The organism is Pseudobacter ginsenosidimutans (assembly GCF_007970185.1).
Taxonomy (GTDB): Bacteria; Bacteroidota; Bacteroidia; order Chitinophagales; family Chitinophagaceae; genus Pseudobacter; species Pseudobacter ginsenosidimutans.
In genome coordinates, this window is the sequence record NZ_CP042431.1 from 115343 (window position 1) to 173013 (window position 57671).

Below are 57671 nucleotides of genomic sequence, written 5' to 3' on the forward strand. Positions count from 1 at the left end.
GGCTCAGGCCTTTGAACTTATAGGAATAAAAAGTATTCAGGGGTTTTCCTGCAAGCTGAACTGATCCATCCAGGAAGTTCCTGTAGGTCACATTGTCCACCAGCACATTGTTGCGGTTATTGATGGTCCTGTTCAACACTTTGTTCAACACTTGTCCCAGTTGCGGATCGATCCGCCATACAAATCCGCGGCGTTCCCTGTTGAATCCTGCATTGTCTACGGCAGTGATCCGTAAGGCCACTTCCACTCCTTTGTTTTCCAGTGTTCCGCTATTGATCACATATTTTTCCACGCCGTTGATCTCAGCTACTGTTTTATCCAGGTAGGCATCCTTTGTTTTTTTGTAGAAGTAGCCTACCGAGCCGCCCAGCTTTCCTTTGAACAGGGAAAACTCTACAGCCACATTGGAAGATGCAGTACGCTCCCACTTGAGGTCAGGATTGGGATAATTGACGATATTGGAATAGGGCTCATTGTAATACACATTGGTGCTGAGGTTCTGGCGGATCACCATGTAGGCGGATTGGCCAGGCAGCATATTACCCTGCCAGCCCCAGGAAGCCTTTAAGGCGAGTTCATTGATCCAGTTCTGGTCTTTAGCAATATCATCTTTCATGTTCCAGCGGCCGGAAACTGCCCAGATAGGCAGGAAGCGGTTGTTGGACCTTGTTCCAAAAAGGTTGGACTGTTCTCCCCTGACATGCAGGTTCAGGAGATAGCGGTTATTCCAGGAATAGCCGGCAGTACCGAACCAGGCGAATTCATTCGTCAACTGGCGCTCGTAATACCCCAGTGCGGGTTTTGTAGACATCCACTGGTTATAATACCCGGTAAATGTGGTAGGCACGATATCGAAGTAGCCACCCATCTCGCGGAAATATCCTCTCCTGGTAATGTTGAAACCTTTGTACTCGGATGATTTGATCTCTATACCACCAGTTGCCGTCAGCGAGTGCCTGCCGCCTTCACCCAGTGATGTGATATAGTTAGTCTGCAGGCGTGCCGTATAATTGTTGTTGCGTGTTTCATGCTTCTGCAGTTCACCGCCTACAGGGGCAAGGTCCCATCTGGCAGTCTGGTCAGCACGGAGTTTGAAAATATAGTAGGAGTTCTTGGTATAATACACTTCCCTGTCGTTGCTGCTGATACCATACGCAAACGTGCCTTCCACATCCAGCCCCCTGGTTAGTTTCACTCTTAACAACGCTCTGATATTGGTAGCGAGCAGGTTGGTAAGATCGTTACTGTTATCGCGCTCATTCAGGATATTGTAATTATAAGAAAGTATGCCGTTGGTTTGCGGATAATAAAACAAACTTCCGTCGGGGTTATATGCAGGCATGGTACGGCTGGTATTGTACGCATAGTTCATGATGCCCAGATCGGAAGGGGTATAATTGCGGGTGGAATAATTTCCGGAAAATGAGATCTGCGCCAGGAATTTCTTATAGTCTGCCGTGAGGTTCAGCATGGAGGAATAGCGTTTATTGCTTTCGCCCCTGATCACACCGCCTTCATTCTGGTATCCCATGGACGCATAATATTTGATCTCGCTGGAGCCACCGGAAAGGCTTAACGTGTGGTTATGCGAAAATGCATCCTGGGTAATGAGGCCCAACCAATCGGTATTGACGTTTGCATAATAATCACTCAGGCGTTTGAACTCATCATAATTGATATTGCCCTTGTAATAATCCTGCAGGGCGCTTTCATAACCTGACCACTGGGTGATATTGTTGTATCGCATCCCCCGTTCCACCATTTCTTTGGAAACATCCATTCTTTCCCTGGAATTCATCATATACATGCTCCGGTCTGAATACCTGGGACGTTGTGTATAACCGGCAGTCATGGAATAGGTGATGGTGGGTTTGCCGGTCCTGCCTTTTTTGGTGGTGATCACAATCACACCGTTACCAGCTTTTGCACCATAGAGTGCGGTGGCGGAAGCGTCTTTCAAGACATCAATCTGATCAATGTCCTCAGGATTTAAGCCGGCAATGGCGTTGCCCAGCAGGTTTACAAAATCAAGATCATTGATCTGTTGGGGATCTACATTCACCGGATCAGTGAGCACAATTCCATCAAGTACCCATAGCGGCTCTCTGTTGCCGAGAATGGTGGAGGTTCCGCGGATCCTCAGTTTAGGGGCAGCCCCAACCTGACCGGAGTTTTGCATGAAGATCATTCCGGATACGCGGCCTTCGAGCAATTTGTCAACCGTATTGATGCCGGGCGTCAGGATGTCTTCCATTTTGATAGTAGTCACTGCGCTCGTCAGTTTCCTTCTGTCGATCTTCTGGTAACCGGTATTGGCCACGATGCTCACGTCTTCCAGTTTTGTTGCGGAAGGCTTTAAATTAATGACCAGACTTTTGGGGTTGTTGAGCATGGAAGCGGTTACAATGATGGTAACTGTTTCATAGCCGATATAAGAAACGGTAAGGCGGTCTCCTTCCTTTATATCTATGGTAAATAAGCCCGTGATATCTGAAGTGGTGGATACTTTGCCGGCGCGGTGCATGATGGTGGCGCCGGAAAGCGGATGGCCCAGAATATCCTGCACAATGCCACGGAGGGGAGCAAAGAGGTGAATGGTTTCTCCATATCTGATGGCATCTTTATCCGGTTGCCGGTCAGACGAGGCAGACCTGGGAGAAATAAAAATGTTTTTCCCTTTCAGGCTGTACTTCAAAGCCGGTTGCGACTTAAAGATTTCCTCCAGGAATTTTTCTACCGGAAGGTCCATGGCCTTTACTGTAACGGGCTTCGATATCCGCAGGACGGACTCAGAATAAAAAGATAAAAAGCCGGTTTGCTTTTTAATGGTGGATAAAACAGATTCCAAAGAAACGTTCTCCCCGGAAAAGCTGACATTCTGGGCCAGGCCTTTAGCGGAAACGTTCAAAATAAAAGCCGTCAATAAAATGAATGTTAGTTTCATTACTAACAGGGTTTTGGTTATGTACCGGCGCCCCACCCGGGCCGGCCAAGCACAATAAGCAGTTTTTTGCATAAATTGCAATGTTTGGGTGAAGAAAGCAGTCTTGGAAGAGACCTATCAGTTTTTGGTAATCCAAACTTATTCCGGAAGAGCTTCAGACCTCTTCCGGTTTTTTATTTGGAGAGCGGTGAACGTTTAATGCATCTTACTTTGTTGATTGTTGGTTCTATGATGAGCTTTATTGAGCTGTAAATCGTTTGTTCTATAAATGGCGTGCAGCGTTATCAGAGTAGCTTAAGAGTTTTTCCTTCCATCCGGAATTTCACTCCCATTTCCGTCAACACTTCCAGGATATCGGAGAGGTTGACATTCCTGTAAAACTCTCCTTTGAAAATGATATCCGGCACATTGTTACTGTACTCCACCCTGATATTGTACCACCTTTCCAATTGCTTCATTACCTGCCTGAGATTAGCGCCATTGAACTCGAATATTCCGTTTTTCCAGGCGAGAATCTGGTCAGGGTTAGGAGTATTGAGGATCTTTATTGGCTCAGCCGCCTGTATCGATTGAATGGCCTGCTGACCTGGCTTCAAAATAACTGCCGTTGCTTTTGAGTCAACCGGCACGGCCTTCTCATTGGTGACAGCAGGTAATATTTTTACACTTCCACTGATCAGCGTTGTTTGAATATTTCCTTCATCAGTATAAGCATTGATGTTGAAACTGGTGCCAAGCACCTGTACTGTTGACTGACCATCTATATCCACGGTAAATATTTTGGACCTGTCCTGCGCCACTTCCAGGTAAACCTCACCTGTTACTCTGATTTGCCTTTTCCCATTATTGAAAACAGAAGGGAAACTGATACTGGAAGCCGCGTTCAGCCAGGCTTTTGTACCATCGGGTAAAGTCAGTTGGTATTGGCCTCCATTGGGAGTGGCCAACTTTATCATTTTTCCTGCATCGGCCAACTGTTCGCCATCTGAATAGGCAATAGTTGCTCCAACGGCGATGCCCGTTTTATCAGAGGAAAGGTCAATTTGCTTATCGTCAACAGTCAGTACCGCTTTGTTGGTGCCGGGCAGGATGCCTGACGAAACAATGCCCGGACCAGCCCCCGGGGCTGACTTTGTCCGCATGTCGGCAGACAGCATTACAGCGGTTGAAATACCGGCGATCAAAATGGCTGCGGCTGCATAACGGACCCATGACCGGCGATAAAGAGGAACAGGTTTTACGGGGGGTGATTCCCGGGACATGCGCTCCGCCTTCAATTTCTGCTCCAGGTTTTCCAATACATCGGGAAAGCTGAGGTCATGTCCCCCCATTCTTCCCAACTGTTTTTCATTGCCTGCTGCAGCACTTCATCGTTTTGCGGGTCCTGCAAAAAACTGCGGAACAAGGTCAATTCTTCAGGAGTTATGCTACCCTGGAGATACCTGTCGATATAATATTCAAATGTCTGCGTTTGCATGTATTGGTATAAGAGTGTATGATTTTTGGAAAGAGGACAGGTTGGACTGAAAAAAAAAGAAAAAATATTTTTTACAGTACAAAACCAGCCAGGATAGAAATAATGATACCGGCATTTTTTTTCAGATAGTGCCTTAAAAACACAAGCGCTTCCACAATATGTTGTCGTACCGCGCTACGGCTGATGCCCAGGCGTTGGGCGATCTCTTCGTAGGTAAGGTCTTCTTTCCTGCTGAGAAAGAACACCTCCTTTCGGCGTGCCGGCAATTGGTCAATACCCCGTTGAAGGATCTCCATCAGTTCTTTGGATTCGAGCTCCTGCTGCCCGGTTTGACCGTAGGTAAGTTTATAGAGATGGTCGGGATTTATTGGCTGGCTACCCAGCATTTTCTGTTTTAAAGCGGCTTTGGCCCTGTTCCTTGTGATCACGAATATGTAGCCGGGGAAATTATCAATCCCTGTGATGGTATCCTTGTATTTCCAAAGGCTGGTAAATATGTCCTGGAGGATTTCCTCAGCCAGCTCAGGCTGTTTCAACCAGTAAATAAGGTATGAGTAAATACGGTTGGCATAGCGGTTCATGATAATGGAAAATGCCCGCTCATCGCCACGAGCAACTTGCTCCAGCAAGTCTCTCTCATCGTCCTCGATCTGTAAGTTGCCGTTACCCAATATGTAGCATTAATGATTGCTGGCGTAAATTAGAATATTTTTGGGAAACGAAATTACAAAGGCAGATTGGACCTGCAATGTAAGAACCTTCGGATCTGCAGAGTTCCAAACATCAAATCCGTAGAATTATTGCAAAACAGAAAAGGTATTGAGTAACATACCAGTCTTTACCGGATGATCACTAACTCTACTCAATTGCAATGGACAATAGCCTCAAATCATTGAGAAAATGGTTCGAAAATTCTCCAATTCCGGCAACAAAAAGAGAGATCGAGAAATCGGTCTCTCTTTTTTGTTTTCAGCCTGCCCTCCTGAATAATAAAAAGAATCGCCAACTACTGCAATACTAATTACAGTAATTGGCGATACACCAAACAAAAAGTTCAGTTCTTCAATAAGTGATTACATGAATTTCCTTACAAAGTTCCTGAAGCCAACTTTATCAGTCCGTGGATCAGGCGGGATACCGGCTATGTTTCCATTTTTGTCCACCACAACCAGCTGCGGATAAGCATACAGATTAAGGTGTTTGATAAACGGATGTTTTTGTTCCTGGTCTTCCGTATATAATTGCAATGTTTTCTTTCCTGAATATTTTCCAATACCCTGCAGCCAGTATTTCCTCTCATCAACCCCTACAGAAACGAAGCGGATATTTTCGTTTTTCATTTCCTCCTCCAGCTCGTCCATTGCAGGGGCCATTGCTTTGCAGCCTCCGCAGCCATTAAACCAGAAGTCCATTACCACCACATTGCCTTTGAAGTCCGCCAACTGGTGGATTTTTCCTGTTGAGTCAGGCAAAGCAAATTTGTAAAAGGGCGTGCCGGTCCTGAAATTGGATTGCGCATGATCATAGATGGCTTTTACCTGTTTAAAAAAAGGATTGCGAGCATCCACCTGGTCCAGGTAGAACTGGTACATTTTTCTTACATCAGGATTATCCATTTTAGCTTCTACATATGTCAGTGTTTGCCGCGATAACTGGTAATCCCTGACAATTGGTTTATCCTTCAGGTACTTCATTGCCATCTTGGCGAATTCCAGTTTTCTATCCTGTCTGAAAACATCACCTCCAACATAATAAGGATTTTTGAACTCCGATAATTGAATATAGTCGGATACCGCAGCTCCACCATGATAATAGATCACATTTGATTTGAAGAAAACATCGATCCTTTTTTTCTGTACGATATACTTGTTGAACAAATATCTGAGAGAATCATTTTCACTTTGTAGTGAACTGATGAACAGCATATAAAAAACGCCATCGTACAGTTGCCCCTTAATAATATCCCTGGCCTGTGGAGAAATATTTCCTTTAAATGATTTCAACGCTGCATCTATGGCGTTGAATTTCCTGTCACTGGATTCATATTTATAAGTCAGGGATTGTAATGCATACTTTGGGTCCTTATTGAAAAGATCCAGCATAGCCCCTGTTGCTGCTTTGGTCATATTCAACTTATCGCTGCCCCTTCCTGAAAATCCTATATTTACGATCCCAAATCCAAAATGTCCGGCAGTTTTCATCTCCGGTACGCTCACATGAATACTATCGGAAGGCTCCATCAGCATTTCATATACACCGGGAAAAACAAGAAATTTATCATTTATGAAAACAGATACATTGGTTGGTTTGCTGATATTGAATGCAAATTCAAATTTGCCGTTCCCCACCTCCATTTCATAAGTTGTTAACGACTCCCTCGTAATCAGAAACGGATCGGACATTCGCAAAGTTACTTTCAAAATGCTGTCTTCAGCGCCAGCCACAGTTCCGGTAATCTTAGTAATACCCTGAGCTGTTACTATGCAGTAAATGAATGAGAACAAAGAGATCAATGCCAGTTTTTTCATTATCTTATTTTTAAGACTTCAGTTAATTAATATTGATTTTGTGTAATACCGTTGTAATTGATCACAAACTGTGGAATGGGCAATACATAGCGCGGATCATTCGGAGGCAAATTGTAGGTTTCCGAACCGATAGTGCGTGTAAGCGTTTTCGCATACTGAGGATCACGGTTCAGTCTTTTCAGATCCTGCCACCTAATTCCTCTCGTTACAAGTTCTTTACGTCTTTCTGCCAGTATTCTGTCTAGTGCCTCCTTCTGGTTCTGCGCTGTCAGCGGAACAAAAGATTGGGAAATATATCTTTTGGATAAAAGGATATTGAGGGCATCCATAGCGCCATCGGGATCTCCCAGCCGGGCTTTGGTTTCTGCCAGTATCAACAATACTTCTGCTGTGGTAGTACCTGTAAACAGCTGACCGGAATAACTTCCCCGGAAAGAATATTTGTTGTCAGTTTCCTTTCTGAAAAACAATGATTTTCTCAGATCTGTATTTTCATACAAATCGTAGAGGTCGTCCGCTATCCTGCCATAAGTGGGGTTTGATGAACTCCTGGTCATGGCAGAAAACCTGAGATGCATTTCTTTTGATTCAATCACAAGCGGACGTGTGCCTGTATTGTTCACCAGGTTGAAATCCTCCACATAAGAATGGTATTTCAAACTGGAATCAGCACTTTTTTGAGCAGCCTGATACCTGTCCATGAACAGGTAAGCTCTTGCCAGTAACGCATAAGCGCCGCCCCTGGCCACCTGCGAGCGGATTATCTGTTCTACAGGCAGCAATTTCGAAGCGGTTTCCAGGTCTGTCACAATCTGCTGATAAGTAGCTTCCAGGCTCGCCCGGACTATCTTTTCATCCTTATCCGCCGTAAGTTTCAGGGGAATACCCAAATCTGCCGGCGCCGTATCGGCATCATAATACTTGCAGAAGTCCATTGCAATATTCAGGAATTGCCTGGACCTGTAAAACAAAGCACATCCTTTGAGGCGATCATATATCGCTTTGTTTTTTTCAGTTCTGTTGATAGTTTCGAGCCCTTCCAATACAACATTGCATATCTGCACCTGTATATAGGCTGCCACCCATTCATTTAACTGGGATGATCCATATTCGAGGTCCCGTTCCTTCTTCCAGGTAATGAAGTCCCTGTCTGAATTGTAATAGAACAGGCTCAATTGTTCGGGAGTAAAGTTGTAGTCATCGCAGGAAGTTTCTGCTGCACCTCTCCCGTCGTACTCGAACTCACTTGAATTCATCAGCAGGTCCAGATCATTCAGCGTAGTGGGTACTATCAGTTTGATATTCTGCTTTTCTTCCAGCCAACCTTTCGAGCAGGAGCTTACCAGCAGACTGATCAGCGCTATTGTTACAAATTGAATTTTCTTTTTCATCCTTACACTTTTAATAAATAATCGTCTGGTTCATCCCTTTTAGAATCCGGCATTCAAGCCGAATGCAAGAGAGCGCACAGGTTTTTGTGTGGGAAAATCCGGGTCAAGTCCTTTTTTATTTGCACTCCAGATAATGCCGAGATTACTGGCGTAGACGAACACACGAAAATTTTTGATACGCAGATCCCGTAACGTTTTCGGACCGAAGGTGTAGGCCAGGCTCAGGTCCTGCAGTCTGATATGATCGCCTTTGCTCACCACCACTTCTGAATTCCTGTAATAATCATCAGCCTGGTAATCGCCCGGATAAATCATCGCAGGAACATTTGTCTTCAACTCGTCTCCCGTTTTTTGCCAGCGATCATAATAATCTCCATGGCCATAATAACCGGAATACAATGATGCGTACATGATGGTATTACGCCGGAAATAATAACCAAATCGATAGGTAATATTGAAAGAAAGCTCCACCCCTTTATATCCAAACGTATTACGCAATGCGCCAAAATAAGGAGCGATGGCATTGCCGTTGTACACAAGATTATTAGCCGGGTCTTGTCCCAGGAACTGTAGGATCTTGCTATATTCCAAAGAAGGTTTGCCATCCAGGTACCCCTGGGTTGGCCGGTTGCAGGATCAAGTCCGGCCCATGGATAGCTGTAAATGCCAAATAAGGAACGGCCTGCTACCGGTGAATAACCAACAGGATTACGGATGATCGTATTATCATTGACACTGATAAAACTGTAGATGGAAGTGATGCGTTGGTATTTTGTCACTTTATCCTTTGCATAGGAAAAAATAGCCGTGGTTTTCCAGTTGAAATCACCTGCCTGAATATTGACTGAATTCAATTCGATATCTATTCCCCTGCCAGTCATATTCGCGAGGTTGCCCCTGTAAGAAATATAACCTGATGTAGGATCTATATCGCCATTGCCAATCAGATCGGTGCCTTTACGACTGAAATACTCGATACTTCCAGACAGTCTGTTGCCTGCCAGTCCGAAATCAATCCCCATATTCCACATTGCATTCTTCTCCCATCGTAAATCCTTATTGGGAGGATTCTGCAAATCTGCAGCAGGTATGGACATGCTGTAATTCGTGGTTAACCTGGCCGTGGTAAATGCAGTCAGCGTTTTATCTACATTGCCACTGTAGCCGTAGGTAGTCCGCAGGCTCAGTTCAGGTAACCAATGCAGTGTATAAAAACTCTCTTTGCTGATATTCCATCTTGCGCCGGCAGACCATAGGGGCACTGATTTCTGATTGGTGCGTACACCAAAAACATTGGACTGGTCTATTCGGGCAGAAGCAGACAATACATATCTCAGGTCAAAATCGTAAGCACCATTGATGTAATAAGAACGAAGCCTGTCCAATGTTCCGCTATGATCATCGTAGTTAGGGATTTTACTGTTGTAACCATTACCATACAGTTTGAAGCTGGAAACATAATCCACTGCCGCGCTCGATCCAACCACAGGATCAAAACCGTACAACCTGCTGGAATTCCCGGTGGTTCTTACCTGCCTGACTTCAATACCTGCAATCGCATGTACCTGGTGTTTCTTCCAACGCTGATCATAGTTCAATTGCAATCTTCCATTCAAAGCATTCAATTCATTAATGGAATTGTCGAGTCGTGCACCCAACGGAATATTTCGTTTCAATACCCCATTCCCGAATGTGGTGTAGCTGTTGATCTGATCACGCATGGTATAACTGTCCTGATCGTACAAATTCCTGGTTTTGCTCCACTGGTTCTCATACTGGAAACGGGCTTCAGCAGACAGTTGTGGCAGCAGAGAATATTTAACTGCCGCATTAAGCCTGGTTTCGGTAAGCAGGTTTTTGTTGTTCTGTAATTCCAGTTCCTTCAGTGGTACAAAATCCCAGTTGAGCAATCCATCTGATAAAGCTTTTTGTTTAAGAACGGAACTAAAGGTTTTGGTTACTGCTGCCGGTTCTCCATTATCATCTACCAGTCTTGCATAAGGGTACATCATCTCCTGCCCCATATTGTTAAGCATTTGTACTACTCCGGCAGATGACCTGTTACTTCTGTTGTACGAAAGATTGACGGTAAACTCCAGCTTCTCCACAGGCTTGAACACCTGGTTGCTATTGAGACTGATGCGGCTGAAATCATTGCCCACCTGAGCTTCCCGGTTCTTATCAAAGCCTGCGGAAAAATAATAGGAATACCTGGGACCGCCGCCATTCAGGCTCAGGGCGTACTGTTGCCTGATGGTTTGCTGGTAGAGATATTTCTCCATGTCCTTCCGAAGGTCGTATCCTCTCAATGCATCGATCATAGCTTCAGCTTCTGTTGCGCTGATCTTATTATTCTTTTGATCATTGAGGATTTCAACCACCGGTGAATAAGGGCGATAGGAAGCACTGGTGATAATATTGTTGTAAAATCCTTTCTCGAAAAGCATTTTTTCGATATCAATAAAATCAGACGGACCCATTTTGGAGATATAGAACAGATCTGGCTTCTCTCCTACCGTTGTGTTCAAATTAAAGCTGATGTTCATCGGCTTGTTGTATGATCCCCGTTTCGTTTTGATCACGATCACTCCGTTTCCCGCGCGTATACCCCAGATAGAAGCCGCTGCTGCATCTTTAAGGATACTGATATCTTCTACATCGTTAGGATTTATATTACTGAGATCCCCTTCATAAGGAAAATTATCCACTACAATCAATGGCTGGTCATTGCCCCAGATGGTAGCCTGGCCACGAATGGCCAACCTGGGTTTTGCACCACGCTCATCTACCATAATGGAAGGAGCTATCCCTTTCAGCCTGGTGATCACATCTGTGGATACCTGCCTGTTGAATGTTTTATTATCAACCCTTGAGAAGGAGCCTGTGGCACGCTCTTTCGGAACGGTCTGATAACCGGTGCCAGCGTTCGATACCGTTACCTCGTTCATCGTTTCAGGATTCGCTATCAGCACCAGCCCGGATAATAATAGCTGCTCATTGCCATTGACCTTTATTTTTCGGCTGATGGTCAGGTGCCCTACCAGCGATATTTCAACAGTGTACTCTCCCTTACCTACCTGTTCAATGATGAAGCTGCCATCGGCATTACTGGTGGTGCCTTTATTGCCTGGCTTAAGCCTGATGCTCGCTCCCTGAACAGGATTCCCGGATGCATCAACAACACGACCGCTTATTGGAACATCCGTCAGGAGCAGCAACCGGCGTAAATCCGTAGCTACCGTTTTCTTTTTTGAAATAAGAATGGTTTTGTCTTCAACACTGTAATCGAATGGCTGGTCTTTGAAGATCAGCGCCAACAGTTCAGTCAATGGCATATTCGCAACACTGAGAGTGATCTTTTTCCTGTCTGCGAATAGTTCTTTGTTGCCAAAGACTACATAACCTGTTTGTTGTTCGATGAATGTAAACACCTGTTTGAGCTGCAGGTCTTTTCCCTTAATGGATACTTTCTGCGCCATCATATTGGCGTTTGCCGAAAACAGAGCCAGCGTGAGCAGTACAAAAGTTAGTTTCATCGCAAGAACGGTTGTGCCACTGACAGCACGATGAGACCTCATTATTGTCGATCTCATAGCCAGCAGCGTTTTGGCTGGGGTTCGCCGCCAATCAGACCGGTCGGAAAACCAGGACTGAGAGGCGCAAAACCCCGAAGCGGAATTTGTCATACCTTCATGGAAGTTTTGGTTGAAAAAATGGATTCACGTCTATTAACCCAACCTGGACATCGCCGGAAGTGGTCTCAACACTTCCGGTTTGTTTTTTACAGGCAGGCCATAATAAAAAAATCGAACAGGATAATAAAATTGCTAAGGAAGCAGGATAAGTTTTCTACCTTCTAATTTGTAATGCAGGCCCATCTTCGCCAGGGCAGGCAGCAGTTTGTTCAATGTAACACCCCGGGTTATTTTTCCGGTCAATGCGATTTCAGGAATATTTTTCTCGTAAACGACTTCTATATCGTACCAGCGCTCAAGTTGTTTCATGATCTCCTGCAAGCTGGCTTCTTCAAAATTGAACAATCCATTTTTCCAGGCCATCACTTTATCGGTATCCACATTTTCCATCAACTGAACCGGCGCCTTTTCAGTAACCGATAACCGGCCCTGTTGTCCGGGCTTCAGCACCATACCTGGGTCAGCCATATTTGCCGCAGTTGAGATCGGGTTCATTCTTACAGATCCTTCCAGTAACGTGGTATTGATCATGGTTTCGTTATCATAAGCGCATACATTGAAATGAGTACCCAGCACTTCCACTTCGGCATTGTTCCTTGCAATTACCCTGAATGGCATCTCACGATTCTTCGCTACCTCAAAATATGCTTCGCCTGATAAATGCACGCTCCGATCCTTCCCCGCAAACACAGTTGGGAAGCGGATAGAGCTGGCGGCATTCAACCATACTTTCGTTCCGTCGGGAAGTGCAAGCTGGTATTGCCTTCCTTTGGGTGTAGACATAGTATTGAATGCAATTTCATCACCGGTTTTTTCATAGACCAGTATCCCATTCACTACCTTAGCCCTTGACCCACCCTGCAGGGCAACCACTCCATTCCTGATCGTATCCAGCAAAACCGTTGAACCATCGGATAAAGTCAGCATTGCGCCATTACGGCCAGGTTGAATAATGGTTTGAGTCCGATCAGCAGATACGGTTTCCGGCACGGAAGCTGGCCTGCCTGTCAGTAGCCAAATCGCTGTAAGTCCTGCCAGTACTATAACTGCTGCTGCTGCCCACCATGTTCGTTTCATGAAATGGATGCTGCCAGGAGACTCTACAGTTTTTTCTTCTTGCGTCACATATCTGAACATGAACTCCCAGTCAACCGGCACGGGCGTACTATCAACAGCTGTGTTGTCCAGTTTTTCCCCCAGGAATTGTTGTACAACCAGTTCATTCCCGCCGTCATTTATATTTGCGAATAATTCCTGCATTTCTTCCCAACTGATCTGTTTCAGCTGGTATCGATGCAGCAGATAGCCTAACCGGTCTTGATGGATCGTCATTGCCGAAAATTAAAATATTGTGTTGGATAAAAGGTTCCCTGTATACGTAGACAATCCCCGGAAGAAACAGGACTGAAAAAAACTACATTTTTTTTATGATGAGATGGAACAGGTTTGCCAGATGATAAATGGTAACAGTAAATGGGGTGCATGCCTGGCCAGATGTTCCCTGATATGCCGGAGCGTTTCCACGAGGATATTTTTGACGGTACTTTGAGAAAGTCCCATGATGGCAGCTATTTCTTCATGTTTTAGTTGCTGCATGCGGCTCATCCTGAATACCGCCTGCTTTTTTTCGGATAAGCCAGCCACAGCTTCATCGATCAGCCTCTGACTTTCCTTTGCCAGTAAAAGATGCTCAGCGTCGGACACAGTTTGATTCATATTGGCCCAAACTTCGCGCCTGAGTTGTTCACTCCTGGCCAGCTTCTTCAGGTAATTATAGGTATGATTGCGAACGATGGTGTAAATGAATGCCCGGGGCATTTCAACCTGGCCCATGGCATCACGGTTCTCCCAGATCTTCAGGAAAGTTTCCTGAACGATCTCTTCCGCATCTACCGCGGAATGTGTGAATTCATAAACAAAATTGAAAAGCTGTATCCGATATGCATCGAATAATTTCCGGAAAGCGTTCTTGTCTCCGGCGGCTATTTCGCGCAGCCATGCTTTTTCAATATCTGATGTTGCGGTCAGCAAGGGATAGTTGGCTCCTGCAGTTGATAGTGTAAAGAAATTGATATAATTATGGTAGGAAAGGTAAATAGAATGCAAACAAATGTAAGGAAATTTCTGCCTGAAAGCCTCCTGTTCAATATTGAATCGCCAACTACTGGAGTTCTCACTACAGTAATTGGCGATACACCTAACAACAGGTTCAGTTCATCAATAAGAGGTCACATGAATTTTCAAAATAAGTATGCGAAACCTCCATCTCAATTTCCACTGGTTCCCTGGCAAGTACTTTACCAACGAGAGCTTCGTTCACTATTTTGTTCTTTGGAATTGCCAGTAGCTTTCCGTCTTTGATCCAAACCTGTCCGTATCGTCCTCTTGCATAGAAAAGCTGGTTTAGTAAAGTGTCCATTTTATTGCCGGCGGCAATGGCCATATCCCAGTTTCTCTTTTTTGCAAAGGGCTCAGCTCTTTTTGGCGCATCAAATAAATAGATCCCAATAACTTTTACCTTATTCTCAAATACGTGTTCGAGTTGTTGCCATTTATCAAGAGAAGCTATGCAGGGAGTACAATAAAATGCCCAGAAATCGAGAACCAGAAGTCGATCAGAGTAATCACTCAGGCGAACCGAACTATCTTTGTTCGGATGATGTACAAGCGGAAGAGAAATATCCCAGAACGCAGGAGGTAAGCTATCTCCGATCACCAATCCCTTTTTTGAAATAAAATCTTCCAATAATGATTCTGTGTTATTTTGTTGAGCATAAGCAAAAGATTGAAAGATCAGAAGAGCACAAGCGGTCAACGCCAAAACTTTACTACAATATTTCATCCGTTTATTTTTTGTTTTTTCAATCACCGGGGATTTTGTTCCAGCTTATCATAAATAATAGCATATTCATGCAGCGGCCATGCGAATCTCAAATCTCCCGGAGGTAAAGTACGTTGCACAGCGCCATTGTTCCTGACAAGCGTTTTGGCATACCGGGGCTCTCTGTTAAGTCGCTTTATATCGCCCCAACGATTCCCTCTCAGCACCAATTCCCGTCTTCGTTCTTCCAATACCCACACTAATACTTCGTCTTTATTTGTACTAGACAGCGCAATATATTTACTGCGATCTATCCTATGTTTTCTTAAAAAGTTTAAACTCTCCAACGCTGTTGTTAATTTTGACTGACGGGCGCAAGCCTCTGCATGCAGGAGATACACTTCGTCAACAGCTAATCCTGAAAACAGTATTGGGCGGCTAAAATCATTGAATCCCGCGTAAGTTCCAAAAAGAGACACGCGGTTGTTTCCATCATTTTTAAAATAGTGATCAGGTCTCAAATCGTCATCCTTATATAAAGCAGCCAGTTCAGGATCAAGGTCCATCATACCAGGCATAGTGAGCTCAATCAACTGACCATGAAACAGAATTTCCCTGTTCTCATATAGAGAAGGAAATGGCTGCGTATTTACATTTTCCGTTTTATTAAGATCGAGCAAATAAGGATTGATCTTAATTGCTTCAGCAGCATGCATTTCTACTTTATCAAACTCATTCAATATGAGGTAGACCTTTGCCAGTAAAGCGTGCGCCGCTGCTTTCCCCGGCCTTGTAGTATGATTTGAAGAAACAGGTAATAACAATATCGCAGCTGTAAGGTCATCAATGATCTGCGCATAGGTCTTTTTTAGAGTAGCCCGGCTTACCTGCCTGTCGAAATTTACTTCTAACTTGAGAGGTATTCCCAGTGCCTGCTCCATTTCGGATACTGTTGGAGTTAAACAATATTGTTCTGCTAAATGAAAAAAGTTAAGAGACCTGATGAACAAAGCAGTTCCTTTTGCGCGGTCAAATTCCTGTTGATCATCAACATTATTTAAATTATCAAGGCCTTCCAATACCAGGTTACACTGCATAATCCGATTATAATTGTCCTTCCAGTCTACTCCTGCCTGTTCACCTGCAAGGGACATGTCGCCCTCCCAATCGTAAGCCATTCTTTCATATAAAGTGGTAATGCCTGTTGGGAAAGAATTATATTGAGCTTCGGTAATAAAATACTCATCCGATCCGCAAGCATTTAAATTAAGACCATTCACATTCATGTTCTTATTATCCAACAATGCTGCATACTCGCTAACATGAGCGGGAACACGTTGGCTCTGGTCGGATTTTTTGTCCAAAAAATTTTTGGAGCAAGCAGTTAGTGAAATTGGCATAAGCAGGTATACCAGCTTTCTTATGATCATCATTTACTAAGATTAAATTGAGAAAAATTCATTGCTACTATCAAAATTCAACCTGCAATCCTATAGCAAATGATTTAGGTGCAGGGTAATCGGCGTTTGGAAAATCAGGATCAATGCCGTGTTTATTAGCTCTCCATAATATGCCCAGGTTTCGTGCGTAACCATATATACGAATCATTTTTGCATGTATTTTTCCGGCAATCGATTCGTTTATCGAATAACTTACACTAACATCCTGCAGGCGAATGGCATCTCCTTTTGTGATGAGCTCTTCAGAATTCATATAAACAGCCCATCGCTGGTTGATATTATCCGGCGAGTATGCAGGCACCTGCGTGAATAATTCATCTCCCGGTTTTTGCCATCTTTTAAAATAATCCATATGATAAAGCGCGGCGGTGGCGGAATATTCTCTTCCTGGTAGCATAGATTTTCTTCTGAATACATATCCTGTTTTGAATGCTACAATGGCGCTTAGTTCCAGACCTTTCCAGCTAAGGTTATTTCTTATCGTGCCGGTAAAAGGAGGAACAGTTACCCCAGAAATAAGAATATCATTTTTGCTTAATGAATTGTAATATGTTGCATAGTCATGGCTTACCTCGCCATTAAGGTAAATAAGTGGCTGGCCGGTTAAGGGGTTTAAGCCATACCAGGGTAAAGCATAGATCAGGTCTACTGATTTTCCCAATTCAACAGGAGGTCGTCCTGTAGTAAGGAAATCGGCTATATTGCTTACAGCGGGCTTATTAAAATGTGTTATTTTATTACTGCTATAATTCAATAATAAGGTAGTTGTCCATCCTATTTCTCCGGTCGTATTCCGGGAAGTGATTTGTATATCCATTCCCAGGGTACGCAATGCAGCATAGTTTATTTTATAATTGGTGGTGACGCCCGTAGTAGGGCCCATCATATTATTCCCCAACAAATCTTTGGCATGTTTGCTATAATATTCAAAACTACCCGAAATACGATTATTCAATATTCTCCAATCTATTCCCCAATTGGAAATATTTACCTGTTCCCAACGGAGGTAGGGATTACCGGGGTGCCTCAGGGTAGCAACCGATAACCCATTTTCAGCATAGGTGCCGAGGGAGATAGTGGGATAGTGGCTCTGGCTTTTGTCGATATTGCCTGCACTACCCACAGTTGCCCTTAGCCGCAGGTAGGAAAGCCAGGAGACGTCATAAAAATGTTCCCTGTGCAAATCCCAGCTGCCTCCCAGAGACCAAAGCATAGTGCCGCGCTGGTTGCTCTTTACGCCTAACAAATTACTGCCATCCCAGCGCATGCTGCCACTTAAACTATACCGTTGCAAATAAGTATAGGAAGCATTACCAAAATAGGATAAGAACCTGTTGATGATCCTTGTATCGGTGGAGGTTGAAAACGGTATCTGTGCCGTTCCGGTTGGGCGTACCGGATAGCGGGTAATATAGTCGTACCGGGCTATCCCCTGCCATGTTTCTTTATTATAACCATATAGCGTAGTTCCGGGTTGCGTGCCGCTAACATTTTCACGTATCTCCACACCACCAAGTGCAGAAATTTCGTGTTCACCTGCAATTGTTTCACGGTAGTTCAATTGCAATCTTCCTGAATGAGAAGATAATTCTCTAATACCATCAAACATCTTTATTGCATCATGCGGTATAACTTTTGTGCCATTCGTCTGTGTATACCTGTTTACCAGATTACGTACATAATAACTGGTCTTGTCGTATAATGACACCTGTTTACTACTATTAGTATGATGCTGATAACTTAATTCGGCATTAAGACTTTTGAAAAAACGGTACTTAATATTTGTATTCAACCGTAAATCCTGCGAGACAGTGCGGTTATCAACCAGGTATCTGTCTTCCATTGGTTTATATTGCCAGTTTAATAAACCTATGTTTTCAGCATTGTCCCGGTATGCAGAGCGATATGCTTTTGCTATGGCAGTTGGCATTCCATGCTCATCTGCAATTCTGTCGTAAATATCAACAAAACCTGCATTGTTGAAGAAATTCAGATCCCGATGCGACAGACCATTATCTATTTCCTGTTTTTTAGTAACCCATACAGAGCCGCTTATTTCAAGATCAGGATTTACCCTGAATGTATTTTGAATACTTACATTGATCCTGCTGTCTTTATCCAATACAACATTGCTCCTGTTTTGATCATACCCGGCAGACAATACATATTTATGGTTGTTGCCACCCCCATTTACTCCAATTGCATATTGGTCGTTAATACCGGGTTGATAAAGATATTGTGAAGATTGTGCCCGGAGATCGTTATTACGCATAATGGTTTCCTGTTTCGTAAAATCATCCGGATCAATCAGTCCATCCCGTTGTTTGATCAATAGTTCAACATAGGAGGGCAACAGGGTTTGGGTGTTAATAGTATAAGCACCCCGCGTGAACAGCTCCTTCTGCGCCGCCATTACAACAGGAGCCGGCAGGTAGTTCTGATTATAAAAGAGATCAGGCTTTTCAAATACAGTAATGTTTTTATTGAACGTAACCCTTACCGGTTGATTATACTTTCCTTTTTTGGTGGTTATTACGATAACACCATTGCCCGCGCTGGCGCCCCAGATACTGGCTGCTGCTGCGTCACGAAGAATAGTAATACTTTCTATATCATTTGGATTTATTGTATTAATATCACCATCATAAGGAAAATTATCAAGTACAATAAGTGGACCTCTCAGGCTTTCTTCAATTGTACTCAATCCCCGCACACGAATTTCAGGTTTACCTTTTACATCTTCCCCCGCAAGTGTGCTGCGGTCGAACAGCAGGCCGTTTGCAATTCCTTCCAGCCGCTCCAAAATGGTGCCTCCTACGGCTCTGTTGAGCATTGCATTATTTATATGGGAAAAACTTCCTGTAGCCCGTTCCTGTGGTAACTCCTGGTAGCCGGTATTAAACTTCACTTCTACAGCTTCGATATTATTTTCTTTCTGGACCAGCTTAATTCTGATTGGTTCAGCATTTTTGATTATCAACTCTTTTTCATGGAATCCAATATAACTGATCACCAGTTTACTGCCCGGTGTTGTATTGATTTCAAAATAACCTTTATCGTCACTAATCGTAGTACCATTCTTCCCTCTTATACGAATGGTTGCCCCGGCAAGCGGTTGGTTATTCAATCCTGCGACATAGCCTTTGACTTTAATCAGCGTATCCTTTAAAAGATTCAATGTTCCGGTTGATTCAGGTCTACGGTCGGAACCAGGTTTGCGAGAAACCAAAATAGTTTTATTGCCAATCTTGAATTGCAAAAGTGGTTGAGATCTAAAGACTATTTCAAGAAATTTTTCTATTGAAACATCTTTAACAGATAAAGAAACGGGTTTTGCCAATTCCTTTATAGAATTATCATATAAGAAAAGATAACCCGTCTGCTTTTCTACTGAGAAAAACACCGATTCGAGGAGCACTTCTTCTCCGGAAAATGTCACATTTTGAGAGACAGCTTTGGCACTCACATTGAGAAAACCAAGGGTTAAAAATAAAGTCGTTAGTTTCATAACTAACAGGGTTTGGGTGAAATGACGATTGCTCCCACGAGCCGACCAGCCACAAAAAGCAGTTTTTTGCATACTTTCGTATTGTTTGGGTGATGTAATACCGTCCTTCCCGGGACTATTTTATGTTACCCCAGACATCCAGCCAGTGATGTTATCGCATTACTGGCTTTTTGTTTGGGTACTCTTTATTTTAGATCATTAGCCTTTTTCATCAACACTATCTAAAGTACTATCAATGTTTTTTCTTCCATTTTACATTTAATCCCCATGTCGCGTAATCCATCTAACACAAAAGACAGCTGCTCATTCCTATACATTTTCCCTTTTAGAATATTAGCAGGAACAGGTCCTTCATAGCGAATATCAATATCGTACCATCTCGCCAGTTGAGCCATCATCGCACGGACTCCCAGTCCATTAAAATCAAATATTCCATTTTTCCAGGCCAAAGCCTGGTTAATGTCAGCGGTGGTTAAAATGATCTTGCCAGATTGTTGAAGGTCTTTATCTCCTGTTCCCGACGCAATTGGTTGCAGTGCCTGTTGTCCGGGTTTTAGGATGACTGAATAGTTTTTAATGGTAGGGGTATTATTTGGCAACACGCTTACACTACCTTCTATCAGGGTCGTTTTAATATAGCCATCATCGTTGTATGAATTAACGTTGAAGCTGGTTCCCAACACCTGCACGGATGATTGTCCGTCCACATCAACCCAAAATGGTTTTGCTTTGTTTTGCGCTACTTCCAGATAAACCTCACCAGTAACTTTTATTTTTCTGTTTTCATTATTAAATGCAGACGGAAAACTAATGCTGGAAGCAGCATTCAGCCAGGCTTTGGTACCATCTGGTAATACTATCTGGTACTGCCCGCCATTGGGAGTAGCAAGCATTATCATCGTGCCAGATTCGGATAATTTTTCACCATCCGCATACGTAACGTCATTGCCAACCCTAATACCTGTTTTATCAGAAGAAAGATCAATATTTTTATTGTCAACAGTCAGCATCGCCTTATTGGTTCCGGGATGGATATCTGCTGGAACGATATGCGCTAATACTGTATCAGATTTAGTTGATTTTCGATCAGGAGACACAACAATAGCGGTGATGATGCCACCCATCAGTATAATTATTGCGGCGGCATAGCGGAAAAACCGGCTACGCAGAAAATGAAGGCGGTTGGCTGAGATACGTGGCGGCTCACTATTTAACTGGTTTTCGATGCGAGTATACAATTTTTCCAGTCCTGGCTCAAAATTGAACTGCCCATTCTTCAGATGCTCCAGGATCAGCTCCCTGGCCTGCTCTTCATTGGACCTGCTCCCGAGTGCAGCGGTCAGTTCCTGCCTTTCAGGTTCTGTAAGCGACTCCTGCAGGTAGCGGTCCATTAATAATGCGAATCTGTCTCTGGTCATAAATCTGTCTGTACTATAAAGACGGCGTAAAAGGGAATTGACTAAGTAGCGTTGAATAAAAAAAATGGTCTTCCCGAAAAATTATGACCACCCGCGAAGTAATATGAGTACAAGAATGGTATTTCCGGTATTTTCCTTTAGATATGTTTTCAGAAAATTCAGGGATAATACGATGTATTGAGCCACTGTCACTTTATTGATCCCCAGTTCTTCGGCGATCTGTTCATGCGTTTTTCCTTCCAGGCGGCTCATACGAAATACCCGCTGTCGTTTTTCGGGCAACTTATTAATGCCATTTAGCAATAGCTGGTAGGATTCTTTGTATTCCATTTGCAGGGCCGGTGTTAACGGATCCGTATCCACAGTGGCAGGTACTGGCGCCTGTATTTTTTTTCTGAAAGAGTCGAAAATAAGATTGCGGGCTATAATAAAAAGCCAGTTCTCAAAACTAGCCAGGTCCGGCAGTTTTTCCTTGTTGCGCCATACCCGCAAAAAAACGTCCTGCGTCAGTTCCTCCGCCATTTCCGCCGATTTGGTATAGGCTATCGCCTGGGAATACACGGTTTCGCCGTAAGCTCTAAGCAACTGCCCAAAAGCCTGCTCATCCCTGCCGCAATGCGAAGAAGCAGGTCCTTTTCATTATATGTTGAAGCTGTATTCAATATTTCCTTTTAATAAATAGTCGCCGCAAACTATGATAAAAAAGGAAAATGGGACAAGATCAATTTTCAAGTACTACTTATCAGTTTTCAAGTTTATTCCTCCAACGCCATGATAAAAGTGCAATAAAAACCCGGACATCATTTCTGATTCCGGGATTCTCATTAAAGTAACCTAAAAGATTGGACAGAGCAATAAAAAACAACTATCCGGAGAGTAAGTGTCCGCTCGCTTTTATCGGGATTTCTATTGCATCATCACATTCAAACAATCAATATAAGCATCATTCATGTATTTACGCGAGAACGACATATTGTTATCAAAACCTTTCTGCTCGGGATTCAGCTTCAAATGTACAATATGCTTTCCCTTCGTCACATTCTTCAAAAGCAGTTGATTGGAATTTGTCCAGGTTTCCCAATTGCCTGAAGACTCCAGTATGAAAGTACCGGCATCTTTACCATCGAAGAAGACTGACCGGATAAAGCAGTACACATCGTGCGGGCCATGTCCATTGGACCCGCGTAGCGAAATAAGATAATCGCCATCCTGTGGCAGTTCAATTTCAAAATTGACTGGTGCAGGGCTGCTTGAGAGATCACGCACATAACCCGAACCGGAAAAACCTTTTGCTTCCGCTGCGATCCCTTTGTTGCCAGCCCTCTTCTCCGCTTCATAACGTGCCGTGAATGATGAATGAATCGCTGGAGCAGAAAGATCCGACCTGAAACCTTTGCCATCTTCTGCATACACTGAATAGAAACCATTCGGCCTGCCTTTGAGTGAATACGGAGCAGTTGCGGGCTCTTCCAATCCAGGCCCAACCACTTTGTAAGTCAGTCCCGGCAAAGCTTCCCAGCTGATGACAGTATCAGCTTCCTGAAGAACAGGTTCAACCGGCGACCAGCATTTTTCCGGACCGGCTTCCACCAGATTCATATTATTATTCTTCGCTCCCTCCTCCATTTCGATCCGGATCTCGAACTTTCCACTTGCGGTGGAAGGCAGCGTAAAAGGCAATGACTGTTGTTGACCATTGACAGTTAACCGGCGGACCTTATTACCAGTACCTGTTACCGTTATATCCAGCACCGCATTCCTGTACTTGAATCCCTGCAGACTGATCTCTCCATGTACCAGGTCTGCCGGCACTGTTGGCGAAAAAGCCAACCCTTCCTCTGTCATATTCATTCCAAAGAGCATCCGGTATACCATACTGATATAGGAGGCTACCGACCATAATTGCCGGTCTGAATTCAGTGCAGTATTCTGATCGAAGCCGGTTTCATAGGTCATATTCTCTTTGTGCGTCAGGAACATGGCGCCCTGGCGTATTTGAGATTTCATGAGATGACTGGCCACGGCCATATTACCAACAGACCCCGCAGTATACAGCAACGGCGTTTGCCAAACCACCCAGATACTTTTATTGTGATAGGCAAAATCATCGGGAATGGTAGGAAACAATACCGCTCCTCCATAGGGATATAACGGATACTTATCCACGATACCTGTTATCTGCCCCGGTGCTGCAACACCTAACAATGCACACAGACCATTAGACATGATATCAACACGGTCAGAACGGCGATAGTTCATGAACGCCGGATAGAGATAAGCGGCATACAATCCTTTGTTGTCATCCCACATATATTTGTTCAGGCCTTCACGGATACGGCCGGCATATTGTTTCCACTTGTCTGTTTCCTGCTGCTCCATTCCCAGGATCATTGAAGCTTTCCGCAGGAATTCATAAGAAAAGAAATGCAATGCATTGGTGCCGCTGGAAAATGATTCACCGATATTCTCATTGGAGAACCAGTTGGGATAGGTATGCGTACGCCAGTCCATGGAACAGGCTTCCCCGCGGAACAGGCCAATCTTTTCATCGAAAGCAACATGAATATCTTTTTGGGCAGTATAACGGAGACTCTCATACGCTTCTGCCAGCCATGCTTTATCACCTGTTACCAAATAATACTCCCAGGCGGCCAGTGCCCATACCACGCGGTCGGTGGAAATTGGCCAGGATCCGCCAGTACCGGTATCCTGCAAGGCTTCCTTTGGATTCTTCAGGGTTTGCTTGCGAAGAGTGCGTACAGCAATATCCTGGTGGATCCAGGAAAAGGCAAAATAAATACTGTATACCACATCGCGCGTCCAGGTATCAGGCCAGAGCGCTCCTGTCATGAAAGTGGTGTCTGTACGAAGATTCAGCTGCATCTCTTCCAGGGCCATATTGTACAGGGCCACCAGCATCGTATTGTCCTTAGCTGTAAAACGGGGGAAGGCTGTAATATCTTTTTTCAGTTTCCATTCATGTCCCTTTCCATGATAATCGGACAGGATCAATGAATCGGATATGGCGCGCGAAACACGATCACCCAGAAAAGAAGCGTCCACCACGCTATCTGAAAAAATAGAAAAAGGTAATGGACTGCCTGCTTCGCGGACCACCGTCCAGTGAGTTGAAAAATCGGTATTCCGGTTACTGGTTTTCAGCACAAGGCTTCCTGCTTCCTGGGCCAGTATCCTGTTATTGCCGGCCTGCTGATTGGTGAGCGTATACCAGCTGCAATTCTTCATATGCCGGATATCGAATCCTTTGAAATTCCAGGTGGTGGCTATCTCTGCAGCATTATTTTCAGCAGCGCTTACCACTTTGCCATCACTGGTAACGCTGAGATAATGGCCTGTCTTTTTATTGCGCATACGCACCTGCGCAGAATCAGTAGCTTCCATCACCCAGCGATAACTGTCGTCAGCAGGTTGTTTGCCGGTTTTGAGCAATCCATCGTCTTCATAAAAATATTCACCGGTCTCCCTGCACTGGAAGCTCCATTCCGAGTAAGGCTGATTTTTCTTTGCTGCTACTTTGCATCCTGCGATTGCTATACCTGACAGGATCATCACAATGGCTATTAATCGTTTCATCATGCTCAAGGTTCAAAATTTTCCCAGGCAGCCGCCACCAGTTGCGGACGCGGCACATACAAAAATACCTCCGGGTTGGATTCGAAAGTTTGATAAATGGATTTTCCCGGTTCGATGCCCAAGTCGGGATATTGACGCGGTGATTTGCAAACCAGTTGGGAAGTTTCGTAATGAGGATTGGCCTGCCAGCGAATGATGCCCTCTTCGTCGAACACCGGAAACCAGGCAATGCCTTTGTGTTTCCGCACGCCGTCATACACAAAACCATAGTCACGATCGCACCAGGCGCCGAATGTGAGCGGCTCCCTGCTGTTGGCGCTGATAGTGGCATGCGCCCAGTTGGGAGGCACTATCACCACATCGCCTGGTTTCGCATATACTGCAAAACAACGACCGGGATCGTCCTCCGCCGTTTCCTGCATATAAATAATGGCTTCGCCAGTCCAGATCTCATACACTTCAGGAGTGGACCAGCCACTGTAAGGCGAGATCTTGTGGATATGCCCCTGGCTGCGGATCGGCTCCCGGCCCAGTTTTCCGGCTGCATAGGTTACCACGCCAAACAACAAATGCAACTCTTCCAATATCGCCCTGTGCTGCTTTCTGCCCACATCCATGGCGATGGTGTATACAATATCAGGACCACCGGTACCTGGATCCATCAGGCTTTTCCGGATATCATCCAATCTCCGGTTCTCTGGTTCCGGTCCAAACACATCTTCTCCATACATAAAACCCATCGGCTCAAAAGTTGGCCGGATATCGAAACCGGGATCATACATTTTTGATTCAGGCATGATTGCGTACAAATGCTTTTAAAGTGACACATTGTTTTCCTTCAGAGAGACCAAAAGGGCGGATTGTGTATGCCGTTACACCGGCAGGAACAATGAATGTTTCTGCATAGTGAACGATAAAAGGATCGAAAGCGCCATCGGGACTTTCTACCATCGCCTCCTCTCCTTCTACAAGATTCAGCACATTCACGCAGCCTTCCGTATGGTGAGTAACAGGTTGAGTAAACCAATGTCTGCGCGTTTCAATGAACTCGCGCTTGTGTAGTCCGGTACGTTCTTCATACCAGCCTTCGCCGGAAGCGATAGTTTTTTCCTGGTGCAATAGTTCTTTTTCCACCCAGGACGCAGTGCGCTCCCAACTGATGGAAGCCTTGCCATGGCCGATATTGATGGGTCGCGGACGGCCATCCAATCCCAAACGTCCCCAGTCCCATAATTTGAAAGTGAAAATATAAGGAGTGGCGCTGATCTCCAGTACCATGGAATTGGAGCCGGAACAATGTATGGTGCCGGCGGGGATCAATACATGATCATGTTTTTTGACGGGATAAGTCTGTACATATTTTTCAGCATCGAATGCTCCGGTGCTTTGCGCTTGCTGCAATTCATTGATCATCGCTTCTTTATCGATCCCTTCTTTTATTCCCAGGTAAACCACTGCATCATCGGCGGCATCGAGAAAATAATAGCTTTCGTCCTGCGTATAGTGCATTCCAAATTTCTCCTGGATATATTCAGTGAGCGGATGCACCTGCAGGCTCAGGTTGCCGCCTTCCATCGTGTCGAGGAAATCAAAGCGGATCGGGAACTCATCTCCGAATCGTGCATGAACCGGATCTCCCAATAACTGTTTGGGATATGCGAAAACCAGGTTACTGGCAGGGATCTCGAATTTAATATTGTCGAATCCCAGCAGCAGGCTGTTCTCTTCCGGAACACAATCGAAACACCAGGCGAAATTGGGTGTATTGCGGTCCAGGTCGCAGACTTCTTTCATCCATTGTCCACCCCAGGGGCCGGGATCGAAGAAGGGAACTACACGGAATGGTGTTTGCGTAGCCTGGCGAAGACCGGCCAGTACAGCTTCTCCTGTTGTCATTTTAGGATTGCCGGGGATATTGGTATCCAGCACAAGATCCCAGTGCGGCATCAGTTTCTTTTTAAAACGGTCGCAGATCCGCCAGTCCACGAAGAAAGCGCGTTTGTATTGCAGTGATGCGCGTTCGTCTGCATTCTGTACACCGATATTGCTCACTGCATTTTTTCTGAAGCGCATCTGGATCTCCCAACGCGCCATATCAGCATACACCAGCAGGTCATATTGTTCCTGTATATAGGCAGCTCCTGTGCCATAAATGAATATGAGATCGTGCTCCGCGTTTTCGATACGTTGCCGCAGGGATGCGGTTTTATTGTGATCGAAATAACAATCGATGTTGCGGCGGGTCATATAGCCGAAAATTTCGTCACCGGTAATATCATCCTGTAGTAATTGATCCAGGTCAGCGCTGCTGCGCATTGCTTCTGAACTGTTGAAGAGCATGGCATTTTCAAATCCTTCCTGTAAGGCGTCTGCGATCTCCTGTTCAAATACGCCCTGGTAACATTCCACTACAACGATCTTTTTCTGTCCATCCCCCTTCGTAAGTTTCCTGCCCAGTTCTTTCAGAATAGCATTCCATCCCTGCCAGCATTGATACTTACCGGCAGGCATTTTCACAAAAGGGTATTTGTCATAATTCGACTTTCTCTTCATGATCTTATTTATTGACCGATTGGTACTGTTTTATTAAACGATATTCTATACCCAGCAGGGCGGCCTGATCGCCGGAAGCGGCATTTACGATCTCTACATGTCCGGAGGGGCACCAGGCCAGTCTGCCCACGCGCTCCTGCAGGTATGGGAGGATCACTTCACTGCTTTTCAGGATACCGCCACCCAGCACAATTATACTGGGATCATATGCGTGAATGCAGTTGACCAAAGCAGCAGCCCAGATATCCATACAGTTGTTCCGCAATGCAATTGCTTCCACATCACCTTCGCCGGCCAGGGCAAAAATTTGTTTGAAATCATATTCTTTTGCGCGGGCTTTGAAAGCGGCTGATAAGCCTGGATGTTCCTGGATGATGGCGGGGAGGAATGCAGAAGAAGCTAACGCTTCCACACAACCGCGATTTCCGCAGGAGCATGTTCTGCCTTTATAATCCACTACAAAATGTCCCCCAGCGAGCCTGCCTGAAAATGCTGGCCATAGAGTACTTTCCCTTCGAGGACCACGCCAGTACCAATGCCTGTACCGATGGTGAGCATCACTACATTCTGATGACCTCTGGCAGCGCCATATTGCCATTCACCGATCATGGCCAGCCGTGCATCGTTGTCCATACAAAAGGGGACGTTCCAGTTACTTTCTGCCCAGGCATTGAAGTCCACATCAAAAGCGTCATCATATTTCTGATTGGTGGAGATCACGGCATTCCGGACAGGGTCTACCAGGCCCGGGAAGGCCAGTCCCACTCCGCCCAATTGATCGGGCAGTACTTTGCTGCCGGCCATCAGTGCATTCACTGCCGATTCTATGAGGGGCAGGTTGCCCTTTACACCGTTGCCGGCGTTGGCTTCGAAGATCTCGAATGCTTTTACCTGCCCGTTGTACATCAGGCCTGCTTTGATCAGAGTTCCCCCTAGGTCTATTCCTATTCTGTACATGCGTTGTATTTAGATTAAGGTGGGTATTCCGTTTTTGTCAATTAACCGGCGGGCAAATCCGTTCTTCCGGATCTCTTCATAATTGTGACCAGCATCTGCCGGCCAGGATGCGCCGAAAGAAAGCAGCTGACTACCGGTATTGGCTACCCGATGCGCTACTCTTCCCGGAATGAAGTGAAGACTTCCGGGAAACATTCGTTCGGCCCATACTTCACGGTTCTCATTCATCAGAATCAATACGCCTTCACCTTTTATTCCCCAGTAATATTCCGCGCGGTCTATGAGTGCATGAAAATGTCCTTTGGTCATGAAGTATTCATTGCCCACTTTACCGGGATGGATATGCGTAAGCCCGAAATAGAGGCCGCCGGGCGTTCCTTCGGCAACGGGAAGAAAACTGCTCACTTCATATACCAGGGTTTCGGGGTCTGTCTTCCCGAATACCTTCGTGTCCTGGAATACATTGTCCAGATCTTTGATCCGGCGGGTGGCATGTTCAACGCCTTCTCCCTGCAGGATACCGCCGTTAAAAAAAAGTGTTGGATTACTTACTGCTGCACTTGTCATGTCTTTTTACTTTTTGTTTCGATGGTTGTATTGTTTCAATGGGATCGTGATCTTGTGGGGCCTGGAGGGATCCAGTACGATTGCTTTATCATGTATGCCCCAATTGCCATACTTCACTTGAATGGCTTTGCAATCATTACTGTTCAATTTTTCTATTTCCAGTATTGCATTTTTTCCGGCAGCATCCACCTGTACGCTGAAAGAAACCGGACCGAAAACGGTATGCAGGTTGCTGACACTGGTCTTCATGCCGGGTTTCAGCCATTCAGGCGGCATCCCTTCCAGCAGGTGCAGCTCATGGCCGCGGTCCAATACCAGCAGGTGCACTGCCAGACGAACGAATTCGGCGCTGGCCCAGTTGTGCGGCATATCGCCTACATATTTCGCCTGCAGGTCGCGGGGATTCTGTTCTTCACGCCAGGCATATAACGGTGATGCATGGTTGGCAAAAGCATACAATGATTCAATTGCCTTGTCTGGTTGGTTCATCCACAGGCAGGCATGTCCGTAGAAGCTGGCAAAATAGTTCCAGATGCCATCTATCAGCCAGCCTGTGCCCATTACCATACCTTCCTGCAAGGTGTTGTGCAGCATATTCATGGTGCCTGTCATCAGCGGGTCCTGGCTGTTGAATAATTGTCCGGGATAAACAGCCTGGCAGAATGCCCATTGCGCGCGTTGCGGAATGGAGCGGCGATCAGTTTCCATTACAACAGGGATATATCGATTGCCGAAATCATCAGTGCCGAGGTCGCGGGTAGCAGCAGCCTGGAAAACGGCGTAGAAATTATCGTATTCTTTTTTCAGGATGTTGGCATCCTGTTCCCGGCCGATCCATTCAGCAGCATGTATCATTGCTTTCAGACCGATCAGGTTCCAGTAAGTGTTGGTATATTCAGGTTTATCTTTCGCTCCCCATAGTCCTCCGTCGATCTCACCGGGGGGGATCAATCCGTCATCCAATGCTGTATTGTTTTGCAGGCTTTGATTCCGGAGGGTTTTGATATAGGAAACGATCCTGTTCAATTGCGGCCAGATGGAACGCAGCCATTGACGATCCTGTGTAAGTAAGGCATGTTGCACACAGGTCCATAACACGATGCCGTTCTCTTTCCAGTAATCATCGCTCATTTTACGCATGCCGCCATCTGGCTGCTGGAATGAAAGCATGTATTCTATTCCCTGCCGTGCATCCTTCCCCCTTCCCATCATGGTCACTGCTTCCAGCAGGAATGCGCCATCCACTATCCAGAGCCCGCGGTAACAGGTTGGGCCTACCTGGAAGGCAATACTGTCATGTTTCAATTCCCGCGCCTGCCATATTCCACGGAGCGAAGCATCTATCAGATCCTGAATCCCGGTATCGGGTACTTTTATATAATCGTACGGGATATCAGTCTTTGTTGTCCAGTAGTTGATGATCTCCCGGCGCAATGCATCTGCACGCTTCAATAATATTGCAGGATCTGCTTCCAACTGACGGGCCAGCGAAGAAGCCAGTCCATTATCATACACTGCGGCTATGCGTATTGTTTCTCCTTTGTTCACCTGAACAGGGGCCAGTTCCAGGAAGACCTTCCTGTTGGTATCGGCCAGATTATGTCTTACGCGAGCCACCGTTTCACTCAGGTAGAGATGCGCTGCCCTTCCCAGGGAATCGGTCAATGTTACTGTGCGGCCTTTCACTGTTACACGGCGGGTAGTATTCAGGGCCACGACAGGATTTATCAGTTGTTCATTACCGGTAGTATTGCTGATGGTTGTGAGTAAAAGATCTTCGCGGTTACCCAGTTTGGTGGAGCGGCCTGAACTGATATAATCCTGCCCAATGGCCATGGCTTCCTGTGTAATGGTCATTCCTGCATAGGTACAATTGGTGGTGACGATGGGAACGCGCGCATTGAATAGTTTTTGAGTTCCAATCTTTACACCTTCATCTGCGAGCAAGTGCACCACTGTTTGAAATCCCCGGTCATTGGCATAAGGGTAAAATTCTTTTCCGCCAAAATCGTACAGTAGTTGTCCCAATGGACCTACCAGGGTTTTACAGGTATCATCGGGATATGAAATACAGGAGACATGCCATTGCGGTGCGTAACGGTAATCCACCGTTCTCCATTGTGCGTGTGCTGGTGATAATCCCAACAGGCAGCTCAGCATGAATAATAACAGCCGTATCCTGTATTTATTTTTTTGCATGTCCTATGGAATTATTTGTAGTTTTTTCAAAATGGTTTCGCCAATGGGTTGCCCCACTACAGCAGGAGTTATCAACAGGTAACCGCCGCCGTTAGTATTGGCTATCCGGGCAATACAGGGATAGCGTTCAGTAGTTGCCGGATATAATAAATGTTCATTGGTTGTGGTATAGGCCAGCACTTCAAAGTTCCAGGGTTGGAACAAAGTGAAGTCAGTGTAGGCGGTACTAACGGGAATGTTTACCTGATCAATGCCTTCCAATCCGGTATGCTTTTCGAAACTGATACCGGATCCGTTGACAGCAAAGCCAAACAAACCGTTTTTGGTGCTCCAGGAATTGAAGAACTGTTCTGACCCCCAGTAGTTGATGCCTTTTCGTTTGGGCGTAGACAAACCCAGACCAGGTAATGCTTCATCGATGGGCTGCCAGCTTTTCTCATTTGTCATAACCCCGATATTCGCCTGGTTCTGCTCCGGTATTCCCATCTTCAGTCCATCATTGATGAGTTTTACTGTGATAGTATTTTGTTGGTTGAAACGGAAAGCCTGCCAGGCAGTGGTACCTGGTCTAATGATGTATAGCCGGCTTAACATTTTGTACCGGTGTGTATCGGGATAACCTGTTTTAGTTGGATATTCATGGCGGATGAATGGTTCCATATCCCGGTAGTTTGCTACGGGCTGGTTATTGATGAAAACGCTGTCGAGACCAGCCAGCGCACCAAGCTCAATATAAAGTGGGCCATCAGCATAAGCAGCAGGAAGAGAGAATGAGGTAGTATAGTATCCATCTTTCTTTTGCCAGTTGCTTAGTGCTGTCTTTTTTCTTTCAGCTAAGTATTGGTACCAGTCGATGATACCGCATTGCTCTCCCAGGATGCCGGCTCCGTCTTCATCTGTCTTTGCATTGGTACTGGCTCCATAGAAAACCACTGTTCCACCCTGCTCAACAAATTTTTCCAGGATGGCCTTGACCGGTTTTCCGCTATAAGTGAATAATGGTAAACGGTTGCCGGTGATCACCAGTTTGGCAATGGGTCCGCCGGGAAGCTTTTCCAACTGGTCTATATTTAACTGCTCAATATTCAATCCTGGTGCAACAGTATGGAAACGGGGATCATAGAATACGACTGCCTTTCCCTGCTTCATCGGCCCTACCGCTTTTTTGGAAACAGGCTGATAGTTGAATGTTGCCGGAACAGGCGCTTGCCATAATTTTTTTTCAGCGCCGGTTACCACAGCGCTTTCCATATTCCTTACATAAACTTCTTTAATGCGTGGATCATTCACCGTTATGTTCAGTTTTCCATCCTTGTAATTCAATACAAGTGATCCACCGGGCGTGGGTATGGAACAATCATAACTGGTCCAGCCGGACGGTACCGCAGGCATTACTTTTACTTTCGTCCACCCTGGCACCATCGCTTCTACTCCCAGCAGGTCTTTCACAACAGTCTCCAGCAGATTGCCGGCGGCGGTGGCAAAAACATTCCCGCCCGTTGATATGCCGGTGGTATCGAGTGTTTCTTCGAGCAGGCCGGGATATTTTTCGTCTTCGATGGTGGCAGCTGCAAGATCCAGCAAATGCCACGCACCGGTAGTATCGTTATTTTTGAAACGGGCTTCGGCTTCCCAAAGGTTCCACCAGGGCCATACACGAACGTTCTGGTCATTGTCCAGACCAACATGGTTCATGCGTGGGCGGATGGTGACTGAACCGTAATCGCACCAGTTATGTTTTTTCAGAAAATCAAGTGTTTGCTTCGAGCGCTGCTCATCGGTGGCGCCGATCTTCAACAGCATCGCCTGCGATGCCTGGGAACTGCGGCGGCAAACGCCATCCCATAAGAGCATATTGCTGAAATAGCCTTTATCATCATTCCAATACTTTGTATTCAGCGCATTCACTGTACGGGTATACAAAGTCTGTAATTTTTTTGCATCTTTTGAATTTCCAATAGCTGCTTCGATGAGTGCTGCATAGTTCAGCATGGAAGCATACATGGCATTGGAGGCCAGTGTTTGTACGCCGTTAGTGCTCAGCATCATGATCATATGGTCCATAAAGTCGGTCACATCGGTGATCAGTCCGTCTTCATCATAATCACGTTTGATCCAGAAATTCACCCAGGGCCGCATCAAAGCGGCATCTTTCTTCAGTGTATCTAGGTTGCCGGAGAACTGGTACCAGGTCCAGATGGAGCGCATCGTCCAGCCAACTTCCGAAGCAGTGCCACCCTGTGATGGGTCATTGGAATTCTTGCAATCTTCCGGTTGCATCATCGCATAACGCTGCAGGTCATACGAAAGTGATTTCCTCGCCATCTCTTCACGGCCCGATACCAGTGCGCCGGGCAATAATCCTGATCCCAGGTCGCGGGCCCAGATATCGAGCCAGCGGAACAGTTCACAATACATCATCTCACCATTGTAGCTGAGGTCCAGCAGGGATTGTGAGAAAGCAACTGCTTTATCGAGTGTTGGCTGCGGCGAACGCAATACCAGTTTGCTGCGATAAGGTTGCTCCAATGCCTGGCGGAAACTGCCGGAAGTCAGCTGCGGCAGCTTTCCATCTTTTTGCAGGAATATGGTTCGTTTCTTTCCGGCTTCCTTTTCTTCGTTGCGCAACAGGGAATTGGCAGGGTCAGCTGAAAGCCGGGTATCCACTAACGGGCTTGTTTCCACGAGGATGGTAAACCCTGATCCCTGAAGCACTCCATATGTTATATTGATCGTATCTCTTCCAACACGGATCTCATAGGAAGCGCCGCCCGGAAAAACAGCAGAGTTCCATAAGGTACTGGATGGAAGCAGCTCTTCATCCTGCCTGAAGAACCGGAACATGCCTTCCAGTTTCAGCCCCCTGGCTGCGAGGAAACGGTCAGCAGAAACTTTTATGATGAATCTGCCATCCCCCACCAGCGCCGTTGTTGCCTTACCGGTATAGCGCAGCGAAAGATCTTCCTGGCTCCTGAGCAACAACGGCGTCAGGAAAAATAAAAAATGGGACAGCAAAAATTTCATCCTTGAATTGCTTATTCTTTTGTGAAATACTTAGTAGCCATCGTTCTGGGTCAGGTGTGGATTCTTGTCCATCACCGTCAGTGGAATGGGGAACAAATAAGTATGTTTATCGGCCGGATCGGGATTGGGTTTGAAATCCCAGGTGCTTCCAAACTTATCGAAACGGATGAGGTCGTTCCTTCTCCATCCTTCGAATACGAACTCAAATCCACGCTCTTTCAGCAGCAGGTCAAGAGTGAGTTGCGCATATGGTTTGGGGTAGTAAAGTTCCGGCCACGCACTTCGTTTACCAATGCACGGGCAGCAGGTTCATTGGCATTACTGAGCCTGAGCAGGTTCTCGGCTTTCATCAGCAGGATATCCGAATACCGGAAAATGGCAAAGTCGTTGTTCATATGCGTTCTGCCGCCTTTTTCCACTTCCCATTTGAACAAGCGCGCTCCTTCATTTTCATTGGCGTTGGCATAATTCACAACATCGATGGTATAGTTCAGTTGAGTGATCCCATCACGGGTGAAGATCGGCTGTCCACCGGGTGTGCTTTGTGGTCCGATCAGGAATGAACGGCGGCGCGCATCATCTGTATCGAAGGATTTCACAAAACCCGGTACAGCACAGGGACCATTCCAGGAACTGAACTGCACATCGAACGCCACGTATTGTGAGTAATGCCACGACATCTGGTATGGAATGAAATATCCCCGGAAATAATCTGCATCATAGGGGATCGCCCAGATGTTTTCTACGGAGTTTTCATTCTTCACTTTGAAGTTGTTGAAGATATCAGGTTCCAGTTGATACTTTCCGGAGTTGATCACACTATCGCAATAATCCATGGATTTCTGCCATTGGGGAGTACCGGTATACACTTCCGCATTCAGATACAGTTTGGCCAGCAATGAGTAGGCAACCCACTTGGTTACTTTGGTATAAGTGGCCATGTTCTTTTCTTCTGACAGATCTTTTGCCGTAGCAAGCAGTTCAGATTCTACAAAATCATACACTTCTTTGCGGGTATTGTTTGTAGGCAGTTCTCCTTCGAAGGAGGTTACGATGGGCACATTGCCGATATTATCGAGCATGATAAAATACCAGAAGGCGCGCAAGGTGCGCAGCTCGGCATAGATCCTTTCTTTGTTCTCGATCTCAACAGTGGTATTGTCCAGCAGGTTGAGGATCTTGTTGACGGTAGCCACCTGCTCGAAACGCCAGAAATCAGGCGTTTCGCGGGCAGACCATTCATGGGTATGATAACGGAGATGGATACCCCCGGAATACCAGTCGAGCCCGCGGGCGGGGATCATATATTCATCGGAAGTGATTTCCTGCATCCAGAAATCATTGTTTACATAACCGGCCAGCGTACCATAGGCAGGCCCTATCAGGGAATTTATCTCTTCCGTGGTGCCACCAAAATGATCCTGGGGAATAAGACTGTACAGATCCTCATCCAGCTTGGTACAGGCGCTCAGCATCGTACAGGAGAGCAAAACAGCGGTGATCAGATATCTGAATTTCATGATGTGGATTGTTGTTTGATTAAAAAGCTACATGAACACCCAGGGCAAAAGCCCTTGTTTTAGGATAATAGTTGCGGGCATCGATTCCCGGCAACAGTCCATCGGCATTTACTTCCGGATCAATTCCGGTATAGTTTGTAATGATGAAGAGGTTGTTGGCAGTGAGGGATAAGCGAAGGGCTTCCACTTTAGAACCGGGCCGCAGTTTCACATTGTAACCCAGCGACAGGTATTCCATCCTTGCAAAGCTGCCATCCTCGATATAATAGGAAGAATATACCAATGGCTGCTTGGCTATGCCCAGTGCTGATTTCAGCACATTATTGCCTGGCATCCGGTTCATATCGTTCAGGTACAGCGCCGTGGAGTTGGCGATATCATGACCAAACACGCCTCTCATCAGGAACGAAAGGCTGAATGCCTTATAATTGAAAACATTCGACAGGTTGAGTGTGAATTTCGGTTGTGCATTTCCGATAACAGTCCGGTCGTCTGCATAAACGAACTTCCCGTCGCCGCTAACATCCTCAAACTGGAAGATGCCATTCTCGTCTCGCCCAATATATTTCGCTCCATAGAAAGTTCCGATGGAATAGCCGGGCTTCAGGATCTGTGGTGTTTCCTGCAATCCGTTCAATGACCATTCGCCGGTATATACCACATCCAGTTTGAACTCGTCGTTGGACAGCGACTTCAGCTTATTGACGTTCCTGGCAAAATTCAATCCGGCAGTCCAGCTAAAATTCTTACGTTCTACGATCTCCGATTCAATGGAGATCTCGATTCCTTTATTGCTTACTTTACCTACATTGGCCGTCATGGTATTGAACTGGTAAGGAGGTGTGGGCACGGGATAATCGTACAGCAGGTCTGAGGTTTGTTTATCATAGTAATCGATAGCGCCCCTGATACGGCCGCGGAGGAATGAATAATCGATTCCGATGTCCATCTGTGCAGTGCGCTCCCATTTCAGATTGGGATTGGGGTTTTGATTGGGACTGTATTGTGTTACAAACTCCCCACCCTGGTAGTAGAATCCGGCGGCTCCATACAGGGCCAGTGAACGGTAATTGGAAATATCCTGGTTACCGGTAACGCCATAGCTCACACGAAGTTTCAGTTCATCGATGAAGTCTGCATTCTTCATGAAGTTCTCGCGGTTGATCATCCAGGCAACGGAACCGGAAGGGAAATAGCCCCATTTGTTATCCTTGCCGAACCTGGTGGAGCCATCACGGCGGATGGTACCTGTAACAATGTACTTGCCATCGAATGAATAGTTGGCGCGTGCATAGAAAGAGATCAGCTTATTGGCTTCCTTATAACTGGATACATCTGATGGTGTGAGGTTATTGCCTGCACCCAGGTTATTGTACAGGAACAGGTCGGAGATGAAATTACGGTTCTGCGCCATGAAATTCTCGGGAACGAATTCCTGGTAAGAATAGCCACCGATGGCATTCACACGATGTTTATCGCCAATGCGCTTGTCGTAGGTAAGGGTTGTTTCCAGCAGTTTGGTATTGTATTCGCTGGCCGTTCTCCTTGCCAGGCCGTTGATCTGCTCCGCACTCCGCGAATCCTTCGATTCAAAATATCCTCCCATCACACTGCTGCGCGAGATAGCGCCATTAACAGAGGCTGTAAATCCATCGAGGAATTTATAATCCACCTGCATGCGTCCCAGGAACTGGTTGCGTTTGTTATCGGACCTCATCTGGTGCAGCATGGCCACGGGGTTCCAATATTCGTAGCCAGTTACTTCCTTGAACTGTCCGTTCTCATCATAAACCGGAATGGTAGGATTCAAATTGAGCGCGTATGCAAATACGTTAGGAGTAGGAACAGCGTTCCAGTCTTCCATGGTGGTATTGGCATTCAGCAGGAAACGCAGTTTGCCATCCAGGGCGGACTGATCAAAAGCCAGGCTGGCATTCACTCTTCTCAATCCATTGGTGACAACGATCCCTTTCTGATCGAGATAGTTCACAGAAGCGCGGTAGGTGGATGTTTTGGTGCCTCCGGTAAGGTTGAGGTTATGATTCTGCGAATAGCCGGTCTGATAAACCTCCTCATGCCATTTGGTATCTGCTCCATAATCCATGGCATTGGTGATATTATTGTCCTTTACATATTGGCGCCATTCGCTGGCCGTAAGCATATCGAGGTTATTGGCCAGCTTTTCGGTTGCATAGTAACCGTTATAGGAAACAGTTGTTTTTCCCGGGCGACCTTTCTTGGTAGTGATGAGTATTACGCCATTGGCGCTTCTTGCACCATAAATGGCAGTAGCAGAGGCATCTTTCAAAACACTGATGGATGCTATGTCCTGGGGAGCCACGGAATTCATGGATGCGCCGGGGACACCATCTATCACTACCAGCGGACCATTGCCGCCTAACAGTGATGTAGAACCGCGAAGGCGCATGGTAGGCTGTTGATTGGGATCGCCGCCGGGACGGGTTACTACCAGGCCGGATACTTTACCCTGCAGCAATTGCTCAGGACTGGTGACAACACCCTTGTTGAAGTCTTTTTCGGAAATATTGGCGATGGAGCCCGACAGATCTTTTCGTCGCATGGTGCCATAACCGATGGCCACCACTTCTTCCAGCATTCCACCTTCCTGCAGCACGATCTGCAGATCCTTTCCTGAACCGATAGATACGGTCAGTTCCTTCATTCCTGCAAAGGATACCACCAGTTCGGTAGCGCCGGAAGGAACTTTGAAACTGAATCGACCGTTCTCATCAGTGGTGGTGCTGATGCTTAAGCCTTTTACGAGGATCGTAACGGCAGACAGGGTATCTCCCTTGCTGCTTCGAACAGTTCCATTCACCGTTCGGTCGGCAGTAGTTTTTTCCTGGGCAATACTGGTACCGGTTGATACCGATAAAATGGCCAGCAAAAGCAGTAAATACTGCAGGTAAGAGCAAAGCAATCCCTTACCAGGTTTTCTCATAACTGGTGTCCCTTTCATATTTAGTTTGATTTAGGCGTATGTACTTATAGGAGGTCCATTACGGCTATGCGTAGCCGTTGGTACCCTTTAACAGGTCCCATACAAAAACTTATTGTTGTGTGAGAAATTAAACCAGGTCTCTCGTATGTGTTGCCCCGAATTTGCGCTGGTATTCGGAGGGCAGCATTTTAGTGGAACGTTTGAACTGGTCTATAAAATTGGATAGGTTATTAAATCCTGATTCCATGCTCAGCGTGGAGATAGTCAGCTTCCCTTCAATCAGCAGTTTCTTGGCATGTCCGATCCTTACATCATTCAGGTATTGTACAAATGTTTTTTAGTCCTTTCTCTGAAATAGCGGCAGAATGCGTTGGGAGTAAGTCCTGCCACCGATGAAACTTCTTCCAGCCGGATGGGGCGGGAAAAGTTCTTCATGATATAACCATAGATTGCTTCAAACCTGCCAGAGTCGCCGGAATCGATCGTATTGTTGCAGTACCCAACACTGGCCAGTAATTCGAACTCTTCGGAAGTGGCCATCGCTTCCAGCAGTGTGATCAGTTTGGCAATACGGCCCGCTCCTTTTTCGAATACATATTCTTTCACCAGTTTGGCAATACGCTCCCTGGAAGTACCGGAGAATTTGATGCCTCTCTCCGATCGCAGTAACAGGTGCCTGATATTTTCCATTTCAGGCATGTCCAGCATGGTGTGACCAAAGATCTCCTGCTGGAAGAATACACAGAAGCAGGATGCTTTGAGATTGGATCCTTTCTGAAAGAAAGCATCATCGTTCCTCCATTCATGAGGAAGGTTCGGACCGATGATACAAAGATCTCCTTCTTCATAAGGCTCCACATGATCACCCACAAAGCGGGTGCCTGTTCCTTCCATGATATACATGATCTCAATCTCCGGGTGATAGTGCCAGGGAACGATAAAAGCGGGCAGCTCCTCCTTGTAAACATTTACCGAACCGGCCCGGTTGAAGGGCAACTCCTGAAAAAGCGGTCGCATAAGTGTACAGTTGAATGTTTGCTGTTAATCTATTTTCCACACCATATCCGGATCCAGCGGATAAGCGGGGCGGGTCACCTGCTTATACGGAAGATTAGGGATATCCAGGTTACAAAATCCAGCGGTCAATGCCATTAAACTGAGTGGCGCAATATCTGCCAACTCGGGGAAAAGGTAACCTAATTTAACGATCACTACTTTGAAATCCATAGGATTGAGGCCAATATCTTTAAAATCGATCAATTGCGTGAAAGAACGGCGGTCATTCAGGATAACCACGGAAACACCTTCTATGTTCAGTAATACGGCGCCGCGTTTTTTGTCAATTTCGGATTGCGGAGATTGAAATACAATCCTTCCCTTGATGGTCACTGGTTTTGAGAATTTATAATCGATGCGCCCTCCCAGTGTCAGTGTTATTTCATCATTCTTTTGTTTGGCCATGCAGGCTTTGAATGCTTCGGGATCTACCATACCCGCCAGCAGTACTTTCAGTTCCGTTGTTTGTTTCAACAGATGGTCCAGTACCTGGGTATTATCTCCGGGAGCGCCGGCAGTGGTATTGTCGCCTGAATCAGAAATGAACACAGTTCCTGCCTTATCGTTCAGCGCTTTTGTGAACATCTCAGGAAAGCTTCCGGAAGGCACATTCAATTGCATGGAGGCACGGGCATTCCAGATCTGTTGAGCCAGGATGGCGGCTGCTTTCCGGGCCTGCTGCTGATATGCACTGCTGCGCGCCACTACGAACACACGCATGGCAGAGCGCGACAGGTCGGCCCAGCAGTACCCTGCAAATATGGAAGCATCCATGATGCCTTCCTGCGTGCAAAGCCCGGGCAACTGTGCATAGATCGATTTCAGCGGTTCAATTTCGGTAATACTTTTTTCACCCGGCACCAGGATAGGAATGGTCACTGTTTCGATCACCGGATTCAATTGTTTATCCATCGCTTCCAGCAACATGTTCACGGCGCGTTGCCTGGTTTCCACTTCATCGCGGTGCGGAGCGGTACGATAGGCGGATAAAATATTGATATTATCAACAAAATCCGCTGAGAGATTGCCATGCAGATCAAAGCTGCCACTGATCAGCACTTTGCTGCCTACTATCTTTCTTATCTCTTTTATCAGTGTGGCCTGCGCATCGGCATAACCTTCAGCATGAAGAGCGCCATGCATATCCATATAAATACCATCTATCTTTCCGGCCTTACGGATACCTGCCAGGATCTCCTGCATGAACTGATCGAACGCCTTTTTCTCCACCACGCCTCCCGGCCATGCGTATGCGTGAAGCACAGGTATCACCTGCACACCGGCAGCAGCACATACTTCATCCCAGGTCTCTGTTTGCAATACCTCATTCCCACGACGCACTTTGAAATCGGAGAGTTTGGTGTGAGCGGTGGAAAAAGTGTTGGACTCATTGCGTACGCCCAGCGTTACGATCCGTTTCCCCGCCAGCGAATTTGTATTGCCGAAGGCTGTCAGGGAAAAAAGAAGCATACAGGCTATCATTGATCTGAGCATACTACTAATTTTTGAGGCTTAACACTTTTCGATAATTGAGAAAGAAGGGCGGCACAATACCGGCTGTGTCGGACAGTGGCAGGATCTCCTCCGGCAACACTATTCCCAATACATCTTCCATGAAAGCGCGACGGGCCATACAGCGGTTCCAGGTAGCCGGATATTCCTGCTGCAGCTTTTGGCGCAGCGCTTCATCCGCCACTACAATGCCATCTTCCATACGGGAAGAAAAATATGTTTTGGACCGGGGTATGATATCGAACTGAAAATACATTCCCGATCTTATTTCATCTTCGGAATCACGATACACAGGAGAACTAACCCATTCTTCAAAATGGATCAGGTGACCGGGATTCAGAAAAACAGCGAACTGATCAAATGGCAACAGTTCCTGGATAAGATCATACAACAGTTTTCCTTTTGTTCCAATCCGCAGCTGCTGCAACCATTGCACACAGGCAAGAAAATAGGGTACGGCAAATGCTTCAACATAATCCTTAGCTTCGGGAGGCAGGTCGGATTCACTTTCTGCAACCCAGCCTGCGCGACAAATATTACTTCCCCAGTAAGAGATATTGGTAGAGCAGGGATCACCTTTGCGAATGATGGCTCCCACAGGACTGGAGAGCCCGATATGCAGATTGCCGGAACTTTTGATACCTGTATGGCAACCCAGGGGATAACCTGTTAACCGGTATTCATTCACCAGTTCAAAATCCGTTACACCGGCCCTGAAATTCTTCAGCAGGTTGCGCATGCCATCAGCGGCCATGCAATTGGAAAATTCGAAATGTGCAATCTCGAATGCCGAACAGGTGGTTTTAAGTCCATATGCAGGAGACATGAAAAGATCAGTGGCATTGGTTACATTGTCTGCACCGCAAAGGCCACGCAAACTATCTACAATAAAGGCGGGCAGATCAATGGCATGTTGCGGACGTTGCAGTTCGGTAGCAGAAAAATATTTCCATCCCACGCAGCCAACAGTGGCTCCGGAAGTGATGCCTTCCTCTGTAAAAATAATTTCCAGTGAGCGGCTTTCGTCTCTTGGTTGACTGAGTAAGGAGAAAGGCTGGTATCGTTCATAACGCAGGCGTGCCGCGTTATACAATGGAGATACTGTGAGATGGGACACGCATTCATTGCCTACCAGCAACAAGGGATCCGAATGGAGGTCCAGGATCAGCAGCGCCTCTTCGAAGCGGGGATCAAAGTGTACAAGGTACAGGAGATTGGCAAAATGCTCCCGGTCGCCATACACCAGCAGGTGGCTGAGCCCCCTCGCCCGCATTTGTTGCCGGCATCTTTCAATGCGGAGGAGCAGTTCATCCGCGGGGGGAAAGATGATGGGAGAAACCGTCCCGGATTCGGGCCAGTCGATCTCTTTCAGAAATACGGGCCTTTGTTTCATTGTGCAAGCAGACGTTTAATCGTGTTCACACAAAGATAATACTCCCCTAAAATGGCCCGTTCTGGTATTTACACGAATGTTTATGGTATCTTAACGAAACTACCAGGAACATGATACCTTCTCTGAGAACCTACCAGGTTTTCTCCCCAGTCCTCATTCTTTCTATCGTCTTCCCATAGTTTTCTTTTTCATCACCATCAGCCATGGACCATGCTTTTTCCTGAACGGGAATTGCTTCCCTGGTTCTGCCCAATTTATGGAGCAGGTTGGCATAGGTGTTCAAATATCCCGGAAGGGATCTCAGGAAATTGGAGAAGATAGCATTCCTGTAATTGGGATCATAGTCCCAAAGCCTGGAGAGCTCACTGCTGATCACTGAACGGCCACTCCATTCCAGCGCTTCATTCAAAATATCCTTACCGGATGAATGTTCCAATACAGCCCTGGCAAACACATCCAGCTGCACTGCCCTTACATGAGCGCCATACAAGCGCATGTATTCAATAACTGATTTCCCGAAGTTGCTCCAGTCTCCCTTGCCCTGGAAATAATTCGTCCTGTACAATAACACCACGGGCCCTGCCTGTGAAGGATATTTTGCGGAAATCTTTTGTTGAATGGCATTCCAGTCAGGCATTGTATTTCCTGCATTCGACACCAGTGGATACAATTCTTCATTGAAAATGATCTCACGCAATTTTTCATCGGCAGCCCCGGGCCACATCTGTGCATCAATCTTATCTCCATGCTTCAATAGAACGTCAAATCCCTTATCCTTTCCTGACCATGTAAAACGATACAGAAAGGATACATTCTCCCTGGTGAAAAGATCTTTCTGTGTTGCCAGGTATTGGTTTGCAAATTTTACTGCGTCCTCTTTTTCAAAAACACTGATGGCCATCATTGCCAGCTTTTTCAATTGTTCCGGTTCTATTTGGGAAGATCGCATGATCTTATTCCTGAGAGAAAAATATTGCTTATCGGGGTTCATCGCATCTGCAGCCAATGCCATAAAGGAGGCAGCATCATGCGCGCCCGGAATGCGATGTACAAATTCTCCGTCAGGAGAGAAAAAGAGGAAGGTTGGCAAAGAAACAACCCCATACTCTTTTTGGATCAAGGCTACATCCTCATACCAGTTTCTTACATAATCGTTATCCTTGCTTGTTTTATCCAACTGCACTTTCACGCTGATGAATTTATCATTGAGAAACTGCCCCACATCTTTCCGGGTAAACACTTCTTTGTTCATTTGCTGACAGGGTGCGCACCAGGTAGCGAAACAGTCCAGCAGGATGAATTTATTTTCAGTCCTGGCCCGTTGTTTGATCTCCTGCCAGGAATGTTCCTGATCGAAATTCACACCCTGATCACCCAGCAGCTCCTTCAATTTCTTTCCCAGTTCATCCCCGCGCAGGTTTTTGGCTGCTATGTTTCCATCCGGATCTACGAGGTAATTCAAAGGGATCCCTGTGATGCCGTATTGCATTACTATATCGCTTTTCATTCCTTTCAGATCGGATACCTGTACCCAGGGTAGTTTTTCTTCATGAATTGCTTTCAGCCATTTATTCCTGATATCGTCCAGCGAAACTCCCAGGATCTCGAAATTCTTGTGTTTGTAAGCGGCATATTCTTTCAGCAAATTCGGGATCTCCATCCTGCAGGGACCGCACCAGCTGGCCCAGAATTCAACCAGTACCCATTTTCCGCGCCAGGAAGCGAGGGATACATTTTTTCCTGAAGTATCCGGCATGCTGAAATTCAGGATCGGTTTTCCAACTACGAGGGTCCGGAGCAGCGTGAGCCTCTCGATGTATTTCGTCATGTCAGGCCTGTTCCTTATTTGAGGTGAAAGGCCCGCCACCATCGATTCCAGCTCATCAGCATCGGCAACTTCCACCTGCAGGATCTTTTCTTTTAACAAAGCCATACTGAGAAGTGAGGAAGGATGTTGTTTGATGAAATCCTTCTCCACCAGTTTCAACTGCCTGGCAGCAGCTTCAAACTTTTTCAAGAAGAAAGCAAGAGAATCCTGCCTGGCAGGAAAATCCGGAATGGCATTTATCCTTCTCCAATTCCTTCCGGCATTCGTACTGGCTTCCACAAACGGAAGTTTACTGTTTTCCATTTTCATGAATTCATTCATCGTAACAGTACCGGAGAACAACAGGTCTTCCAGCCGGTTGCCCGATGCCGTTATCTTACCGGGAGTAAGATAAAACATACGGCTGCTTCGATTGGCAAATGGGTTCTCAGCCAATTGCTCCTGTGTAGCAGGTACAGGCATATTGAGAATGGCCAGTACAATATCATCCTGCAACATACCGCCAATACTGAATTTCCCCTGACTGATGGAACTACTGTCGGTTCTCGTCATTCCATCAGCGTATATTGTCAGGTATATTTTTCCTTCACTGAATGCTTTTAACTGACCATTGATCGTAAATGGTTTTTCACCCTGAGCAGCCAATGCCACAGAAAAGGATGAAACGAAGAGTAAGGACATAACGATCCTGAAATGAAACAGTTTGTTCATTTTTTTTGTTTTTAACCAGATGAATATGATTGATCCCTACCGCGGGTTCTGTGTCAGCCCTGCAGCATCTATTTCAGACATGGGAATTGGCCAGGTATATCGATTGTCTCCGGGTGGTAGTTCATAACGTTGTCCGCTAATTTCCCGCACCAGCGTTTGCGCCAGTCGGGGGTCTTTGTTCATTCTCCTGAGATCTTCCCATCTCACACCGCGAAAGACCAGCTCTCTCCTTCTTTCATTGAAGATGATCTGCAGCAGGGCTGCCTGATCCGTTTCGGTAAGGGGCGAATAATTTTCTGGAAGGAACCTGTTCTTCCGCAGCAGGTTCAGATCTTCCAGAGCCTCATCCATCTGATTCAATCTTGCCTTGCATTCCGCACGGAGCAGGTAGATCTCATCCGTTGCCAATCCTGAGAAATAACCATAGGTTGCATATGATCCTTTAAAAACAGGAAACCTGTAATTATCGAAATCCACATATGGCCTGAAATAGGCTTTGGACCTGATATCTCCGGGCTCGTACAGGGCTATCAGTGAAGGATCGAATTCTGCCCTGTTGAGGAATATCGAATTCAGCGTGATGCCATACCTGGTGTCTGAAGTGGTGTAGTAGATCATCTCCGGATTGGTAGCGCCATAATCGCCTGCGAACATGTAATCATATGTTTTGGCGGGATTGTACGCATCCAGGTTATTGAAATCGATGAGCTGCCCCTGGATCTCAAGGCATTTATCCGCATAGGATGCTGCTTTTTCGTAATCTTCCATCTGGAGACAGATCTTCGCTATCAATGCGTAGGCGGCAGCGCGGCCCGGGCGGATATAATTGGTCTTCCTGTTTTCCACCGGCAGCAATTCAACGCTGGCCAGTGCATCTTTCAGTATCTGATCGTAGGTAGCATGCACGGAAGATCGCTTTACACTGAGCGTAACATCTGGTTCAAGCCGTAATGGTAAGCCATAAGGACTATCACCGCTTTTGCTGTAGGGGAATGCAAACTGCTGCGCCAGGTGGTAATAGCGCAGAGCGCGCATAAAAAGCGCTTGTCCCTTCACGTTATTCCATGCAGCCTGCTCACTTGCCGCAGGCGTGATAGAGGCGATGCCACTCAAAGCCTGGTTGGCATAGAAAATGAGCACGTAGGAACGGCCCCAGTCTGTATTACTTTCATACTGGAGCATATTGATGTCTTTCGCCCAGGTATAGATATCCCTGAGATACATACTGGTGCCCGTTGCCAGACTATTCCACATGGCTTCTGTGATGATGAATTCGTCTGCTCCGTTAGCGCCTAATGTATGCGCGGAGTAGCCGCCCTGGAAATTGAAATCGTAATCCACGATGGCCTGAAAATCGGCGATAGTATTTGGCACCTGCAGACTCTTCAATTGCTTCACATCAAGAAATTCCTTACCGCAGCCCCCGAGCAACAGGAGGAATGGAATTGCCATATTTATGATCCAATACTTCATGCTTTCAAAATATTATGCAGTGTATTAAAAAGCGAGTTGAACACCCGCACTGAACTGTTTTGGTTGAGGGTATCTTGCATTGGGCATGGACGGATCCACATTGTTCCGGTCTGCCTTCCACAGGAAGCCCAGGTTACGCGCATACAGGAAGATCCTGGCCGATTTGAATACACCGGACATCCTGTTGCCGGGCAGGACCGAGTAACTCAGGTTGATATCCTGGATGGCAATATGATCTCCGCGCGCAATCAGTGAATTCGAATACATGTATACGGTAGCCTCATTCCTGTCGTATCCGTTCAGGCCGCCACCGGCCGGCACATTGGTTACCAGCTCATCTCCCGGTTTTTTCCATTTTTGCAGAATATCTGCATGAAAAGAACCAATTCCTTCATACTCCATACCGGGGAACAGTGTTGATCTCCTGTAAACATACCCCGCTTTCCAGGTCAACAGAATGCTCAACTGCAGCCGTTTCCATTCAAGATTATTGAGTATGGATCCATAGTAAACAGGACTGGTAACACCGGCATACACCATGTCTCCCGGCTTTACTGAAGCCAGATATCCTGCATAGTCGGTTGTGCTTTGTCCATCTTTCAAAAGCTTCACTTTTCCGTTCGACGGGTCTAGCCCATTCCAGGGAAATGCATAGATGCCGGATACGGAACGACCTATTTCCAGAGGAGTCTGGAATCCGTAAAGTCCCACATAGTTCACGCCCAGCAGGGTTCCGGAATTGTAATAATCCGTTACCTTATCCTTTGCGAAGTTGACAATCCAGGTGGTCTGCCATTTGAAAGGGCCCTCCAGGTTTTTGGTGGTCACCTGAAGATCGATACCATTGGTTCGAAGGGCTGCATAATTGTACCGGTAAGACCTGATCTGGTTGTTCGCGGAGCCGATACCGGTAGACGGTGGAATGAATGCATCACCGATCAGGTCATTCGCCTTTTTGGTGAAGAATTCCAGGCTTCCGCTCACTCTCCTGTTGAAAATAGACCAGTCTGCGCCTATATTGAAAGTTGCCACCCGTTCCCATTTAAGGGAAGGATTTCCGGGTGAAGTGATACTGGCATAACGTTCAAGGTTAGGGTCTACAAAGGAAGAGGCGCTATAGTCGATCACGGGGTAAGCTGATACACCCTTGTTCACATTGCCACTGCTTCCGTAGGTGCTGCGAAGCCTGAGATAATCCACCCATTTGGCTTTAAAGAAATCTTCAGCGGATAGTTCCCAACTGGCTCCTGCGGACCATAACAATGTTCCCTTCTGGTTGGTCTTCACTCCAAAAAGATTGGAACCATCCCATCTTGCACTTCCGCTCAGGATGTACTTTGACCGGAATGTATGGGAAGCGTTGGCAAAGTAAGAGAGATACCTGTCAATTTTATAATAGGTGTTCTGATCCGGTCCGGGTATGGTGGCCCCGGAGGAAGTATACAGCAAATAGGTTTTGGTAAAATCCATCCTGGAAGTTCCTACACCCAGGTCTTCATCATAATTATACAATATCGATCCCGGGAAACTCTGGTCCACAGCCTGTCTGATCTCTGCACCGCCGAGAACAGCAATATCATGCTCGCCGAAATTCCTCTGTCCGTTTACCTGTATGCGACCTGAATGCTGCACCTGCTGCAACGGGTTTGACAAACTTAGGATCCCGCCATAGGGGATCGGCTTTGTTCCATTCGGTTGTGTATAGAGGTTAACCAGGTTCCGTACATAATAGGTTTCAGGCGCATAATATTCCCTGCCGGAATTATTAGACTCTGTGTACTGGTAAGTAGCATTGATATTGATGCCTTCCATCAACTGGTATCGTACATTACCCAATAAATTCAGGAAGGAGCCTGTTGCAGTATTATCGCTTAATCCTATTTCTTCCAATGGACTGAAATGCCAGGGCAGCATGCCAGCGGCTTCTGCTTCCTCTGTTGTAGCGGTACGGATATTCCTTTCCACGGCAACAGGTTTTCCATTTTCATCCACCAGTCTTGTATATGGGCGCAGGCCGGACCTGCTGGTGCCCAGATCAGTGATATTGAAAGCATTCTTATTCGCATTGGTCCTGGTATAGGTTAGCCTGGTAGTGATCTCCAGGTTCTTTACCGGTTTGAATGAGTTCTGCATGTTGAGTGTAAGCCGCCTGTCGTCGTCTCCCACCATGGCGGACCTGCTTTTATCGTAACCCACGGAGAAGAAATACTTGTTCACGTTACTGCCTCCGTTGATATTCATCGAATATTGTTGCTGCAAAGCATTCCGGTACAAATATTTCAGGGCATCATTCCTTACATCAGTATTTTTCATTCGCTGTTCTTCTGCCAGGAAATCCTCTTCGCTGATCAGGTGGTCCCTTCTTTTGATGAGCAGCTCCGCATAAGGGGAAAAAGAAAATTTCAGGTTCTCATCACCCAGCCAGTCGCCTCTTTCAAATTTTTCCTTTTCAATCTGCATCACCATTTCTGAGGGCATGAATCTTCTGTCGTAAAACAGATCAGGTTTTGAAAAGATATTGGTGGTAGCGCTGATGGAGATTTCAGCCTTCCTGTTATAATTTCCCTGGCGTGTGGTGATCACTATCACGCCGTTACCGGCTCTGGCTCCCCAGATGGAGGCAGCAGCTGCATCCCGGAGAATAGTTACACTCTCCACATCGTTGGGATTGATATCGCGGATATTCCCTTCAAACGGGAAATTATCGAGCACTATCAAAGGAGTGGATTCAGACATGATGGTGGCTCGTCCCCTGCTCTCCAGCTGAAACTCGCCCACATCCTCGCCTTCCGCCACGGTACGGTTGAACAGTAAACCATTGGTGATCCCTTCCAGCCTGGTGAGGATATCCGGTCCCGTACTTCGGTTCAGCATTTCACGATTGATAACTGTAAAGGATCCGGTTGCCCTTTCCTTCGGCAACTGTTGGTAACCGTTAGATACCACTTCCACATTCTCCATGCGATCCTGGGATGGTCGCAATACAATCACCCAGTTGCCTTCTCCTTTACCCACTGGAAATTCATATTTTTCATAACCAACAAAGGAAACAACGATCCTGTCTTTTTCCTTCGCTTCTAAAAAGAAGCGTCCCAATTTATCCGAAACAACGCCCCCGGCCCTGCCTTTCACCTGCACAGAAGCGCCGGAGAGCGGGTTGCCCAGTGTATCCACTATTGTACCGGTGACCAATATGCGCGGCGTTTCAAGGGAAAGGAGATCGATGCGATCAGTGACCGGTGGTGGAATGCGGGACAAGACAATACTCAAGGTACTGGCATCCAGCTCGAAGCTGATGCCCTGGTCCTTCAATACTTTTTCCAGTAATGCAGACAGTGGGAGATTGCGTACATTCAGTGTAACAGGTTTGCTTTTCGCGAGAAAATCCTGTTTCCCGAAAACTACATAACCGGTTTGTTTCTCGATGGCCCTGAACACCTGTTTAAGTGTAAGGTCCTTACCGGAAAGCGTAACATTTTGAGCCGTTCCTTTTACATAGCCGGAAAGCAATGCAATGACCAGGAATAAAGAAAGCAGTTTCATCATCAACAGCAGTTTAGGGACCGATGCCTGGTAAAGCCGCCGGTAGCGGCCATTCAGGTCATCCGGCCTGATTGCCGGTAATAAGGGGTTTCCGCCAAACGCAGAACCAGCCTCATTACACGAGGCGTTTTTTTTCATAACTTGTGTCAGGTTTTGGTTGAGTAAAATGGAGTCAACATCATTTAGACCGACCTGGCCAACAGCAACAGTGTTCGAAGCACTGCTGCTACCGGTAGCCGGAACTACTTTGTAGTCCGGAGATCATCACCCACCCCCACTCCTGCAAAGAGTGATGGTGGGTTTGTTTTTTCAAGGAAAGGCGCAATCTTATGACAAGGTGGTATTATCGTTATTGCAGGATCACCAGTTGCCTTCCATTTTCAAGCCGGAACTTAACTTCCGATTTCTCCAGTATGGAAAGGACTTTCTGCAAACTGTTCCGTGCACTTATTTTTCCGAAGAAGGTAGTAGCCGGGATCCCATTTTCATAGATCACTTCTATATCATACCAGCGTTCGAGTTGTTTCATGATCTCTTCTATTCCTGCGCCGTCAAAATTGAACAGCCCGTTCTTCCAGGCCATCACCTGATCTATGTCCACTTCTTTTGAAAGTTCTATTCCGGCCCCCATCCGGGCTTGTTCACCGGGACGCAAAACCTTTTCCTCTTTTCCATTTTTTACTCGTACCGATCCTTCCAGCAGTGTTGTTCTCACAACTGGTTCATTATCGTATGCCTTGATATTGAAACTGGTGCCGAGCACTTGCACTTCAGCCTTTTCGTTTATGGTCACCCTGAAAGGTTTCTTATTATTCTTCGCCACTTCGAAATAAGCTTCTCCTTTCAATTCCACTTTTCTCTCTGCACCTGAGAACGCGGAGGGATACCTGATATTACTCGCTGCATTTAACCAGGCAATAGTTCCATCGGGTAAGATCACGCGGTATTTCCTTCCTTTAGGAGTTGATACAGTATTGTACACTGCTTCATTTCCTGTTCCTTCATAGATAAGGGTTCCATCCACCACTTTGGCGGTAACTCCGCCCTGCAATGCGATGGTGGCATTTTGAACAGAATCCAGCGAAACCTGTGAACCATCTGCCAATGTGAGTACAGCACCATCTTTGCCGGCAGGGATATCGGCTGATCTGTTTTCAACAATCGAAGGGGCTTTATCTTTTTGAATGGTAGTAAAGAAATAAGTTCCAATACCTGCCAGCAACAGGATCGCTGCAGCGCCCCACCAGCGGCGTATAACATTGATCCTGCGAACGGGCGCCTTCAATGAAGCTGTCTCTTTTTCCACTGTTCTTGCTGCAACACGCTTCCAGGCCATATCACTGTTCAGCGCATACCGCTCAGACAGATCTGCCAGCAACAATTTGCTGTTACCGATCCGGTCTGCAAGGGCACGGTGATGAACAGAAGAGCCTGCCCAGTTTTCCAGCAATTCTGCTTCTGCCGGCAAGAGGGATCCCTCCTTCACTTTCTTATGAAGAAGCTCAAGTATGGTAATATCGATGAGTATCTCTGACATTGATTGTACTGATATTACGCAAGCCTTATCGTTTTGTGACAAAATCCGCCAGGAAAAATAATTGGGCGGATATCAGGAGTACAGGAAGACCGGTCCTGTTCAATACGGCATTGTTCAATAATTTCAATGCCCGCTCCTTTTGTTTGCGAACTGCGGCTTCCGAGAGATCCAGTTGTTGACTGATCTGTTCGTAACTCAACCCTTCGATGAAGATCATCCGGATCACCCGCCTGTACTTTTCCGGCAGCATTTCCATCTCGCTCATCACAAGCCGGAGCAGTTCTTCCTGCAGTACACCGGCTTCCAGGAAGGCGCTGTTGTGGCCCGCCAGGTAAGCGAACTCTTCCTGCTTTGCCGTTCTGTTGTTGAGCTTTCGCAGAAAATCAACACAAACATTCTTAACGATCGTATAGAGAAAGGAGCGAAGATTGCCCTGGTGGGAAAGTGTCTGCCGTTTTTCCCATAAACGAACGAAGGCGTCCTGTACGAGGTCTTCGGCTGTGGACATGTCTCCCACGATCGTCCGGGCAAAAAAGGAAAGAGCCGTATAATGGGCGTGGAATAAACGCTGGAAAGCAGCATGGTCTCCATCCGCTATCAGCTTGAGCAGTTCTTTTTCTTCGTATGGTTGGCCGGGGAACAATGGGGTTTGTCTGGTAATCTGGTGCAAACTAGTAGAAAATAATGAAAAATGTACACGCGGTTCCAGGAACAAATACCGGATAAGTTCCATAAATTGTAGTAGTCAAAACAAGCTGCTCACCTGAGAATGAACTACTATCTGCCAACCGAGACAGAACTGATCGATGCTTTTCACAGAAGCGATCAGAGAGCCGACAGATTACTCTTCAACCGGCATTTCAGGGCTCTTTGTGTGTATGCAGAAAATATCGTCGGCAATATGCAGGAAGCCGAAGACCTGGTAGTAATAGTTTTCCAGAAAATGATGGCTATGAGAATGGAGTTCCAATCCAGTTCCGGCATCTCAGCCTTCCTCTATACCTCAACCCGTAATGCAGCCCTCAACGCAAACCGTAATAACAAACAGCGGACCCTCGCCAAAGAACGGTTCATGTATCTCGAACCAATAGCATCCTCACAAAAAGATTCAGGACAGAACGAGATCATCATGATCGAACTGCTTTCACATATTTACCAGGAGATGGAAAACCTCCCCCATAAATGCCGAACCATCTTCAAACTATATTTCCTGCAACAGATGAGCTCCGATGAAATTGCAGGATCATTAGGTATCAGCCCCCAGACTGCCCGTACCCAGAAAGCAAGGGCCATTCAATTACTCAGGATCAGGGTTTGGAGGAAAGCGCAACAACTCATCGATCTTGTACTGATCATTTTCCTGCTCCAATAAAAAAAGTTCTTCGCTTTTTTGGATGGAAGCTTTTTTTGCGTGTCTTATCACATGAGAAGATCCGATTATTTCACTTCATGCTTTACCGATGCAAACAAAGCAGGTTGTAGAACTATTAAAGAAACACCTGTCCGGTGACCTCACAGATGCCGAATCTGTGCGGCTGGCTGAATGGATACAGGCTTCAGAAGAGAATGCCGCTCTCTTCGATAACCTGAATGATCCTGATTTTCTCGAAGCAAAATTATGCAGGTTTGAATCGGTGGACGCGGATCGCAGCTGGAAAAAACTAATGAGCCTGCAAGAAAACGCAGCAGATGTGCAAGTTCCTCCCCGCAGATCTGTTTTCAAAAAGATATGGCCCCTCGCCTCAGCAGCAGTAGTGCTTCTTTTTTTCTCAGTGTGGCTCTTTTCAGGCGAACATTCTTTCTTCAACAAGAACAAATCCTTCAAAACACGGTTAGGGGAAAAGCTGAGCTTCAGACTGCCCGATGGCTCGCAGGTTATCCTGAACAGCGGCAGCCATCTTTCCATTACGGATGGCTTCAACAAAACCAACCGGGAAATTAAACTCGAAGGAGAAGCTTATTTTGATATCGCCCCCAAAGCATCCATTCCATTTATCATCCGCACCGGCGCCATGAAGCTTAGTGTATTGGGCACGGCCTTCAACGTAAGGGCATACCCTGAAGAAAAAGCAGAAGTGACCTCGCTGCTAAGGGGAAAAGTGGAAATAACTGTTGCGGAAGAAAATCAGGGTGCAGCACACCGCTACATTCTGGTGCCTTATCAAAAGCTGATAGTTGAAAAGCAGCCTGACAGCATTCAAAAAGCAGTACAAGTTAAGAATAGCAGTACTACCGCATCACATGGCATCCAAATTGACAGTCTGAAGAAAAGCCAACTGGGAAGCATCAACGAAATAGCCTGGTTGGAAAACAAACTTGTTTTCGATAATGAACCCCTGAGTTCAGTTGCCGCCAGAATTGAAAAATGGTATGGTATTAAGACCATCATAGAAACACCTGAACTGGAACCGATCATGTGCACAGGAAGCTTTGAAACGGAACCACTGGATAAAGTGCTGGAGAGTATGCAGTTTTCCATTCCAATGCTGAAGTTCAGAAAAGTAGAAGACAATACGGTATTGATACTGTACAAATAAACTAAAGGAATGCACTTTCACACCCTTTCGGAATTTGTACGAAGCAGACTGGATTAACCCTCATCCTGCTTCTATTGTTAACTATAAACCAAATCAGGTATGCAAAATTGCAAAGTCCCAGGGCATGCACCCGCCCGCAATGCAATGAAAAAACTGCTTCTGACTATGAGACTCACAAGTATTTTCCTGTTAGCATGCAGTCTACAAGTTGTTGCAAATGTAAATGGACAGGACGCCAAAGTGACGCTGAATGCAAAACAGGTCAGCCTGGAGAAATTCTTCAAGCTGATCGAAAAGCAAACAGCCTATCATTTCTTTTACAGTGCATCCATTATTCCTGTAAATGAAAAAGTGGATGTGAATGCAGTGAACGAACCGCTAAGCAGTGTGCTGAACAAGCTCCTGCCCGGCATCGGGCTTCGTTACAAGATGATCAGCGACAAAGTGATCAGTATCACCGTTGACGATCATCGCAGTCCTGCACCACCACAACAGATCAACGGGATTGTCACGGATGACAAAGGCGATCCGGTAGTGGGCGCATCAGTAGTACTGAACCCCGGCAACCGGGGAACCAGTACCAGCACCGATGGTAAATTCGTATTCACTTCTGTTGAGCCGGGTAGTTACACCATCGAGGTTTCCTTTGTTGGTTACAATTCCGAATCACAAAAGGTAACAGTTTCTTCCAGTACGGTAAACCTGAATATCAAACTGGCAGTAAGCGACAGCAAAACAGAAACAGCTGTAGTGGTTACAGCATTTGGTGTTACGCAAAAGAAAAGGGCATTGGGTTATTCAGTTCAGGAAGTAAGATCGCAGGCAATTACAGAATCACATCAACCCAATATCGTGAATGCCCTGCAGGGAAAAGTGGCCGGTGTACAGATCACCAATTCCGGCGGATCTCCGGGCGCCTCTTCCATCATGCTCATTCGCGGCGGTACATCACTGAGTGGCAATAACCAGCCATTATATGTGATCGATGGTATCCCGATGGACAACAGCACCGCCATTACCCAGGGCAATAATATGGTAGCCAGCAGCGCACCTCCTTCCAACAGGGCCATTGATATCAACCCGGAAGATATTGCCAGCATCACTGTTCTGAAAGGCCCTGCTGCTGCAGCGCTCTACGGTCTGCGCGCTGCTTCGGGAGTAGTGATCATCACTACCAAGAGAGGCGCTTCAGGAAAAGCCACACTGAACTATTCAGGTACGCTCTCCACAGATAAAGTAAGCCATCTGCCCGACATGCAGAGCACCTACAAACAAGGTGAACAGGGCGCATATGATCCTGCTGCCATCGGCTCCTGGGGACCAACATTCAGCCAGGGAGAACCGATCTACGACAATCTCGGCAACTTCTTCAAATCAGGATTTGCACAGAGACACGATATCTCCGTCAGCGGTGGAACCGATAATTCCACCTTCTATGGCTCCGCCTCTCTCCTTGACCAGGATGGCATCGTTCCTTCCACCAGCTTCTCCAGGAAATCCTTCCGGCTTGCAGCTGACTCGCGCCTCAGCAGCAAATTGAAAATAGGCGGCAATGCCAGCTATTCGCATACAGACAGAGGATATGTGCTGCAGGGCAAAGGCGTATCTGAAACATCCTCCACCACCACCAGCGGCGGCGGCACCATGATGGGCGTGATCTTCTGGCCAAAGAATGATGATATGCGTAATTATCTCAATGCAGACGGAACACAACGCACTATCGTAGGAACAGACAATCCCTACTGGGGCGTGGAGCGCAACCCGCTATCAGAAAAGGTAGACAGGATGCTCTTCATCGGAAATGTGGAATATGATCCATTCAAATTCCTCAATATCACCTACCGCCTCGGAACGGATTATTTCACCAGTTCCTTCTCCAGTGTAAGGGGTGCAGGCACCACTATCATCGGTGAAGAAAAAGGAGCTATTTCCAACTCCACCCGCAAGAACCAGATCACCACTTCCACCTTGCTGGTCACCGGAAAGCACACCATCAAAGATCTTAACCTGAGCCTCACCGTTGGTAACAACGTGGAAAGCTTCCAATCAAATACAGAGTTCGCTTACGGGCGCAACTTCATCGATCCCAGTTTCCCCAGCATCAATAATACCTTACCAAGCGACCGCCTCACATCCAGCTCCATTCAAAGAAGAAGGATCGTGGGCCTCTTCGGAGATCTGAGTATCGACTGGAAAGGGATTGCTTATCTGAATGTAAGAGGCAGGAACGATTGGTCTTCCACCCTGCCGGTAGATGCACAATCTTTCTTCTATCCTGCAGTGAGCGGAACCGTGATCGTAACAGACCTGCTGGATGAATTTGGAATGAAACGCGAAGGCAAGGTGTTGTCCTATGCAAAAGTACGCGCCTCCTGGGCCAGGGTTGGTAAAGATGCGCCACCGCACGTGCTTGCCACCACCCTTTCCAATGTGACCAATACATTCACCATCAATCCCCGCGGATTCATCCTCAATGCAAATGATTTCTATGGCAACCCAACCCTTCGTCCGGAGTTCACCAACTCCATAGAGATCGGTGCGGAAGCCAGGTTCATCGATAACAGGCTGGGACTGGATTTCACATACTACCGCACATTGTCAGACGATCAGATCCTGGGCACCAGAACGCCGCCCACTTCCGGCTCCTTCCTTTCTTACCTGAATGGCGGGTCCATCGAAAACAAGGGCATTGAAGTGATCCTGAATGCAACTCCTGTAAAGAGCAAGGATTTCACCTGGACGCTGGACCTGAACTTTGCGAAGAACAAAGCCACAGTGAAATCTCTGCCAGGCAGCCTGGACCGTGTTGAGCTGTCTGATGCATGGGCAGCAGGTAACGTAGCACAGGGTGCTGCTTTCCTGAATGGAAGTCTCTTCGGTATCAATGGTAATGTATGGAAACGGAATAACGCCGGAGAACTGCTGCTCACAGACGCCGGCTATCCACAGGTGCAATCCACATTGAAGCAGATCGGCGACAGGAACCCCGACTGGCTCGGCGGCATCACCAATACCCTCAACTATAAGAATTTCTCACTCTCCTTCATGTGGGACCTGAGAGTTGGAGGAGATATTTACAATGCCACAGAAAATTACCTCGTTAGGTCCGGTCTCAGCACCAAAACGCTGAAACGTGGCTCTACACAGGTATTTGATGGCATCATCGAATCCTCCGGCAACAAGAACACTCAATCCGTGGTACTGGATCAGAACTTTTATGAAACCCTCTATCCTTTCCAGGGATATGATTTCGTGGAAGATGGTTCGTGGTATCGTTTGCGTTATGCCACACTGAATTATACCCTTCCTTCGAAACTACTGAGCAAAACGCCTTTCAGCAGGGCAATGGTTTCCATTACAGGTCGTAACCTCATACTGATCACCGACTATTCCGGCGTAGACCCTGAAGTATCAGGCAGCGGCGCTGGTGTTGGCGGTAGCGGCTCCTTCGGTTTCGATAACC

Annotated in this window: 38 protein-coding genes (2 of these 38 running past the window's edge); 3 read left to right on the forward strand and 35 right to left on the reverse strand. The window is 46.4% G+C overall.

Annotation, left to right across the window (positions count from 1 at the left end):
* From FSB84_RS00515 to FSB84_RS00670, 35 genes are all read right to left on the reverse strand, one after another.
* Positions 1–2944, reverse strand: partial view of a SusC/RagA family TonB-linked outer membrane protein gene (locus FSB84_RS00515; RefSeq protein WP_207234325.1) — the 5' portion only. 686 nt of this gene lie to the left of the window's left edge; only the first 2944 of its 3630 coding nucleotides appear in the window; its start codon is at positions 2942–2944; its stop codon lies off the left edge, out of view.
* A gap of 284 nt (positions 2945–3228) precedes the next feature.
* On the reverse strand, positions 3229–4275 hold the full coding sequence (locus tag FSB84_RS00520) for a FecR family protein (protein ID WP_147121991.1): 1047 nt from the start codon (positions 4273–4275) through the stop codon (positions 3229–3231).
* Positions 4218–4421 (reverse strand): hypothetical protein, encoded by a 204-nt coding sequence (locus FSB84_RS30595; protein WP_158643729.1) that lies wholly within the window; start codon positions 4419–4421, stop codon positions 4218–4220. Before FSB84_RS30595 ends, FSB84_RS00520 begins: the two co-directional genes overlap by 58 nt.
* A gap of 71 nt (positions 4422–4492) precedes the next feature.
* Positions 4493–5092, reverse strand: a complete 600-nt coding sequence (locus FSB84_RS00525; protein WP_130543514.1) for an RNA polymerase sigma factor — start codon at positions 5090–5092, stop codon at positions 4493–4495.
* A 402-nt stretch (positions 5093–5494) separates the two neighbouring features.
* On the reverse strand, positions 5495–6949 hold the full coding sequence (locus FSB84_RS00530; protein WP_130543513.1) for a TlpA family protein disulfide reductase: 1455 nt from the start codon (positions 6947–6949) through the stop codon (positions 5495–5497).
* Between the two features lie 26 nt (positions 6950–6975).
* Entirely contained in the window at positions 6976–8340 is a 1365-nt protein-coding gene (locus tag FSB84_RS00535) for a RagB/SusD family nutrient uptake outer membrane protein (RefSeq protein WP_130543512.1), read from the reverse strand.
* Positions 8341–8379: 39 nt separating this feature from the next.
* Positions 8380–8676, reverse strand: coding sequence for a hypothetical protein (locus tag FSB84_RS00540; RefSeq protein WP_158643730.1), 297 nt, complete (start codon positions 8674–8676; stop codon positions 8380–8382).
* Entirely contained in the window at positions 8673–11933 is a 3261-nt protein-coding gene (locus tag FSB84_RS00545; protein ID WP_158643731.1) for a SusC/RagA family TonB-linked outer membrane protein, read from the reverse strand. Before FSB84_RS00545 ends, FSB84_RS00540 begins: the two co-directional genes overlap by 4 nt.
* Before the next feature lie 234 nt (positions 11934–12167).
* The gene (locus FSB84_RS00550) at positions 12168–13367 is read right to left on the reverse strand and encodes a FecR family protein (protein WP_130543510.1); all 1200 of its coding nucleotides are present in this window, start codon (positions 13365–13367) and stop codon (positions 12168–12170) included.
* A gap of 93 nt (positions 13368–13460) precedes the next feature.
* Entirely contained in the window at positions 13461–14141 is a 681-nt protein-coding gene (locus FSB84_RS00555; RefSeq protein ID WP_225979948.1) for an RNA polymerase sigma factor, read from the reverse strand.
* Positions 14142–14244: 103 nt separating this feature from the next.
* The gene (locus FSB84_RS00560) at positions 14245–14904 is read right to left on the reverse strand and encodes a TlpA family protein disulfide reductase (RefSeq protein ID WP_147121997.1); all 660 of its coding nucleotides are present in this window, start codon (positions 14902–14904) and stop codon (positions 14245–14247) included.
* Positions 14901–16289, reverse strand: a complete 1389-nt coding sequence (locus FSB84_RS00565) for a RagB/SusD family nutrient uptake outer membrane protein (protein ID WP_130543508.1) — start codon at positions 16287–16289, stop codon at positions 14901–14903. Before FSB84_RS00565 ends, FSB84_RS00560 begins: the two co-directional genes overlap by 4 nt.
* A 37-nt stretch (positions 16290–16326) precedes the next feature.
* Positions 16327–19896 (reverse strand): SusC/RagA family TonB-linked outer membrane protein, encoded by a 3570-nt coding sequence (locus tag FSB84_RS00570; RefSeq protein ID WP_130543507.1) that lies wholly within the window; start codon positions 19894–19896, stop codon positions 16327–16329.
* A gap of 149 nt (positions 19897–20045) precedes the next feature.
* Complete coding sequence (locus tag FSB84_RS00575; protein WP_130543506.1) at positions 20046–21242, reverse strand: FecR family protein; 1197 nt, start codon at positions 21240–21242, stop codon at positions 20046–20048.
* An 81-nt stretch (positions 21243–21323) separates the two neighbouring features.
* On the reverse strand, positions 21324–21827 hold the full coding sequence (locus tag FSB84_RS00580; RefSeq protein WP_147121999.1) for an RNA polymerase sigma factor: 504 nt from the start codon (positions 21825–21827) through the stop codon (positions 21324–21326).
* 321 nt (positions 21828–22148) lie between these two features.
* Positions 22149–24839, reverse strand: a complete 2691-nt coding sequence (locus FSB84_RS00585) for a hypothetical protein (protein WP_207234324.1) — start codon at positions 24837–24839, stop codon at positions 22149–22151.
* Between the two features lie 2 nt (positions 24840–24841).
* Positions 24842–25633: a glucose-6-phosphate isomerase family protein gene (locus tag FSB84_RS00590; protein WP_130543504.1), complete on the reverse strand. Its 792-nt coding sequence runs from the start codon at positions 25631–25633 to the stop codon at positions 24842–24844.
* Positions 25626–27389, reverse strand: a complete 1764-nt coding sequence (locus FSB84_RS00595) for a class I mannose-6-phosphate isomerase (RefSeq protein WP_130543503.1) — start codon at positions 27387–27389, stop codon at positions 25626–25628. Before FSB84_RS00595 ends, FSB84_RS00590 begins: the two co-directional genes overlap by 8 nt.
* 4 nt (positions 27390–27393) lie before the next feature.
* A complete protein-coding gene (locus tag FSB84_RS31345; RefSeq protein ID WP_262713786.1) occupies positions 27394–27801 on the reverse strand; it encodes an ROK family protein in 408 nt (135 codons plus the stop codon).
* A 44-nt stretch (positions 27802–27845) separates the two neighbouring features.
* Complete coding sequence (locus FSB84_RS31350) at positions 27846–28346, reverse strand: ROK family protein (protein ID WP_262713787.1); 501 nt, start codon at positions 28344–28346, stop codon at positions 27846–27848.
* Between the two features lie 9 nt (positions 28347–28355).
* Positions 28356–28913 (reverse strand): glucose-6-phosphate isomerase family protein, encoded by a 558-nt coding sequence (locus FSB84_RS00605; RefSeq protein WP_130543501.1) that lies wholly within the window; start codon positions 28911–28913, stop codon positions 28356–28358.
* Positions 28914–28919: 6 nt separating this feature from the next.
* Positions 28920–31112 (reverse strand): glycoside hydrolase family 15 protein, encoded by a 2193-nt coding sequence (locus FSB84_RS00610; RefSeq protein WP_130543500.1) that lies wholly within the window; start codon positions 31110–31112, stop codon positions 28920–28922.
* A gap of 3 nt (positions 31113–31115) precedes the next feature.
* On the reverse strand, positions 31116–34136 hold the full coding sequence (locus tag FSB84_RS00615; protein ID WP_130543499.1) for an alpha-L-rhamnosidase-related protein: 3021 nt from the start codon (positions 34134–34136) through the stop codon (positions 31116–31118).
* Positions 34137–34166: 30 nt separating this feature from the next.
* On the reverse strand, positions 34167–34430 hold the full coding sequence (locus tag FSB84_RS31610) for a RagB/SusD family nutrient uptake outer membrane protein (protein WP_147122473.1): 264 nt from the start codon (positions 34428–34430) through the stop codon (positions 34167–34169).
* Positions 34355–35656 carry a RagB/SusD family nutrient uptake outer membrane protein gene (locus FSB84_RS00625; protein ID WP_147122001.1) on the reverse strand — a complete coding sequence of 434 codons (1302 nt, stop codon included), beginning with the start codon at positions 35654–35656 and terminating at the stop codon, positions 34355–34357. Before FSB84_RS00625 ends, FSB84_RS31610 begins: the two co-directional genes overlap by 76 nt.
* 19 nt (positions 35657–35675) lie before the next feature.
* Positions 35676–38636, reverse strand: a complete 2961-nt coding sequence (locus FSB84_RS00630) for a SusC/RagA family TonB-linked outer membrane protein (protein WP_130543497.1) — start codon at positions 38634–38636, stop codon at positions 35676–35678.
* Positions 38637–38745: 109 nt separating this feature from the next.
* The gene (locus FSB84_RS30885) at positions 38746–38937 is read right to left on the reverse strand and encodes a helix-turn-helix domain-containing protein (protein WP_225980128.1); all 192 of its coding nucleotides are present in this window, start codon (positions 38935–38937) and stop codon (positions 38746–38748) included.
* Positions 38934–39635: a cupin domain-containing protein gene (locus FSB84_RS00635; RefSeq protein ID WP_225979949.1), complete on the reverse strand. Its 702-nt coding sequence runs from the start codon at positions 39633–39635 to the stop codon at positions 38934–38936. The genes FSB84_RS30885 and FSB84_RS00635 overlap by 4 nt, the downstream gene beginning before the upstream one ends.
* A gap of 24 nt (positions 39636–39659) precedes the next feature.
* Entirely contained in the window at positions 39660–41168 is a 1509-nt protein-coding gene (locus FSB84_RS00640) for a M81 family metallopeptidase (RefSeq protein WP_130543495.1), read from the reverse strand.
* Between the two features lie 4 nt (positions 41169–41172).
* Entirely contained in the window at positions 41173–42579 is a 1407-nt protein-coding gene (locus FSB84_RS00645; RefSeq protein ID WP_130543494.1) for a hypothetical protein, read from the reverse strand.
* Between the two features lie 130 nt (positions 42580–42709).
* A complete protein-coding gene (locus tag FSB84_RS00650; RefSeq protein ID WP_130543493.1) occupies positions 42710–45118 on the reverse strand; it encodes a redoxin domain-containing protein in 2409 nt (802 codons plus the stop codon).
* Positions 45119–45154: 36 nt separating this feature from the next.
* The gene (locus FSB84_RS00655) at positions 45155–46591 is read right to left on the reverse strand and encodes a RagB/SusD family nutrient uptake outer membrane protein (protein WP_130543492.1); all 1437 of its coding nucleotides are present in this window, start codon (positions 46589–46591) and stop codon (positions 45155–45157) included.
* 24 nt (positions 46592–46615) lie between these two features.
* On the reverse strand, positions 46616–50272 hold the full coding sequence (locus tag FSB84_RS00660) for a SusC/RagA family TonB-linked outer membrane protein (protein ID WP_130543491.1): 3657 nt from the start codon (positions 50270–50272) through the stop codon (positions 46616–46618).
* A gap of 211 nt (positions 50273–50483) precedes the next feature.
* Positions 50484–51671 carry a FecR family protein gene (locus tag FSB84_RS00665; protein WP_130543490.1) on the reverse strand — a complete coding sequence of 396 codons (1188 nt, stop codon included), beginning with the start codon at positions 51669–51671 and terminating at the stop codon, positions 50484–50486.
* A 25-nt stretch (positions 51672–51696) separates the two neighbouring features.
* A complete protein-coding gene (locus FSB84_RS00670) occupies positions 51697–52341 on the reverse strand; it encodes an RNA polymerase sigma factor (RefSeq protein ID WP_158643732.1) in 645 nt (214 codons plus the stop codon).
* 99 nt (positions 52342–52440) lie between these two features.
* Here FSB84_RS00670 and FSB84_RS00675 point away from each other — a divergent pair, with 99 nt between their 5' ends.
* The 3 genes from FSB84_RS00675 to FSB84_RS00685 all read left to right on the forward strand — a co-directional run.
* Complete coding sequence (locus tag FSB84_RS00675) at positions 52441–53043, forward strand: RNA polymerase sigma factor (RefSeq protein WP_130543488.1); 603 nt, start codon at positions 52441–52443, stop codon at positions 53041–53043.
* Positions 53044–53131: 88 nt separating this feature from the next.
* A complete protein-coding gene (locus FSB84_RS00680) occupies positions 53132–54208 on the forward strand; it encodes a FecR family protein (RefSeq protein WP_130543487.1) in 1077 nt (358 codons plus the stop codon).
* A 165-nt stretch (positions 54209–54373) separates the two neighbouring features.
* Positions 54374–57671, forward strand: the 5' portion of a protein-coding gene (locus FSB84_RS00685; RefSeq protein ID WP_158643733.1) for a SusC/RagA family TonB-linked outer membrane protein. The gene runs 53 nt beyond the window's last position; only the first 3298 of its 3351 coding nucleotides appear in the window; its start codon is at positions 54374–54376; its stop codon lies beyond the right edge, outside the window.

Coding starts and splice junctions, on each gene's coding strand:
- FSB84_RS00520 (WP_147121991.1), bottom strand. CDS start 4,275: ATGGGGGGACATGACCTCAGCTTTCCCGATGTATTGGAAAACCTGGAG.
- FSB84_RS30595 (WP_158643729.1), bottom strand. CDS start 4,421: ATGCAAACGCAGACATTTGAATATTATATCGACAGGTATCTCCAGGGT.
- FSB84_RS00530 (WP_130543513.1), bottom strand. CDS start 6,949: ATGAAAAAACTGGCATTGATCTCTTTGTTCTCATTCATTTACTGCATA.
- FSB84_RS00535 (WP_130543512.1), bottom strand. CDS start 8,340: ATGAAAAAGAAAATTCAATTTGTAACAATAGCGCTGATCAGTCTGCTG.
- FSB84_RS00545 (WP_158643731.1), bottom strand. CDS start 11,933: ATGAGATCGACAATAATGAGGTCTCATCGTGCTGTCAGTGGCACAACC.
- FSB84_RS00550 (WP_130543510.1), bottom strand. CDS start 13,367: ATGACGATCCATCAAGACCGGTTAGGCTATCTGCTGCATCGATACCAG.
- FSB84_RS00565 (WP_130543508.1), bottom strand. CDS start 16,289: ATGATGATCATAAGAAAGCTGGTATACCTGCTTATGCCAATTTCACTA.
- FSB84_RS00570 (WP_130543507.1), bottom strand. CDS start 19,896: ATGCAAAAAACTGCTTTTTGTGGCTGGTCGGCTCGTGGGAGCAATCGT.
- FSB84_RS00575 (WP_130543506.1), bottom strand. CDS start 21,242: ATGACCAGAGACAGATTCGCATTATTAATGGACCGCTACCTGCAGGAG.
- FSB84_RS00585 (WP_207234324.1), bottom strand. CDS start 24,839: ATGATGAAACGATTAATAGCCATTGTGATGATCCTGTCAGGTATAGCA.
- FSB84_RS00590 (WP_130543504.1), bottom strand. CDS start 25,633: ATGCCTGAATCAAAAATGTATGATCCCGGTTTCGATATCCGGCCAACT.
- FSB84_RS00595 (WP_130543503.1), bottom strand. CDS start 27,389: ATGAAGAGAAAGTCGAATTATGACAAATACCCTTTTGTGAAAATGCCT.
- FSB84_RS31350 (WP_262713787.1), bottom strand. CDS start 28,346: ATGTACAGAATAGGAATAGACCTAGGGGGAACTCTGATCAAAGCAGGC.
- FSB84_RS00605 (WP_130543501.1), bottom strand. CDS start 28,913: ATGACAAGTGCAGCAGTAAGTAATCCAACACTTTTTTTTAACGGCGGT.
- FSB84_RS00610 (WP_130543500.1), bottom strand. CDS start 31,112: ATGCAAAAAAATAAATACAGGATACGGCTGTTATTATTCATGCTGAGC.
- FSB84_RS00615 (WP_130543499.1), bottom strand. CDS start 34,136: ATGAAATTTTTGCTGTCCCATTTTTTATTTTTCCTGACGCCGTTGTTG.
- FSB84_RS00625 (WP_147122001.1), bottom strand. CDS start 35,656: ATGAAATTCAGATATCTGATCACCGCTGTTTTGCTCTCCTGTACGATG.
- FSB84_RS00630 (WP_130543497.1), bottom strand. CDS start 38,636: ATGAAAGGGACACCAGTTATGAGAAAACCTGGTAAGGGATTGCTTTGC.
- FSB84_RS00635 (WP_225979949.1), bottom strand. CDS start 39,635: ATGCGACCGCTTTTTCAGGAGTTGCCCTTCAACCGGGCCGGTTCGGTA.
- FSB84_RS00640 (WP_130543495.1), bottom strand. CDS start 41,168: ATGCTCAGATCAATGATAGCCTGTATGCTTCTTTTTTCCCTGACAGCC.
- FSB84_RS00645 (WP_130543494.1), bottom strand. CDS start 42,579: ATGAAACAAAGGCCCGTATTTCTGAAAGAGATCGACTGGCCCGAATCC.
- FSB84_RS00650 (WP_130543493.1), bottom strand. CDS start 45,118: ATGAACAAACTGTTTCATTTCAGGATCGTTATGTCCTTACTCTTCGTT.
- FSB84_RS00655 (WP_130543492.1), bottom strand. CDS start 46,591: ATGAAGTATTGGATCATAAATATGGCAATTCCATTCCTCCTGTTGCTC.
- FSB84_RS00660 (WP_130543491.1), bottom strand. CDS start 50,272: ATGAAAAAAAACGCCTCGTGTAATGAGGCTGGTTCTGCGTTTGGCGGA.
- FSB84_RS00665 (WP_130543490.1), bottom strand. CDS start 51,671: ATGTCAGAGATACTCATCGATATTACCATACTTGAGCTTCTTCATAAG.
- FSB84_RS00675 (WP_130543488.1), top strand. CDS start 52,441: ATGAACTACTATCTGCCAACCGAGACAGAACTGATCGATGCTTTTCAC.
- FSB84_RS00680 (WP_130543487.1), top strand. CDS start 53,132: ATGCAAACAAAGCAGGTTGTAGAACTATTAAAGAAACACCTGTCCGGT.